The sequence below is a fragment of the Paenibacillus sp. LBL genome, assembly GCF_029893715.1.
GTDB lineage: Bacteria > Bacillota > Bacilli > Paenibacillales > Paenibacillaceae > Paenibacillus_AQ > Paenibacillus_AQ glucanolyticus.
Map to the genome: position 1 here is coordinate 57672 of NZ_JARXYU010000012.1, position 57671 is coordinate 115342.

A 57671-nucleotide genomic window follows, 5' to 3' on the forward strand; every position below is an offset into this window, starting at 1 on the left:
GCACCGTCGACCTTGGCTGCCTCAAACTGCTCCTGGTCAATCCCTGAAATCGCTGCCAAGTAAATGATCGCGCTCCAGCCCATTTCCTTCCATATATCTGAACCCGTTACGATATACCAGAACAGATTCCCTTGAGCCATAAACTGTATCGGCTGATCGATGAAGCCCAGCCACATCAGCAGCTGATTGACAGCGCCTCCATCTGTGGACAGCATCTTGGTTACGATACCGGCTACCACAACCCAGGACACAAAATGCGGGAGATAAGATATCGTCTGTACCGTCCTCTTGAATACGCTTCCACGAAGCTCATTCAACAAGACTGCGAATAGAATCGGAATCGTAAATCCGACAATCAATCCCATGAAACTCATGGCGAGTGTATTTCGCAGCACCAGATAAAACTTATCGTCAGAGAACAGGGCGATGAAATGGTCCAGACCCACCCACTTCTGGTCAAATATGCCCCTGCCGGGCTTATAATTCTGGAATGCCATCAACCAGCCCCATACCGGCATGTAACTGAAGATGAACACAATGACGATAAATGGGAGCGACATTCCATACAGTACTTTCTGCTCTTTGAAAGTGGCCCAGAAGCCTTTCTTTCTCTTTGCGGCAGGTTGGATGCTGCCTTCTGTCTTTGTTACCGCTTTCAAACCAACCCCTCCTCTCTTGTATATTCTGATGATAAACCAGGCTGCGGCAGGGAAGTACCCAAAGGATTGGCTTAAAAATCATATAAAAATTAGACATTAACGGTGGGAGTGAAAATGCGAAAGACCTCTACACCGCTCCGTGTCCGGATCGTATCTCCGATCGCTGTTAAACCCGGGAAACTTCGATTGACACGGGGCGGTGGTTTCCCGGCTTTAAAAGGTGACCGCTGCCGCTTCTCCGATACGATTCCGGCCCCTCCGCTCTATGCTTCGCAGCATTCGGCTCCCACGGTAATGCCTTGGGGGAGGCACAGGAAAAACAAAAAGACGCGTGCCTTAGTCGCGTCTTAAAGGGCAGCGATATATGAAAGTATTTATGGCGCGGAGCTGCTTGAAGCCTATTTGCCGTGTGCCGGCTCACTGCGGTTACTCATGCGATACTCTGTCACAATGGGCTGTATAACCTCGGCGCCACATCCGGGCTCGGTCACATTGTGCGAATCAGCGTTACGGCACGGCTAAATTACAGATCCAGCTCCTTGCGGTAGTTGGACGGGGATGTGCCGACGTATTTTTTAAACTTGCTGTGGAAATAGTCCACGTTGGTATAACCTACCTTCTCCGCGACCTGATACACCTTCATGCCCTGCTTCAAAAAATCCTTGGCTTTGCTGATCCGGACCTTGTCGAGATAGGTATTAAAATATTCTCCGGTTGTATTCTTGAACATTTTCCCTAAATAAGCGCTGTTGTAATTAAATACCGACGCCAGGGTTTCCAGCTTGATATTCTCGCTGTAATTGCGCTGGATCAAATCCATGATCCGCTTCATCTCCTGGTCCCGCCCCCCCTTGCCTGCCTGCCAGATCAGCTCCTCCAGAAATTGAGATGAATGCTGGCATAAATCATGCGCCGTCCGCTGACGGAATATCGCGGCGATCCGATCCGAATATTCCTTCGTCCGCGACTGGAGCTCGGTATGATGCTGCATCAGCTTGTTGTACACGCCGGTGAGGAGCGCAACGAACGAACGCTTCATTCCCTCCTCGCTGTATCCCTCATGGACCATGGCATAAGCGGCGGAGCGCAGCAGATTTCGCTGCACCTCGACATTGCCCACATCCACGGCATAATAGAGCTGTTCCATCCACTGCAACGGATCATAGGGTTGCTGCTCGTCGCGTGAAATGTCACCCGCAAATCGCTCAGATCCAGAGAATAATAGCTCCCCCGGCGCATAGAAGAAGCGTTCGCGAATTCGTTCCTTGGCACAGCGGTAAGAGCTTGGGACCTCCTCCAGACGGTGAGCCTGGCGTCCTAGAGAAGATGTAATTGCAGTGCCTGCAAGACTTGCAGCTCCTTCCGCCATCTGAAGCAGCTCCTTCCTTCCTCCTGCCGTCAGAACCGGAATCGGCATTAGAATGCCGATATAGTCATGCATTGAAAATACCACGCCATGCCCCTGTTCCTCAAAAGCCTCAATCAGCCTGTTTTTCAACAGATGGCTGCCCTCCTGCCCGGATTCAACATGCCGATGATCATGGATAAGCAGCACCTGATAATGATTCCATAACAGCCCCATCTTCTCGGCGATTTGCCGCCAAGCCGGGTCCGGCTTACTCTCCTGGCTGAACCAGGTTTGAATGAACTGCTCACGACTCATATCGGAAGCTGCTCTGTTCAATGTCCTCCATTCCTGCTCTTGTTCTATCGCTTCCTTAATCTGAAGCAAATATTGGCGAAGCTCCTCTTCATCTACCGGTTTCAGAAGGTACCCGTCAACGCGGTGGGAGATGGCCCGCTTGGCATAATCAAAATCAGCGTATCCGCTCAGGATCAACAGATGAATCGCAGCATCCACGGTCCGTATGGCTTCAATTAGCCGTAATCCGTCCATACCTGGCATTCGAATATCAACCAGCATCACATCAGGGGCTAGGTGTCTGTGCTTCTCCAATGCCTCGCTCCCGTTCGCTGCTGTGCCCACAATCTGATACCCCAGTTCGCCCCAAGGCACAATGCTTTTCAACCCCTCACGCAGCTTGGGTTCGTCATCCACGATTAACACTCTCAACATCCTTCTCTCCTCCTGTCGGAATCCTGAATTCAATACGTGTTCCAGTTCCCGGTTCACTATATATGATCAGCCCCGCTTCAGGGCCGTAGGTGAGCTGCAGACGAACATGAACGTTACGGAGCCCGATCCGTCCGCCGTCCTTCTCGTCGGTATCGTTCAAATAGCCATAGATCATCTTTAACCGGTCCAAAGATATGCCCGCTCCATTGTCCTCGGTGATGACGTGCAGCATCCCTTCGGCGGCCGTGACCCTAACCCTTATGAAGGTACCCTCTTCCTTGTGATCCATCCCGTGTATGACCGCATTCTCGACAAGCGGCTGGATGATCAAGGGCGGGATTCTGACGTGATTCGCATCGGGATCCACCTGAAGCTCATATTTCAGACGATCCTCGTAGCGGAATTTTTGAATGTCGAGATAACACTGCACCATCTCGATCTCGTCCTTAATCGTTGTTTTTCCACTGCCCACCTCGAGGTTGCTCCGCATCATTTTGCCAAGCAGCCGCACAATTCTGGCGATTTCACTCTCACCCTTGAGATGCGCCTCCATGCGAATGGACTCCAGCGCGTTAAACAGAAAATGCGGATTGATCTGGCTGGCCATCATTTTGAATTTGATTTCGTTCTGCTTCTGCTCCATTAACCGCTTCTGTTCGTTGGACTCCTGCACTTCGTTCATCAGGTCGTTAACATTGCCCACCATGGAGTTGAACTGACGCGACAGTTGGCCGATTTCATCCTTGCCGTCAATGGCCATGGCAACGCCAAGGTTACCCGTACCCACCTTCGTAATATGTTTGCTGAGACGCAGCAACCGGTTAGAGATCAGTGCAGAGAAGCTGTAAATGAGGATAACGGCCAACAGCAGGCTCACAATAATAACCGTCATTGCCAGCTTGCTGATTCGGTTGGCATCCGACACAATGCTGTCGATCGAAAAAATGGAGATAATACGCAGGCCGTTTACGCCCGATTCCGTATTCAACGGCTCAATCAGAACTTTGGAGGCTTCATCGTCAATGACGGATTCATAGCTTCCACTGGCGTTGTACACAGCGCCGTTGTTATCGTGAATTTCCGCCAAAGTCTTTCCGTACAGCTCCGGGCGGTTGGCCGCAACGATATTGTTCTTGCTGTCTACTATAATCGTGTCGAACGTTTCCTGGCTCAGAATCGTATTCAGCAAGCCGGTGTTCACGTTAATCACCAATACACCCAGATTGTCCTTGCTTCCCAGGTCGACCCCTTTAATCAGGCTGAGGTATACCTTCTGATCCCGTTCATCTCGAACATAATCCCAGTAGATGACGCCGATATTGTCTTCGGCTCGCCGATACCACTCGGTTCTCCTGATTTCACCCTCCGGGTATATGAATTCCCAATTGTTCAGCATGGTGGGGTTGTCGCTATAAAAGCGAATATTCGATATTTCCTTATACATCCGAATGGCCTGCTGCAAGTCAGGGTACTCCCTGTATGCTACAAATACGTCGTATACGCTTTCATATTGCCGGTTGGCAACATTCTTCAGACGCTCATCATACGATAGGCGATAGGATAAATCGTCCGCCACGTTGATAACTTCGGTTGACCGTTTCTTAATGCGGTCCACATTCTGATAAGCCTGCTCCAAAGCATTGTTCAAAGCGAATTTCCGGAGCTCTCCCGTAAGGAATATCCCCACGATGGCCACCGGTACAAAAACCACAACAACAAAGGACAATATTAGTTTGTTGCGGATCTTCATGTCGTTCATAATTTGAATGAAATTGGATAACATCGGACCGTCTCGCTCCTGTCCTCTAGTCTTCGGCATTTTTTTAGGAAAGCGATTACAAAACAGTGCACTTATGCTTGCCGCAGGCCTATTATATCAGCATTGCCATTCATCCAAGGCCAACTAAAATATGGAAGAAGCCCGACTCCAACACAAGGCTGGTCCGGGCTTATCTTCGCTATGTTTTTTCCTTAATAAGCAAACCTTCTACTTCATGCCAGAAACCTCTACAGACAAGTGTTGTACTCTTATCCTGCCAGCACTGCTGAGAAGCTCACCGCTGGTTGTCCTGCTTCTACTTGAATCTGACCCTCTTGCAGACTCGCCCCTGAGCCCTCGACGGATGACACGGCTCCTGTCCCGTGCAGCCTCACGGAGAATGGCTTGCCGCTGCCTTCCACCACCGTAAAGTCAATGCGGTTTCCTGCGCGTACGGCCCGCACGACCAGCTCGCTCTCTCCGCTCATGCTGCGAACCGTGACGGATGCCTCGCTGCCGTCTTCCAGCGTATATAGACCAAGCTCTACACCGTCTGCATAGTCATATTCCGGACGGGCATCATTCGAACCGAGGGCAACAAACGAGTTGCCGCGTACAAACAATGGCAGTCCAAGGAAATCGTACGTTTCCTTGCGCCAGGATCCGCCCTCCACGGTGTCTCCTGTTAACAGATGCGTCCAGCGGCCCTGCGGCAGGTAGTACTTCACATCCCCCTTCTCGCTGAATACCGGTGCCACAAGCAGAGAATCCCCTAACATATACTGACGATCCAGCATCTCGACAGCCGGGTCGTCCGGGAATTCCAGGAACATGGCGCGCATGCTTGGTACGCCTTGCTCCGATGCTTGCACAGCCGTATGGAACAAATAAGGCATCAAACGGCTCTTCAGCTTCGTGAAGAAACGCGTAACGTCAACAGCCTCTTCGTCATAAGACCATGGCACCCGGTAGGAGCTGCTGCCATGCAGACGGCTGTGACTGGACAGCAGGCCGAATGCCAGCCAGCGTTTGAACACATGCGCTGGAGCTGTATTTTCGAAACCGCCGATATCATGGCTCCAGAAGCCATAGCCGCCGAGACCAAGGGACAAGCCCCCGCGCAAGCTCTCCGCCATCGATTCATAATCCGCATAACAATCGCCGCCCCAGTGCACAGGGAACTGCTGCCCGCCAACCGTTGCGGAGCGAGCGAACACCGCCGCTTCGTTCTTGCCGAATTTCTCGACTAACACGTTGAATACCACTTGGTTGTATAACTGGGTGTAATAATTGTGCATTTTATGCGGATCGGAGCCGTCAAAATAAACCACATCCGTCGGAATGCGCTCACCGAAATCTGTTTTGAAACTGTCAACGCCCATATCCGTCAGCTCGCGCAGGTATCCTGCGTACCATTCGCACGCATCCGGGTTCGTGAAGTCCACAAGCGCCATGCCCGGCTGCCACAGATTCCACTGCCAAACGTCGCCGTTCTCTTTTTTCACCAGATAGCCCTTCTCACGGCCCTCCTCAAAAAGACGCGAGCGCTGGGCGATGTACGGGTTGATCCATACGCAAATTTTCAGTCCCTTTTCTTTCAGCCGCTTCAGCATGCCTTCAGGATCAGGGAACACCTCTTCATCCCACTGGAAATCCGTCCAATTGAGCCCCTTCATCCAGAAGCAGTCAAAGTGGAAGACCTGCAGAGGAATATTGCGCTCCAGCATACCGTCAACAAAAGAGTTTACAGTGTCTTCGTCATATTGCGTGGTAAAAGACGTCGACAGCCACAATCCGAAGGTCCAAGCCGGCGGCAGTGCCGGTTTCCCCGTCAGATTCGTATATTTGTCCAGGACGCCTTTCGGGTCCGGTCCGTCGATGATGAAATATTCCAGGGACTCTCCTGGCACACTGAACTGCACCTTCTTCACTTTTTCCGATGCTACTTCAAAGGATACGAGATCCGGCTGGTTCACAAACACACCATATCCTTTGTTCGTGATGTAGAATGGAATGTTTTTATAGGCCTGCTCGGAGCTGGTGCCGCCGTCCTGGTTCCATATGTCCACAGCCTGACCGTTCTTCACAAACGAAGTGAAGCGCTCGCCAAGTCCGTATACCCATTCGCCGACGCCAAGGTCCAGCTCTTCGCGCATGTAGGCCTGTCCGCCGTCTTCCACGATATGCGCCATGGATTTGGCCCTGCTGCCGGTGATGCGCTCGCCTCCCCTATAGAAGTGAACCGACCATTCCGGCCCCTTCCTGATCACAACGCTCAGATTGCCGCTGCGAAGAACAGCCTCCTGCTCGTTCTCTTCTATGACCGTGTGGTCACCTTCATTCCCATACAATTGAAATGCAGGACCGCGATCTCGTACCCCCGCATAGTGAACCAGCTTAACGCCGATGACGCCGGGTGCCGGTGAATGAAATTGCACGGTGATCAGTTGGGCATTAATTGTGGCTCCTCTTCCCGGAATGGGTGCCGTAGATGCATAAGCCGTCAGCGTGTTTCCTTTTACCGCGAAATCATAAGCCTGAACCGCTCCCGAAACGGAGTAACCCTCCCGGATAAGCCAGTTGCCGTCCGTAAATTTCATGCTATATACCGCCCTTCTATATTTGGTAAATTGAACTTTATGATGTAAGCGTTATAATGTCATTATACTGATCTATTTTTACCCATACTATCAGTATTCGATCTATATATAGCACAATATTGACGCAAACTATCGGTTTACCAATTTCAATTTCAATATTAATTCCACTTCACGCATTCCAAGTCCAAGGGGGATTCCATATGGATCAATCTTTTCGTCAATCGTTAAAAGAAAGCACCATCCACGGGAATGAACGGTTTCCGTTCGGCGCCTACTGGTATCAATTTGCCCCCGGTGCCCATGTGGTAGACTCCCATTGGCATAAGGAAGCGGAAATTTTTTACGTCATGGAAGGGGAGGTTCTGTTTCAGATTGATTCGGAATATATTCCTGTTCGGGCGGGTGAAGCGATATTTATCGACGGAGGCGACCTCCATACCGGACATGCCCAGGGCGACCAAGGGTGTAGCTTCTGCGCCATGGTGTTCGATTTCGGCATGCTTGCAAGCCCCCACTATGATCTTGTTCAGGAGGGCATGATTATCCCGTTTCAGGAGCGGAGGGCAACCTTTCCAAGACGGATGACCTCCGAAACCGATGACAGGCTGCTTGGACATATAAAGGAAATGATTGGGTTATCGGAGCAAAAGCCTGCCGGTTATGAAGCCGCTATAAAGGGACATCTGTTTCTCATGTTGTTTGAAGCTGCATCCACTGGAAGGCTGGCAAACCGAAGCCGGAGCGAGACCGCTGATATCACGAGGACCGAGCGCTTAAAAAAGGTGATTCTCTACATTCAGAATCATTACCACCGCCCCATCCGGCTGAGTGAGCTGGCAGAGCTCATTCCGATGAGCGAAGGCCAATTCTGCCGGTTCTTTAAATCCATGACCGGGCAAACCCCCGTGGATTATATGAACTCCTATCGCGTTCGCCAAGCGGCAGAGCTGCTTCGGCAGCCGGACAATAAAATATCCGACATCGCACTCGATGTCGGATTTGGACACATCAGTTATTTTGTTCGGGTATTCCGAAAGATCATGAACTGCACACCATCGGAGTATCGGAAGAAATTATAATTTCGGTAAGCTTGGTATGGTCTGATTGCAATCCCCAGGTAGCGGCAAATTACGGCATACGTACTGTCCGGCGCTGTTCTCGTTCGCTGCTCCCGAAGGTGCAGGCTGGTGTACCCGCTGTTTCCAGAGCTGCCACAGCATGAAGCCATCATTGGCCTTTCCCTTATTCTTGATGTAATTAACCATCGTTTCTACATTATAATACTGTGTTGCGATGTTATTCTGTCCGTTCATCATCTCGGCATCATACACCGTCCCCGGTGCTGCATTTAGCTGCAGGACAGCGCCGCCGGAGCCCTCCGGTGCAATCTGCATGCCCATGTTGATCGGCCCGTTATATATCGCCTTATAAGATTCGTATCCTTCACGAGGATCGTAGTAGATGCCTCCATCGTAGGACATCAGATTAATGAAATTGATCTTGCTGCCATGATCCTTGACGACACGGTACATCGTGCCGCCAAAAGGGGAACCCCATTGAACTTTGCCTTCCTCAAACGGCGTTCCCTTCACATAATAAGCGCCCGTAGACCATCCTGCGATGGAGATCTGAAGATTGGCATTCCTTGCATTGATCTCGTTATAGAGGCTCGTAATAATGTCGGCGATCTCGCCATCCTTGGAGCAGCTGAACTGAGCGGCTGTTCCTTTGTTGCAGCTGCTGCCGCTGGACTCCCAATCGATGTCGACACCGGCCACACCCAAATCCTGTGCCAGATCCACAATGTTCTTGGCATTGAATCCGGACCACTGTGAGCCTTGGCTGTACGACCAGCCTCCTACTGACAGGAACGCTTTCGTTCCGCGGGCTCTCAGCGCCGCGATGTTGTTTCGAAGGTCCAGGGACTGCTGGGAAGTAAATTTACGCTGGCCGTTTGGCGTTGTTGCTCCTTCCACAAATTCCAAACCCGCAACGGCTTGGTCAAATGCATAAGAACCTTTGGCATACGTGGTATCTGGTCTTACAAATGCCAGATTGACATGGGTAATGTAATTGGGAACATTAGCCGTAGTCAGGTCGTATATGCTTGTATTCCAAGAGCTCGCGTAAGCAACATACATCCGGCTCCCAGGCAGCGGAGGATCAACAGGTGGGTCCACAGGAGGATCGACCGGGGGATCCACTGGCGGATCGACTGGTGGTGTTCCTGGATTGCAGGCCCCCAAGTCCTCCCATACGCCCCATTGTCCGGTCGTTCCAGGAACCTCGCCCTGCGTCCACCACTTCGCTTTCCACGCATGACCATTGTGGGTTACTATGTTGCCTCCACCATACACAGCCGAACTGCTCCACGCAGGCTCTGTGCAAGCCTCGGCTGCTTGGGCCTTGAACACTGGAAATACACTGAATACCAGTACAGCAACGATTCCGAGAATAAAACCTCTCATGGTTCTGGACATGCTGTTCATCATCATACAACTCCTTCCATTATTCTTATTAAAGCGTTTTCAAATCTGATAAAAGCTTCGTTCCATACACCTCCTCAGGTCTATACCAATGAAATTATAAAACGCACTTTAAGTGTAACTTGGTGGATCTTTGTACAAAAAGGATAAGATTTACTTATATAGGGGCAAAATCCTACACCCTAATGAATCCATATTTCCAATAAAAAGCCGTCACTCTGCAAATTTTCGCAAAATAACGGCCTTGAATGGATAAGCTTGGTTAACCCTTACTACAATTTAGGGTATGATGATAGCAGTGTGTTATTTCTTGTTATCTGTTGATCTCCTTGTGGAGCCTTGCAAACGGACATTTTGACAGCGATTCTGTGTTATCCCGCAGAAAATATTGCTTCCATTCATAATTATCCTCCGCCCCATAGAACTTTAAATCCGGATGAGGCGGTACGGGATCATATTCAACTAACCGCTGGCGAATCATGGCCTTTGTTCGTTCTGCTTGCCCTTCCCGGGCATTGAACTGCTGCAGAACCCAGCGGGGCGTGAAGGCAAGCATCATATAAGGGAAATATCTGCTCTGACGAAGCTCATGCGCGGGTGTGCCGCAATACACAAAATAAGGCTCGCCTGCATAACAAAATTCCCACAGATGTTCCGAAGGCTCCTCGGGGAGACCCTCCGGCCAAGGTTCTGCGTCGTATTCGGTTGTTCGGCTTAGCAGCTGCCAGAATAAACGCTCATAGTACTCGACGCCTGCCAAGTCATTCCTGCTATGTTCCGTGTTGATCAACACGACAAGTGAAGTATACGGCCCAAAATCTCTGGAGCCGAGTCCGAACTCATGCAGCAGTGAGGCCAGTTGTCCCGCTGCCTCCTGCGATTCGCCCTGATTAATAAAGCCATATCTAAAATGCTTCAGCACATGTCCCTGCACTGCCGGAATACAGGGGAATTTGGCGGAACGGTCCGTCATTTTCTCGGTTAGCTTTATTATCGCTTCACGCTGCCAGTCCTCCGGTAATCCATGAATAGCATCCATATCTTCCAACCTCATTAAACCGCTCATCACCAGTCCTCCTCTTTCTACAGCATATAAGAGTGGATAAAAATGGGTGACTGTCCCGGCCGAAATCCAAATGAATTTCGAAAAGCGTTTCACGAAGCTTGAACTTTCTGATATCTTAAGTAGAGAAGAAATATAAAATGACCAGGCTTCTGCCTTAATTACCATAGAGAGGATTCTTTCACATTATGTCTAAACCCCTGCTAACAGATCAGATTCAAACTGCCAAGCCTGCCAAAAAACCGAGGCCATCCGCTCCGCCTGTGCGCATCTTTGCGCTGGGGGGGCTTGGAGAGATCGGAAAAAACATGTACGGTGTGGAATTCAAGAATGAGATTATCCTCATCGATGCCGGACTGAAATTCCCGGATGCCGAAATGAGCGGAGTCGATTACATCATTCCGGATATCCGTTATTTAATCGATAACAAACACAAAGTGAAGGGTCTGTTTCTGACCCATGGCCATGAAGACCATATCGGGGCTATTCCTTATGTCCTTCGTCAAATCCAGATGCCGATTTATGGCGGGGCGCTGACCATCGGATTGGTTCGTGCGAAGCTGGAAGAGCATCGTCTGCTGGACCAAAGCGATCTGCGTGTGTTTCATGAAGACGAAACCATCTCATTCCGTCATCTTTCCGTTCATTTCTTCAGAACCACCCACAGCATTCCGGATGCCTTCGGGGTCGTGGTAGAAACCCCATACGGTCCGATCGTACATACCGGGGACTTTAAATTTGATTTTACGCCAGAGGATAGACCCGCTGATCTGCATAAAATCCTGCATATTGGCAAACGCGGCGTGCTCGCCCTTATGGCCGACAGCACCAACAGCGAGCGCGACGGATTTACGCCTTCAGAGCGTACCGTGGGCAACTCCATTCTGCGTCTGTTCCAGGAATGTCCCGGACGGATTTTGTTCGCAACCTTTGCTTCTAACGTCCATCGGTTACAGCAGGTCGTTGAGGCTGCCATCCGAACAGGACGCAAAATCGCGATTGTCGGCCGTAGTATGGAGAAGGTATTTGTCATCGGACAAGAACTCGGTTATATTCGCGTCCCTGACGGCATGTTTATCGATGCCAAAGCCGCTAACCGTTATCGGGACGACCAGGTGCTAATTATTTGTACAGGCAGTCAGGGCGAGCCCAATGCGGCACTGACCCGTATCGCCTCAGGTGCCCATCGTTCCATTCAAATTCATCCGGAGGACACCGTCATTTTCTCCTCCTCGCCGATTCCCGGAAACACCCAGAATGTAAACCGCAGCATCGATCTCTTGATGCGGGCCGGAGCAGAGGTCAAATACGGATCCATTCTCGATATTCACACCTCGGGTCACGGCTGCCGCGAAGATCTCAAGCTGATGATCAGCAGTTTGCGTCCTAAATATTTCGTACCGATTCACGGGGAGTACCGGATGATGCTCAATCACCGTCATCTGGCCGTGCAGGTTGGTGTTCCTGACAGCAACGTTTACTTGATGAACATCGGAAATACGCTGTCCCTGTTCCGCAACTACGCGCGGAAAGGCCGGAACATCCCTTCCGGAGACGTCTACATTAATAACGGTGAGCTTCGCACTCATGAAAAGGAATTGCTTGAAGAGCGGGTACAGCTCGCTCACGATGGCGTTGTCATCGTTGCCATTACCATCAATCGCGAAACGCGCAAGCTGATGTCCGGGCCGGAGCTGATCACCCGCGGTTTTGTCTATATGCAGGATTCCAAACCTCTTCTCCGCCGCGCAGAAGCCATGCTGCGCAAACAGTTGAACAAGGCCGGAGAGCAGCGTGAATACAACCGCGCGGCTTGGGAGCAGATGACCAACAACACGCTTAACCGTTACTTCAAGCGGGAGCTGGGCCGAAGCCCGTACATTATGCCTTCCATTATGGAAATATAAACGCTTCACGCCCTGCCGCATGAACAGAATCACCATACAAAAAGGGTGGACCCAAGGTATTTCATACCTTTGTGGGTCCACCCTTTTCTTACATTCAGTTCCTTGCTGTGAATAACAGAACAGCTATCGCTGCTTGCGATGCTGATTACTTAATCCGCAAGCTCCAGCCCTTTTGTTTCTTTTCCAAGAATCAATACCCCCGCAGCCCCGATTAGAATGGTCACAAAGAACATCACGAAGATGAACTCAATGCTGGTCCCGTTCTGCTTCAGCACACCGACGAGAAGCGGCGCAATCACGCCGCCAATCCGTCCGAAGGACGTCGCCAGCCCAACCCCTGTTGAACGTACTTTCGTCGGGTAGAGCTCCGGACTGTAGGCATAGAGTCCGCCCCATGCCCCCAGATTGAAGAATGACAGGGAAATCCCCGCAGCAAGAAGTGATGCTTCCGTATTGGCATAGCCAAACCAGATTGCACTTAGAGCCGTAAGCACCAAGTATGTAACCAGAACAAACTTCCGTCCAAACTTCTCAATAAAGTAGGCGGCTGTAAAATATCCTGGCAATTGGGCAAGTGTCATGATCAGCACGTACTGAAAGCTCCTGACCAGACTGAAGCCTTTGTCCACCATAACCGTCGGAAGCCACAGAAACATACCGTAGTAGGAAAATACGACTGTAAACCACAGCACCCACAGCATAATGCTTGTACGCCGATGTTCGACCGACCAGACCGAGGCTACCCGCTGTCTTAAGGTCACCTTCGTGGCCATCTTTGCCTTCTGCTGTATATACCTTGGCGAATCCTCAATCGCACGCCGCAGATAGAGTGCATAGAAAGCAGGCAGAGCTCCAATCACAAAGGCTGCCCGCCAGCCGTAATCCGGTATGACAAAATAGGCGATAAGTGCGGATAAAATCCAGCCCGCTGCCCAGAAGCTCTCCAGCAGTACAACCGCTCTTCCCCGTTCATTTGCCGGCATGCTTTCCGACACCAGGGTAGATGCAACCGGAAGCTCTCCGCCAAGTCCAAAGCCGGCGATAAAGCGCATAAAACACAACATAACAAAACCGGTAGCCAGCGCGGAAAGGCCGCTCGCTATCGAGAATATGAGCAGCGTCCAGAGCAGAATGTTCTTCCGTCCGTATTTGTCCGCCAAAAACCCAGCCATCGCCGCGCCAAATACCATTCCGATCGACGTTGTACTCGTCAGGATTCCAACCTGCTGCGAGCTTAGCGACCATTCGGTTGCCAGCGCTGCGACAACAAACGAAATCATTCCGACATCCATCGCATCAAACATCCAGCTGAGTCCCGCGCTGAACAGTAGCTTGCGCCGCTTCGGCTCTTTTAATAATTGCATGTTGCCCATATTGACCGCCCCCTCTCCTATATCTTTCTATAATGTAGAGCGAACAATACGTCTGGTCAAGCTGGATTATGCCATCGGCAAGATCACAGTGATGGTTGTACCTACCTGAAGCTTGCTGGAAACATGAACCTCCCCCTTGTGATCCTCAATCATTTTTTTGCTGATCATGAATCCCAAGCCGTTCCCTTTCTCCTTGGTCGTAAAAAAGGGCTCACCCAGACGGGAGAGAATAGACTCGGGAATCCCGCAGCCATTGTCAATGAAATGGATGGCGATGGTATGGCCTTCGCCTCTTCCCAGCCGAATGGTCAGCTCCCCGCCATCTGGCATGGACTCCACCGCATTTTTGATAAAATTAATAAACACCTGCTTCAGATGGTTCACATCGCAATCCACGCTGGCCTCGTGCGCTCCGAAATCCGTGATGATCTCAACGTTATGTATAATAGCCTGTGTATTCAAGAGTGTTATCACCTGCTCCAGGAGCTGCCGGATATCCGTACGTTCGAATTTCACACTCTGCGGCTTTGCCAGGAACAGAAGCTCGCTGACAATCAGCTCAATCCGTTCGATCTCTGAAGAGATAATATCGAAATATTGATCCTTCCGACCTGCACCGGATCGAATTAATTGGACAAATCCTTTGATGGAGGTCATCGGATTTCGGATTTCGTGGGCGATACCTGCCGCAAGCTGCCCGGCCATCGACAACTTATCGGACTGAATCAGCCTCTCCTCTTCCTGATGGGCGGCTCGCTTTAAATCGGTGATATCCGTAAAGTGAGCTATGTAGCCGAGCGTTCTTCCATCTCTGCTATGGGCCATGCTTAACCTGCAGGATACCCACTTGATGTCGCCTTTTTTATGTAACAACCTCTTCTCCATTTGCAGGGAAAGGGCCTTACCCGACACTAATTTCTCCAGTCGTTCCCTGTCCTTATTCACGTCTTCCGGATAAATCCAATGATAGTACGGATGGTACAGACATTCCTCCGCCTCATACCCTAATATGACACAAGCAGCGGGATTGATCTTGATAATGCTCCCCTCAGAATCGATGAATACCGTTCCGATCGGCGCAACTTCAACCGCCTGAACCATAAAATCATAGTTGAGACATTCACTATTCATCATCGTGGAGATCCTCCTGTCCTTCGTTGTTCAAATCGTTTTACATATTTCGAGATATAGGTTTGCTTCTCCTCTCCTCTTCTCTATATTAGAAAATATAAATAAAGCAAACCAAAGGATAATTTGGACATAAGGCGAATATATTGTTATGGAGTTTCTAATATATGGTGTCAATACCAGAGCTATTCTAGTGAAATTGAGAGAAAATGGTATTTTTTGACTTGAACGCCATCGCTTTTTCGTTTATTGTGAAAGAAAGCAAGTCATTTACAATTGCTAGTCGTTAGGACCGTTAACAAAGGAGTTTGCGAGTATGTACACGGAACAAGATATTTGGATTGTGCTTACAGGCACGGGCACCTGGTTCAGCAGAATGATCCAATATTTCACGAAGGCCCCACTAAACCATGCATCCATTGCGTTTGATTCCGAATTACGCGAAGTGTACAGCTTTGGCCGAAAGAAGGCAAACAATCCGTTTGATGGCGGTTTGGTTCGCGAGAATTTGCGCGCTCCATTCTTCTACACCTCGGAATGCGCCGTTTACCGCTGCCGCGTCAGTAATGAGGACTATCAACGCATGCACAATCTTGTCAAAGAGATGATGCGTGATCAGAACCGCTACAAATATAATCTGCTAGGGCTGCTGGGTATATTGTTTCGGATTCATATTGATCGTGATGATGCTTTCTTCTGCTCTCACTTTGTCGCTACCGTTCTCGAGCAAGCAGGCCTGCGGCCTGTGAACAAACCTTGTCACTTGGTAACGCCAGAAGATTTCGCCCATTCACCGCAGTTGAATGAAATCTATCACGGTCCTCTTCATGGTTATCTTGCTCAAGAAATGACCTCCCCGCTGTCCCCGACGCCGACCTTTGCTCCTGCAACAACCAAAGGCAGAGGCAAGTTCTTCCGAATCGGGAAAACGGGTTAATACCGAAATGTTTAGCTATGATATAAATAGGAACCTATAACATCTTGGAAAAAAAAGCAGCCGGGCGATCGCCCGGCTGCTTCTTTATATGTTCTTCACGGGATTTCCCCGACGTCGTGCTCAGGTTTAGGCTGATGGAGTCTGATCCGAGGTTTGATCCAGAACAACTGGTGTCTTCTCCACGACAGTTAAATTCGCTTCAGCCAGCTTCTGCTGCTCCATTTTCTTGCGCTTGCGTTTACGGTTGAAATACACGCCGACTAACAGAAGCGGAACGGCAATAAGCGCAATATACAAGGATACGTCCTTAACCATACCTTCGGCCGCGTTGCCATACAGGTAAAACAAAGTACCTACCACATAAAACTTGGTGGCTCTGCCAATCGCAGCATACGCCAGGAGCCTCCATAACGGGAAGTTCAAACAACCCGAAAGGATGGTGAACACCTTAAAGGGAACCGGCGTAAAGGAACCAATCAATATGGCCGCCTCGCCGTTTTTCTGAAACATGTTCGTTGCAGCGTCAATCCACTCTTTTTTCAAAATCTTGTATAATACCGACTTCCCAAGCAGCTTTCCGATTAAATAACCAAATGGCGTTCCCAGCAAGCACCCGATAAAACCATAAGTTGCAAGCCAAAGTGCATCCTGCGGATGAACAATACTTAGCGAAACTTGCAGAAAAAAGGCGGGTATCGGAAAAATTACAGCATCAGCAAATGAATGAATAAACAATCCCCATGGACCAAAACTCTTCAAAAAATCCAAAATGACCTGAAACATGTCTCAACCCCTAAATATTTTCTTCCTGTTTCTATCAGACCCTTTATAAATTATAGCACATAATTATACTGGAAAGGACCTAAGCCACTCCAGCCCTGCGGAAATACGTGAATAAATGAGCATGCCTTTGCTCCTATATAGTATATGCATCGAATTCAACTAACAACAAAAAAACCTTTCTTGCAGTAAGAAAGGTTTCTCGTCACATTGTGCAAGCCGGAATCAAAAATGAATAAGCTTGCAAAAAAATGTATTTTGTTTAATTTGCAGAAATACTGCGATGTGCCGAATGTCTTGTCGGACCCACAAAATCATTCAGCGGGAAGCCGTTTGAAATCGCCTGCGTGATGAAGGCCTTCGCTTGCTGTACCGACTCGCGCACGGTCAATCCCTTGGCAAGATTCGCTGTAATGGATGCCGATGACGTACAGCCTGCACCGTGAGTATACTTCGTCACGATGGTATCGGCCTCAAACCATTCAAAGTTCTTTCCATCATAGAGCAGGTCCATCGCTTTTCCTTCGCGAATTTTGCCTCTATCCTTAATCAGCACATTCTTCGCGCCGCGCTCGTGAATGATGGCGGCAGCTTCCTGCATCTGATCCAGGGACGTGATCGGACCGGATTTCGCCAATTGGGACGCTTCGAACAGATTTGGCGTTACCAGATCGGCACGCGGAAGAAGGAATTCCAGCATCGCTTCCGTATTTTCCGGCTGCAGCACCTCATCTGTTCCCTTGCATACCATGACCGGATCGATGACAATCCGTTTCAAGTCATAGCGATCGATATATTGGGAGACAAGTTCAATAATCTCAACAGAGCCGAGCATTCCGGTCTTCATTGCATCAATGCCGATGCCTTCAAGCACTGTTTTCAGCTGTGTTTCCACGATATCGAGCGCCACCGGGAAAACCTGATGATCCCATGTTTTCGGTTCCATGCAGACAATGGTGGTGAGAGCGGTCATACCGTATACGTCAAATTCCTGAAACGTCTTCAGATCGGCCTGGATGCCAGCACCGCCGCTCGTATCCGAGCCCGCTACTGTTAGTGCTTTACGTATCGTCATGTTCCATGTTCCCTTCGCTTGTAAAATGATGATTCTATTATATGAAAAGATCTTATTGGCGTCTATTCGCAGATGCTGACGAATTCTGAAAGATGCTGCATCACTCCGCATGCGGATTGTTCTTCCGATCGCTGTTGCCCCCAGATTTCATTCTGAATCACGAATAAATCGTTAAAATCCGGATGAGCCTATGCTTCCGATGCCAGCTTTCCTCTGGAAAGCTTTCAGGCGAACGCTTCGCTTCTCCAAAACAATTCCGCCTGCTCCGTTGGAGCATCGTGAGAGTTCTCGCAGCTTGTACATCTCCCCCACTCCCACTAGGCATTAGCCCTATGGAGTGGAGTAGAAACTTATTGTTCCGTCAGAATCACCGGGCCATCCTTCGTGATGGCCAGAGTATGCTCATATTGAGCTGACCATTTGCCGTCCACCGTTCTTGCCGTCCATCCGTCTGAGTCAATTTTGCATTGGTACGTCCCCAGATTAAGCATCGGCTCGATGGTAATGACCATGCCCTCTTTAAGCCGTGTCCCCCGATTGGGTGGGCCGTAATGCGGAACCTGCGGCTCCTCGTGCATGTTCTCGCCGATTGCGTGCCCTACGAAGTGGCGAACCACCGATAAATTTTGCGACTCTGCATAGGACTGAATGGCGTGAGAGATATCACCGATCCGATTGCCGACCACTGCCTGCTCAATCCCGAGATACAAGGATTTCTTGGTCACATCGAGCAGGTGCTGTGCTTCCTCAGATACACTGCCTACCGGGTAAGACCAAGCGGAATCGGCAAGCCAGCCATCATACTTCACTACCATGTCAATGGTAACGATATCTCCGTCCTTTAACGGTTCATGGCTCGGGAAGCCATGGCAAATCACATCGTTGACCGACGCGCAGGTGGCAAAGGGATATCCGTGATATCCCTTCTGCTCCGGGGTCGCACCTCGCTCTGCCAGGAAACGCTCCACGAACTGGTCAATCTCCAGTGTTGTCACGCCCGGCTTAATCATCTGCGCAATCTGCCGATGACATTCGGCAAGAATGTCTCCAGCCTTATTCATCTTGGCGATTTGTTCTTGTGTTTTGAGGATTATCAATCCTGCTCACTCCTTTTTTCAAATGCTGTTATCTCCTATCCAAATCAAAAAGCCTTAGCTGGCTGGAGAGCCAAGGACAGGCACCTGCCCTCCATACTCCCCTGCCAATAAGGCTGATTCACAAGCACAAGATGTATCTGCTTTCTTCTTAAATCGTATATCCCAAAAAGAAAAGCTGAAGCGCCCTACATCATCTTATTCTACTCTTAAGCTAAGGTAACCTCAAACATTTCCGTTATGAATATCTGCCCTCCGATTTAAACGTAACAGGTACAAGAGCCGCTGCGTATACATTTTGTATTCTCGGGGGCAGCTTCAACTCTGCCGTAATCCAGGAGGTCATATGACTCTCTATAGCCATGAGCAGAATAAAAGCAGGCATCCATTTTCCCCATTTAAAACTTCATTTAACCAAGACAATCGTTTCTCCTCATAAAATAAAATATACATTAAGGATGCGCAGAAACGATAATTTTACACGTGAGATCACAAATCCTTTCTTTTTTCCTATGCTTTATTATATCAAATGGATCCAGGTACTTAGCTTTCCACTTGTTTCCGTTCCTCATCGGTCATATCGCTCTTCTCCTTGGACAGGAACCAGCCGAGAACCGCAATCAGGATCAGCACTCCCCAGAATACAAGCTTCCAGCCCGTGCTCTTCGGAAATGTCTTCTCCAGTACAGCGATATCAGGATGCGCGAGCGTATATACGGCCAGCTTAATCCCTACCCATCCTACGATCAGGAAAGCTGCCGTTTCCAAGCCGGGTCTTCTGACCAGCAGCCTTCCGAAATACGACGCCGCAAATCGCATGATGATGAGGCCGATGATTCCGCCTGTGAGAATAACCAGGAATTGTCCGCCGTCCATCCCCCCGATATTCGGCAGGTTGGTCTCTGGAAGCGTCAAGGCAAGCGCAACGGCTGCCAAAATCGCATCGACTGCAAAGGCAATATCCGCAAGCTCTACCTTCAATACGGTAACCCAGAATTTTTCGGTCTTCGTCTCAGCTTCCTTCAGATGTTTCTTCTTCTTCACAAAGAACTGTTTAACGATATGATTGATACTGATATACAACAGGTAGAAGGCTCCGATAGCCTGTACGTACCAGACATCTGCCAGGAACGAAATAATGAATAGCGAGGCAAAACGGAATACAAAAGCTCCTGCCAATCCGTAAAACAACGCCTTCTTCCGCTTATCCTCCGGCAAATGTTTGACCATGATGGACATGACAAGTGCATTATCGGCTGCGAGGATACCCTCGAGTCCAATCAGCACAATCAGTACCCATCCATATTCAAGCAACAGTCCCATTTCCAAACGCAATCTCTCCTTCTTGTTATGAAATGTTCCGATTCCGTTTTAAAAAGGTTGAAGGAAACAAAAAAACCTTTATCCCGAAAATCGGCGATAAAGGTATCATACCCAGAAATAGCTCACAGGAATAACAACCTTTACCGAATCGGCAAAGGTCTCGCAAACAACTTTCGTTGCCAACAAAGCCGGAGACACGTTACGTGTCACGAATTGACGACTTTGCTGAGGCTGCTACTCCCCTTTACTTGAATAAATGGATTATAGCATGGCTGTATAATGGCGCCAATAGATTTCCGAAAATTTTACATTCCGTTTACACTTCTCTTTTCTTCCTCCAGGCATAGACCAACAGTACAACTGCGAGAACGACTGCAGCTCCCCACAAGAAAGGCTGCAGTAACGGCGACTGACCTGCCCCCTGATCTTCGCTTGCAGGGACTTCCTCGGGAAGGGCGTTCTTCCCTGTATCCCCTGATTTAGGTATTTCTTGTGGAGAATACCCCTTGCCAAGCTCGGTTAGTTCCTTACCTGCCGCAGAGAGGAGCTTCGTTCCGTCGCACAGCCCTGTTTGCAGCTGACCGGAGCGTAGTACATAACCGAACACCAAAAATTCACTTCCCACCGCAAACTGATCATAACCACAGCTGGCTGAAGACATCGCCGTTGTAAGCTCCGTCTTAAGTGGCAACTCCCCTTTCCATACCTCAGTTACCTCAAACGTCACAACGACCGGATCTGTAGAGGACATCACCAGCTTTGGCTTCGGGCCAACCATCTTAGTCACTTTGCCAGCAAATACAGCAGCGCTCCGTTCCAAGCCTTCCGGAACCGTAGGCGGTCCAGCGCAAGAACAGGCGAATACATCCGTTGGTTTTACAGCATATACACTCACAAGCAGCAGCAAACAGCTAAGCAGGATCATGACCGTGAAATTTCTCATAAAGGATCACCTCAATCCCTAGACGTCTCTCTCCTCTAAAATGTTCCCGTTGGTCTATAAAAGGAAGGACGATCCGGCAAGAGATTTATAGGTCGCATCATACAGGCTGTTTACTGGCTACCATCAAATAGTGTCGTTCTGTTGGGTACTCGATGTTCTCCACCTTCAGCCCCGCTTGCTCCAACAGGTTCTTCATGACATACGGGTCGATCCGGTTCGGACGAGGAACCCGCTGCTCCGATGGATCCTCCTGCCATTCCAGGCATAAGCAGCGTCCGCCCGGGCGCAAGACTCGTGCAATCTGTTGAATGGACTCCTCCAGTTCATCCGTGATGTGAAGAATGAGGGAAGCGATGACACGATCCATCGTTCCCTCTTGGAACGGTAGCTTTTCCACGATCCCTTCCATGACGTTGACATTCGTTAACCCCTGCTCCCGTACACGATCCCGCATCATTTGCAGCATGGCTGGCTCGGTATCCAGAGCATATACGGTGCCTGTCGTTAGCGCAGCGGCCGGTATGGAAAAATATCCGGTGCCTGCTCCAATATCCAGCACATCCACCTCTCCACTCACCTGCAGCCTCTCAAGCAGCGAAGATGCGGGCAGCTCCCTCTTTCTTTCCGGACTTTCCAATCGGTCTATGAGTGTCTTATCAAAGCTTTCCTTCATCTTGTTGTTTCCCTCCTTGTATCATTGCATTTCATACGTAAGCACATAAATACAAATTCTGTAGGGGACATAGAGTCCACCCTTCCTGTGGCTACCATACGTCTTCCTGAGGTTACCATACCGTTGTTCGTTGATGATGTAAACCGGTTATGCCCAAAACGAAAAGGGCATCCCCATGATCATCATTGACCACGGGGACACCCATTCGTGCAATTAATCGAGTTGATCCTCCATTCGTACCTGCTTTGCCAGGAAATCTGCGAGATGAACGGCCTCTACGCCATTTTGCAAACCGGCACGCTCGATACCCCACTTCATTTGCAGCAGGCAGCCCGGATTAGAAGTCACAATGACCTTGGCCCCGGTAGCTTCCACATGCTCCATCTTATGGTCCAGCAGCGTTGTCGACATTTCCGTCTGGGTCAGGTTATATATGCCAGCGGAACCGCAGCATACCTCTGCCCCCTGAAGCTCGCACAATTGCACGCCCGGAAGCTGCGACATCAGCTGGCGCGGCTCTTCCTGCACCCTCATCACGTTGCGCAGGTGACAGGAATCCTGATAGGTGACGGCAACCGCCGCATCGTCCTTCCCGGCTTCCGCATGGATCGGCTCAAGCGGCCTGCCCAGGTTGTGCAGCAGCTCGGAGATATCCTTCACCTGATCTGCAAAACGGACCGCCGCTTGCGAAAGACGCTCATCCGGTTCCGCATGCATCAGATGATCGTATTCCTTCAGCAAGGCACCGCATCCCCCCGCATTGCTTGCGATATAATCGACGTTCGCTTCCCCGAAAGCCCAAATATTTCGACCGGCCAGCTGCTTGGCATCACCCATCTCACCCGCATGGGCATGCAGTGCTCCGCAGCATACCTGCTCCTCCGGTATGACGATTTCGAACCCGGCCTGACGGAGCAGTCGCACGGTATTTACGTTCGTAGGTGCAAACATAACATCCATAATGCAGCCCCGGAACATGCCCACCCGGCCAACCGTATCTCCTGCCGCTGGAATAACCATGAGCCCTGAACCACTGTCAGTCGTTTCACGCCGGTAAGGAAAGCCCGCCTTGCTCCACAGCTCTTCCAGGCCATCGCCCGATACATCAGGCAGTGCCTGCTCAAGCTGCTGAAGATGGTCGGGAAACAGCTTCATGGCCCCTGAGTTTCGGGCAAACTTCTGCAGCCCTGATTTCTGATAGAAGGAAAGCGTCTTGCCAATCAGCTTCAGCCTTCTGCGATGCGGGAACACCCCTTGCAGGAAGGTCTTGCGGACGATTCGCACAGGCATCGAATACGGCTTCTCCGCAGCAATGGCAGCCCGGGTCTGCTCGATCAATTGGCCGTACTTCACGTCCGAAGGACAAGCTGGCTCACAGGCTCTGCAGCCCAGACACAGATCCATCTGGCTACGGAAGCTTTCATCCGGCTCCATCAAGCCATCAACAACGGCTTTCATAAGTGCAATCCGCCCACGGGGGGAGGCCGCCTCAAGTCCCGTCTCGATGAATGTTGGGCAAGCGGTCTGGCAAAATCCGCAGCGCATACAGTTTGTCAGCTGATCCTCATCCAGCGTCAGCTTCAGCGACTGGGCCAGCTTCTCATGGGTTGAATTCATGCGCTCTCGCTCCCCTCACGGTGTTTGAATCTCCTCATCCTGCGTTGTCGTCCGTCCTACAGCTTCCGTTCGATCCTGATAAATGATCCGCTTTCTCGTTTCCGCGAACAGCTTGCCCGGGTTCATGATCTGATGCGGGTCGATCGCATCCTTGATGGATTTCATCATCTTGATGCCGGCTTCGCCCACCTTCCATTCCAAGTAAGGTGCCTTCACGATCCCAACGCCATGCTCCCCGGTAATCGTGCCGCCCATCGCAATGGCCACTTCAAAGATTTCGGCGAAGGCCTGTTCCACGCGGTGAATCTCTTCCGGATCCCGTGCATCCGTCATCGCGGTCGGATGCAGATTGCCATCCCCGGCATGACCGAATGTGCAGATCTGCACATCATATTTCTGAGCGATTCGCTGAACCTCAAGCACCATATCCGCAATCTTCGAACGGGGAACCGTAGCATCCTCCAATATCGTTGTGGGCCGCAGACGGGATAGCGCTGCGAGCGCACTCCGTCTGGCTTCCATCACCTTCGCCCCTTCCTCCGGAGTCTTGGCGATATTCAGCTGCACCGCACCCGATGCAAGACATATTTCCTCCAGCTGCTTCAAATCCCGCTCCACATCATCGGCGTTGCCATCCTGTTCGATAGCCAGCATCGCTTTAGCGTGAACCGGCAGTCCGATTTTGGCAAAATCCTCGACCACCTGAAGTGTGGGCTGATCCATAAATTCCAGCGTACACGGAAAAATATGATGGGCTATAATGTTCGAAACCGTTCGGGCAGCCGCATGGAGGTCATCATAAACGGCGACCATCGCTTTCCTGTAAGAAGGCTTCGGAATTAATTTAACCGTTGCTTCTGTGAGTATGGCTAACGTTCCGCCCGATCCTACCAATAGTCGGGTCAGATCGTACCCTGCCGCATCCTTCACCAGCTTGCCGCCTGTACGCAGGATGCTGCCGTCCGGCAATACAGCCTCCAACCCCAGGACATAATCCTTGGTTGTGCCGTACTTCAAACCGCGCAGTCCGCCAGCCCCCAGGGCAATATTGCCGCCCATCGTACAGATGATCATACTGCTTGGATCCGGCGGGTAGAACAACCCGGTCCGTTCAACCGCCAGATGAAACTGCTTTGTATTCAGACCGGTCTGGAAGGTCGCGGTCAGATTATCCGAATCGATCTCCAGCAGCTTGTTCATTCGAGTCATGACCACCACCAGCCCGCCCTGAAGCGGAATGGTGCCGCCGCACAGATTGCTGCCTGCACCTCGTGTAATGACGGGTATCCGATGCTTTGAACAAATTTTGACGATGTCGGATACCTGCTGCGTGCTTTCGGGAAAAATCACCCCGTCCGGCATCGCTTGATATAGCGGGGTAGCATCATAACTGTAAGAAACCAGGCTTTCCGGATCGTCCTTGAACCACTCCCCGCCAACCACTTTGATCAACAACTCGCGAATAACCGATTCCAGCACATTTCATTCCCCCTCCCATTACGGGCTTTACTACGATAAATTCCCCTTGCTTCTCACGAAGTTAAATACGCTTTCCGTCCTGATGCTTGAATATCAATTATAGGAACGGCATCGAGCCCATCGTCCCTCTTCCTAAGCTAGAGAAATTCAGGCTTGCTTCTCCCACTAGGGCAGCGCCAGCTTTCCCATCACGGTTGGGCGAAACGCTCCAGTAGCTGCAGGCAGATTGTTGGGAACGCCGAACATGAAATCATTGCCAAGCAGTGCAAAGATCACGGCTTCCTTGGCATCGTCATCAAACCCCAGCGTTCTGGAGGTCATCACCTTCTGCCCCGGCAATAACTCGCCTAACATGGAGAGCAATGTCTTGTTGCGGGCTCCTCCACCGGTCACTATCACTTCATCGATCCCGTGACGGAGGAAAACATAGTTCTCATAGCTGTCAGCAATGGAATGAGCTGTAAAAGCCGTTGCCGTTGCCATTGCGTCCTCGTCCGACAGCTTGCGCAGCTTGGCTTGTTCCAGGAACGAAACCGCATAACTGTGGCCGAACAACTCCCTCCCCGTTGATTTGGGCGGCGGGGTGCCGAAGTAAGAATGGCCCAGCATTTCGTCCAATAAAACGCGGTCCGGCTTGCCTTGGGCAGCCCAATTACCTCCGTCGTCATACAACAACCGCCCTCCGGACAGGATGTAGGCCACAGCGTCTATAACCATATTGCCGGGTCCGGTATCAAAGGCCAGCACATCCGAAGGATCCGCCCCTGCGGGCAGCGCCGTGCAATTGCCGATCCCGCCGATGTTTTGCAGCAGCCTTCCACGTTCCGGGTGACGGAATAATATCCAATCCCCATACGGAGCAAACGGTGCGCCTTGGCCCCCGACCGCCATGTCCGCGGGACGAAAGTCCCCGACCACGAGCTTGCCGGTATGCTTGGCAATAGCAGAGATATCGCCGATCTGCAAAGTCGACGCGACAGCATACGGGTCGCCTTGTTCCGGTACCGGCTGATGCCAGATGGTCTGTCCGTGAGAGCTGACCAGATCCACTTCATCGACATGCATGCCCGCATCGGCAACCGCTTCCAGAACAACCGCTCCAAACTGATAACCGAGGAACGCATTCATATTGCATATTAGAGCACTGTTCGAATTCGCTTCCACGCACAAATCACGCAGCCGCTGACGAAGCTCCGGCTCATATGCCTTACTGTAGTAATGCAAGAGCTCGACCGAGGCTGCAAGGCCGCTTCCCTCTATGCGGACAATCGCAGCATCGATGCCATCCAGCGAAGTGCCGGACATCAAGCCGACCACAACGGTCGGCCTTCCATCCTTCCATGGTGAGAACATCATCGTCTACGCCTCCCCATACAGCAGGTAAGGAGCCCTCATCGTTCTCCACTGTTCCGATTCCCGGGCCCACTGCGCAGCAATACGCTGAAGTCCGGCTTCTTCATGGATGTGCCTCCGGACATCCTCGCTTCCTGTGAGCAAATCAATAAAATATCGATTGCGTCCTGCCGGCGGAGTAAGCCACTGGAACTCCTCCGGGTACATCCGGCTGACCAGATGCAGAAGCGTAAGCCCAGTACGTACAGCCTCCACTTCAGATGGCTTCGTCATGAACAGCATCACGCCTCCACATCCTTCACCCTGATGCTTCGAGAAGGTTGGTGTCATGAACATGGGATGGGCATGGATGCCTGGAAGTCGATAGGCGTTAAACGCCTTGGCCAGCTCCTCGCCGTCGATCCACGGAGCACCGATCCATTCAAATGGCCGGGTCGTGCCTCTGCCTTCCGAAAGATTGGTCCCTTCGAAGAAGCAGGTTCCGCTGTAGAGGCGAACCGTATCCATCGTGGGAATGTTCGGGGAAGGCAGCACCCACGGAAGCCCCGTCTCGGTGTAGTCCATCCTGCGGGTCCAACCTTCCAGCCCAATGACATCCAGATCACAGCCGGTTCCCCGCATCTCGTTAGCCATACGCGCAAATTCACCGATGGTCATCCCGGTGCAAATCGGTATCTGCCATCCGCCCACCATCGATTCGTATCCCGGCTGCAGCAAGCCGCCTTCACAGCGTTCCCCGCCGAGCGGATTCGGCCGGTCCAGAACGAGCAGGCTCTTGCCATGTTCGGCGCATGCCTCCATGACATACAGCAGGGTGGTCATATAGGTGTAGAAACGCACACCGAGGTCTTGAATATCGAAGATGACGGTATCGACATTCTTCAGCATATCGGCATCCGGCTTACGCCGGGAGCCGTACAGGCTGTACACAGGAACACCGTATACCGGATCTACTTCATCCTCCACGTGTTTGCCTGCCTGAAGCTGACCGCGCAGCCCATGCTCACAAGCAAACAAAGCCGTCAATTCCGAATTCGGCAAGCCTGCAATCACCTCAATAGATGAACGAAAATCCGACGTGAGCCCCGTCGGATTCGTGATGACGCCAAGGCGACAGCCTGTGATTTTCTCATGCGATAATCCCGGCAGGACATCAATTCCGCTCCGCATGTTACCCCTCATCATACGCTTACACCTCTCGCTTCCGAGGCTGCAATACCGTCTTCTGCCGGCTTGGCCTCTTCCGGATTCAGTACATTATACGTAACCTTATGCTGGTATATCGCCCACATGCCGTTAAAGAGGAATCCAAAACCAACCACGGTAAGGACCAGTGGAATCGCAACGCAGAAGGCTTGAAAGCTTGCTCCAAGCGTATAGGCCGGAAACTTCAGGAACAACTTGACGCTGTAGGCCATCGCTTTAAAGATGCCCATCCCTTCCTGAATGACAAGCTGAAAGGTGTAGAATTGGGAGATGAGCGCCATGATGACAAAATAGGTCTGGAATACACCGATCGCGAGATAGCCGATTCCCTCTTTGCCTCCGTAATACCACCAGGTGGACCACAGAATCAGTGCCATCACTACGAAGAAGAAGCCCATAACCACAGCAGGCCCGAGGCCTTTAAGCGCACCTTGGAACACGTCCTTGAGCCTGGACTTGCCCCGTTCCGTCTTGCGATGGTAAGCATAACAAACCCCGTAGAACAACGGCATATACAGCACCGGCAGCAGCAGTAGCGCCGCCATCAGCGGCACAAACATCACGACAACCACGAGGATCAGCGAGGTTATCATGCTGTATAAGGCCACCGCCGTAATTTCGCGGTAAACCTCAACCCCTGTCTTTTTTAACACATCATTCAGCTTGTGCATAGATTTCCTCTCCTCTTCGTCGTTGTTTACCAATCAATACGCTGTTCCGTCTCAGGATCGAAGAAATGCACTTTATCAAAATTGAAAATGAATGTTTTCTCCATGCCCGGATAACCTGTCGTTTCGGGATGAACCTTCGCGGTAACGGTCCGGTTGCCAACTCGGAAATACACCAGATTCTCCGAGCCCAGATGTTCAACGACCTGTACCTTGGTTGAATACGTATAGTCCAGATTCGAGATGACCGGTATATCCTCACCCGTAATATGCTCGGGACGCATGCCCAGAATGAGATGCTCATTCTCGTATTTGCTCAGCGCAGCCGCCATGGAATCGGGAATGACAAATTCGCCGCCCTCCATCCGAAGCACGTTTCCTTCCTTATGCACATCGATAAAGTTCATCGGCGGAGATCCGATAAAACCGGCAACAAACATGTTTTGCGGATTCGCATACAGCTCCGTCGGTGATGCAATCTGCTGAATAATCCCGTTGTTCATCACGACAATCCGCTCGCCGAGTGTCATCGCTTCAACCTGATCATGCGTTACGTATACAATGGTTGCCTCAAGACGTTTATGCAGCTCGGACAGCTCCACGCGCATCTGCACGCGAAGCTTCGCATCCAGGTTCGAGAGCGGCTCATCAAACAGGAACACCTGCGGATCGCGTACAATCGCCCGGCCCACCGCAACGCGCTGACGCTGTCCACCGGACAGCTCGCGCGGCTTCCGATCAATCATCGACTCCAGGCCGAGAATGGAGGCGGCCTGTGATACCTTTTGCTCAATATATTCTTTAGGTTTCTTCAGATTCTTCAAACCGAAGGAGAGATTCTCGCGAATTGTCATATGGGGATACAGGGCGTAATCCTGGAACACCATGGCGATATCCCGGTCTTTCGGATGGAGATTGTTTACCACCCGGTCGCCGATGAGGATGTCACCGGATGTTTGACGCTCAAGCCCGGCAATCATGCGCAGCGAAGTGGTTTTGCCGCAGCCGGAAGGACCGACAAATACCACAAACTCTTTATCATGAATTACAAAGTCCGACCCCGCTACAGCGGTAAAGGTCCCTTTGTTGTCGTCTACAAATTCTTTTCGTATATTACGGAATTCTACGCGTGCCATAACTTTGCCTCCTTCTAGCCTTTAACGGCTCCAATGGTGATGCCTTGCAGGAAATAGCGCTGAAGCGAGAAGAACAGGATCATCATCGGCAGTGCCGCGACGGTGGCTCCAGCCATAAGTGCGCCGAAATCGGTTGTGTCCGCATAGACGAAGGAAGCAAGACCTACCTGAATGGTCCTCATTTCCGCCGAATTGGTCACGAGGAAGGGCCAGAAGAAATCGTTCCATGATGCAACGAACGTGAAGATAGCGAGTACGGCGAGACCCGGTTTAGCCATAGGAAGAATGACTTTCCAAAAGATACCGAACTCTCCGCAAGCATCGATCCGCGCTGCATGAATCAAGGAGGTGGGCAGCGACGACATGTACTGCTTCATCAAGAAAATGTTGCCCACACTTACGATTCCGGGGAGCAGAATGGCCGTATATGTATTCCCGAGATCAAATACGTCAATCATCAAAATATAGAGCGGAATCAGCGTAACTTGTGCCGGAATCATCATGGTGCTGAGCAAAACCCAGAATACCGCTTTGTTCCCCGGGAACTTCAGCTTCGCAAAGGCATACCCTGCGAGCGATGCGAGAAACACGTTGGTCACCGTCAGGATGGTGGAGATTAATAAGGAGTTAAAGAGCCACCTCATTACGTTGGTTTTGCCGAAAAAACGCTCATATGGGGCTACGGACAGCACGTCCGGGATCATTTTGGGAATAAACGAAGCGGCCGACTTGGTGTCCTGTACAGAGCCAATCAACATCCAGTACATCGGAATGATCGTCAGAACGCTCCATACCACCAGGATGACCGAAGCCACAATCAGCATGATCACTTTTGATCTTGATTTCATGGGTGCACCCCCTTTTAGCTTCAGTGATATACGTTAGTACTCTACGTCGGAAGAGAAATATTTGAACTGAATGATGGAAATGACGATAATCAATGCAGCCAGCACAAAAGATTGCGCCGCCGCAAGCCCGAATTCGTAGAAATTAAACGCCGTGCTGTAAATCAGATAGGCGATGGTGGTCGTCGCAAAGTTCGGTCCGCCCTGTGTCATCAGATACACCGAGATAAACACCTGGAAGGACGTAATGACGCCCGTCACAAGCAGATACAGCGTGGTTGGTTTCATCAGTGGCCACGTAATGCGCCAGAATTTGGACCATCCGCTGGCATGGTCAATATCCGCGGCTTCATAGAGCGATTTGGGAATCCCGCCCATGGCGGCCAGATAGAGAATAATGCCTGCACCATGCGAACCGAGCCAGTTCATCAATATGAGCGAAAAGAGGGCGGTATCCGATTTGCCAAGCCATATGACAGGATCGAATCCGAACAATCCAATGAACCGATTCAAAAGCCCGGCATTCGTCGGATCGTAAATGGCAAGCCATACGACGGAGATCGTTACGCCGGAGGCTACGGCCGGCAAATACATCGTAGCCTTGAAGAACGTTTGCCATTTGTTCTTCATCTGGAAAATAAAAAAGGACAGACCATACGTGATAACAATGTTGACCGGAACCGTGCCGATCGTGAATAAGACCGTATTCCTCATGGATTTCCAGAACACTTCATCCTGTACCATCCGTGTGTAGTTATCCGTTCCAATCCATTCGGAGCCCATAACGCTGTATTCCTGGAAGCTCATCAGAAAGGCGGAAGCAACCGGGTATAGCGTAAATACCAAGAACAACAGTACTGGAGCCAGAATGAATAAATACGCCCATCCATATTCGCGCCAGTACCCCTTCATGGGGGGACGTGAAGGCCGGGCTTGCGCCGGGGCAGTCTGCATTTGATTTCCTCCTTTGCGCACAGGTGAAGTATGTTCATGAAGCCTTAATTCTTACAAAGCCTAGAGCGATTCGTTTAAAAAGGGAGTGACCCGATTTGTTCCTGCTAAGGACAACGGGACACCCCCTTATAACTTCAATTACTGTCCTAAAATTTGTTTGCCTTTGTCTATGAAGTCTTGTGCGATCTGCTCCGGCGTCTTCTCACCCGAGAACAACGCCTGGATGTTCGGCTTCACCACTTGCTCCTTGAATTTCTTCTGGTTGCCGGAATCTTTGGCATCGAGGCTCAAGGTCACAGGAATGTCTTTGAAGTTCGCAAAAATTTCTGCTGCTTTGATGGTCGATTCTGTTCCAAGTCCTTTGCCTGCATAGAATTCCGCCTGTGATTTGCGAACGAATGGCAGCACCAGTTCATTGGCGGAATTACCGGCTTTCGCGCCGCTCAGGCCTTCCATGATCAGGAAGGTATTCTTCGCATGCTCTTCACCCTTATCCTTCTTCTGCTTGAAGGCTACGTAGCCTTCGCCGAACATGGAGGTTTTGCGCTCTGCCCCGTCGTTGTGCGGAACCGGCAGCAGAACAAAGTCGATTTTCTCGCCTTGCACCGTACCGCTGTCAATGTCCTTCGCACGGTTTTGCAGCATCACATCGTAATAAGGGATTGCCTTGGATACGATGGCGGCTTCCTCTGCGTAGAACCAGTCCATCCGTTTAGCGGGTTGAATCGCCGCTGTCTCAGCCGGCATATGCCCGGCTTTCATCAGATCGGAAACAAACGTCATCGTGTCCAGAATGCGCTCATCATTCCATTGAAACTCGCCTTTATCGTTCAGGACGTCCGGCATCCCGTTGCTGCGTGTCAGCATTTCGATGAAGTCAAGGGAAGTTCCGTCCGTTACCAGCGCATAGCGCGTTTTGCCGTTCGGGAGCTTGGTGGTCAGCTTATCGGCAGCTGCCTTGAATTCGGTCCAGGTCCAGCCGTTCTCCTGAATGGACTTCCAGTCGATGCCTGCTTCTTCAAGGATCTTCTTATTGCCGCCCCATGCCCACAGGGATTGGTACAGCGGAAGACCGTATTGCTTGCCTTGGATTTGACCAAGCTCGAGTGTGCCCGGGAGATAGTCGTTCTTTATCTCGTCTGTGATATAAGGGGTTAATTCCAGTGCCAGACCGGTATCCACATAAGCACCGTCCACCGCATGGAAATAAAGATCAGGCGGATTACCGGCATTCAGGGCTACATCGAACTTCTTCGGACCTTCAGCCCATGAAAGCACTTCGGTTTCTACTGTAATGTGCGGGTATTTTTCTTTCAAATCCGCTACATGCTCTTTCAATTCATCTTCATATTTACCATGTACCGGATAAGTCCAGACAACAACCGTGTCCTGCTTCGGTGCAGCCTCGCCATTTCCTTCCGAAGCTGTTCCGCTTCCGCCTTCAGGAGCCTTCGCCCCGCCGGAACCGCCGCAAGCCGCGGTGAACACGAGCATTAAAGAAGCCAACAATGTAAGCCAACCTTTTTTCTTCATGTACTACTCCCCTTATCATTTATATATTTGTGGTTTCGCTATGAACTACAACCGCTTGATCGCTTGCCGGCTCTCATCCAGGTATTTCACTGAATTCTCGTAATTCCGGCTGGCGACGCCAAGATATAAAATATCGATAAGATTCAACTGCGTAATACGAGACGACATCGCGCCACTGCGAATTTCGTTCTCCGTCGAGGAGGTGTACAAGGGAATATCCACCGATCGGCTTAAGGTAGAGTCACCGTATTTCGTAATGCCAATCGTCTTGCATCCTTTCTCTTTGGCTATGGCTGCTGCGCGAATCACTTCATCCGTTTCACCGGAATAGGAGATGCATACGGCCGCATCATCTGGAGTCAGCAGCACCGCCGAGGTGAGCTGAACATGAGGGTCCGGAAAAGATATACATACCTTATTAATCCGCAAAAATTTCTGCTGGGCATCCATCCCGATCAGATTCGAAGCCCCTACCCCGAACATGAAAATACGCTTAGACTGATCGAGGGCCAGTACGGCCTCCTTCACCTTCCCTTCCTCCATAATCTTCATCGTATCCCGAATCGATTGAATGTTATTGTTCGAGACGTTCTGTATAATTGCAGAAATGCTGTCATTGGGCCGAATATCCTGATATCCGGTGGCTAATGGCTCCTGCAAGTCTCCGGCTACCTTCAGCTTCAGATCCTGATAGCCCTTGAATCCCATCGTTTTGCACAGGCGCACGATAGCAGCCTGACTGGAACCGCTTCGGACAGCAAGATCCGCGACCGACATCTGTATCATCTCTGCCGGTTCCTGCAAAATGAAGGCTGCAACCTTGCGCTCGGACGGATTTAATGAATCATACACCTCACGCAATCGAACCAATCCGCCGTTCATTCCTTGCCCCCCTTTACTCATAATCCTCTGATGATCATTCATATGTAACATTACTTTACACCTATTGAATGAAAGCATGACTGGTATCGCTTTCAATATCAGTGGATTGAGTTCATTATAAATTGTATGAAATTATATTTCAATACATAATTGGTGATTTAAAATTTTATTTTACAACACTTCTTTTTTCTCCTATACTGGATATAGAAAGCGAAGTGGTTCAATATGGAAATTTATATCGGTGTTGATGGTGGCGGCACAAAGACTGATGCAACCGCTATCCACAGCAGCGGAGAGGTATTGTCCCGTTTTACCGGAGGTTCCACAAATCCTTATATTGTAACGTTCGATAAAGCGATGGCGGAACTCCAAAACGTGTTGGATGGGCTCCTGACACCTCTGAATGATAAGTCATTTTCATTAACATCAATATGTCTTGGAATGTCAGGTATAAGTTCTGTGGATGAACGTCGGCGTGTTCAATTACACCTTCTTTCCTATTTTCAGCAGCGGCTGCCCTCCATACGCATATACATGCGTTCGGAAGCCGAGATTTCATTAATGGCTGTGCTGGAGCGTCAGCATGGAATGCTCGCCATCTCGGGAACCGGCTCCAATACTTACGGTATCACCCAATCGGGAGATATCCACCGCGTCGGCGGCTGGGGGCATCTTCTCGGGGATGAAGGCAGCGGTTACCAGATTGGGCTTCAGACCCTGAAATCGGTAATCAAGAGTCATGAAGGCATTACACCGCCCACTATCATGACCAGCCTGATTGTTGAATCCTACCCTCTCCAGCATATTACCGATCTCAAATCTTACATTTACCTGCCCGCTATAACGAAACAGCATATCGCTTCCTTCGCCCGCTGCTGCATTGAAGCAGCGGAAGCCGGGGATGAAGCGGCACTCCGTATCATCCGGCAGCAGGCTGAAGAGCTGGCCGATACAACTAGCGCTCTCATCAGGCAGCAAGCTGAATTCGAAGAGAGTGATCTGGTATGGATCGGCTCGATATTCAAGCATTCGCCAGAGTTCCGGAAGGCGTACTGCGACTCCCTGCTAATGCGTTATCCTCAGCTGCGATTTCCCGAAGGGAACCGTGAACGAACACCCGCGCATGGTGCGGCCCTGTTAGCCTGCAAGCTATTTACAGACGGCGTCTCTGACTTGCTGTAGCATTCACATCATCAGTGCCCGTCCATATTCCAAGGCAAAAAAGGAGACCTGTCTCATGACGAATACTCTAAGTCAATTGACAACCGAACAGCCTCATGAACATACGCAGAACATTGATCAGTTGAGCTCAGAACAAATTATGATCCTTATTAATAACGAGGATAGTCTGATCACCGAAACGATTCGTGAACAGATCCCTCTTATAGCCCGAGCAGCGGATCTCGTGGTAGAAGCTTTCGAGAATGGCGGCAGATTGTTCTACATAGGCGCAGGAACCAGCGGTCGAATCGGTATCCTTGACGCATCCGAATGCCCACCTACCTACGGGACGGATCCGTCCATGGTGCAAGGGTTGATCGCAGGCGGCTTCAGAGCCGTGAAGGAGGCGATTGAAGGTGCGGAGGATAGCGAGGAATTGGGTGCCCAGGACATCAATGAAAACGGTATCAGCAAGAAGGACGTTGTCATTGGTATCGCCGCCAGCGGACGCACGCCTTATGTTCTTGGAGCTATGCGACGTGCCAAGGAACTCGGAGCGGTTGTTGTCGGGCTCTGCAATAACTACGAATCGCCCATGCATCAGTATGCGGATTTTGTGATTGAAGCCGTCGTTGGCCCTGAGGTCATTATGGGCTCCACGCGCATGAAGGCCGGTACATCGCAAAAGCTGATCCTCAATATGCTGACAACAACGGCCATGATTCGAATTGGCAAGGTGTACAAAAACTTGATGGTCGACCTCAACCCTTCGAATAACAAGCTTGTGCATCGTGCCAAACGCATCATTACGCTTGCAACAGGTGCATCGGAGGAGGAAGTGGAGAAGGCTTACCATGAAGCCGGTGCCCATGTCAAAACAGCAATTGTTATGCTCTTGGCGAATGTCAGTGCTGCGGAGGCATCCACGCTGCTTGATGGTACCCGCGGATTCGTTCGCGGTGCGATTGATCTAAAGGCGTCCAAGTAAAGCAATGGGCTTGTTATGCTGCGTAAGCCTTCCATGAATAGAAACGGGATATCTCCAGGTCCATGTTGGCCTGTACGATATCCCGTTTATTTTTTGCTGTTTTATCGGATACTCACCGCCTATGATCTCATCTGTCCATGCCCTGTTTCATTCCAACCTGTTGTTCGCTCCATTCCCACAAGCGAGCGGCAAGTTTTGGATCCCTTGCCTTCTCAGTGGTTTTGTCCGGCTTGCACTTGACGTAATATTCCCCTGTCACATGCTCTACTTCAGGACTAGAGGCCAGATAAATCGCTGTCCGGGCACCTTCGAGCGCCGTTAAGAAGAACGGGCGAAGCAGCTTATAGACCGCTTTACCGAAGCCTGTATCCCGGTTTACACCAAGACTGGTGCTTACGGCGCCGGGATGGAGTGCATTGACCGTCACCCGCGTCGGCTGCAGTCGGCGGGCCAGCTCTTTGGTGAATAAAATATTGGCTAACTTCGACTGCGCATAACCCTTGGCCACATTGAATCCCTTCGCCAGATTAGGATCTCCCCAGTGGATGCTTCCAACCTTATGCGCCCCCGAGGATACGTTCACGATCCGACCCTGCCGTGCACGCTGGAGGGGTTCAAGCAGCTCGTTTGTCAACAGGAAATGACCTAAATGATTAACGCCGATCATGGCTTCGTACCCGTCCTTCGTCAACTCCCGCTTAATGGTAACCACACCGGCATTGTTCACCAGAACATCGAGTTTGTTGTGCTTGGCCTTAAAATCGGCAGCAAATGCCCGAATGCTGTCAAAAGAGCCCAGATCCAGCGTCATCAGTTCAAGTTCTGTGCTTCCGCTCTCTTCCAGCGCCTGGTGAAGCGCCGCTTCCCCTCTGGATTGGCTCCGGCATGCCATCACAACATGCGCCCCCAATTTGGCAAGCTCAATCGTTGTAACCAGGCCCATACCAGAGTTAGCCCCTGTTACAATGATGATACTCCCTGCCATGTCATTCATCCGCAGACCTCCTCTTACTTCCTACCCTATCATGCTAACAAAAAATCCCGCCACCAACATCAATTTGGAGACGGGACTTAGATAACGTACAGATGTAATTCAGACAAAGGATCAGCGCCTTAGGCTCCGCTCCCATTCATCGCCAGTATGATCGCAGCCAGACCGAAACACAGATTCAGCAAGCACAGAAATACCAGTGTCTGCTTCTGATTCAGCCCCGTTGCCAGCAAACGATAATGCGCCTGGGAAGCGTCGGCCTGATAAATCGGTTTGGATTGAAGCATTCTGCGGATAACCACAATGATATTATCGAAGATCGGCACACCCAGAGCAAAGATGGGAACGAACAAGGAAGCCAAGGTGGCCCCTTTAAACGCGCCATCCAGAGCAATGATCCCGAGTATAAACCCAAGGAAGGTTGCACCGGCATCCCCCATGAATACTCTGGCCGGCGGCTTATTGTACCGCAAATAGCCAAGCGCAGCACCCACGAGAACGACCGCAAGCAGCGCGGATTCGCCTCTGCCCATCGTAATGGCCACTACAAACAACGTGCCTCCGGATATGGCGGAGAGTCCTCCGGCCAGTCCGTCAATGCCGTCCGAGAAATTAATGACGGTCGTTACACCAAAAATCCACAATATCGTCAAGATGAGCTGCAGCCATTCCGGCAAATTGATATATTGCCCCGTGAACGGATTGTTGAATCCTTCAAACGCAATGCCGTAGCTGTATACAACGATAGCCGCGCTCATCTGAACAATGAACTTCGGCAGTGAAGCCAGTTCCTTGCCCTGGGACTTATACCAATCGTCCACAAGACCAATCCCAAGAATCAGGGCACTACCGATAAAGATACCTACCGCTTCCCTGGAAATGGTGCCGGTAAGTGCAAAATATGTGATAAAAAATCCGATGAATATGGCGATGCCCGCTGTCAGCGGTATCGGTTCGCGGTGTATTTTCCGCTCGCTGTCCGACCTTGGCTTGTCCACAAAATCAATCTTGATCGCAAGTTTGCGAAATGGCGGAATCAATACCAGGACCAGCACCATGGATATGACAAACGCTGCTAAATAGAGCATGGTTTCCTCCCAATAAATGATGAATAATGGAGAACATTGCAATCTAAGTATATGACTTATAAGGAACTCTATCAACCTATCAAAAGAAAAAGACTGCCACATCAGTAGAATTATCTACTTAGCAGCAGCCCTCCGGACTCACAGGTTAAGACTCCTTCTTGTTCACCACAAGTCCGATGATCATAACGATAAGTGCCAGCAAAGCAATCAACTGATCGATGGTCATGGCGGAAAGCCTCCTTATGACAGGATGGCTCTTGCCCGGACTATACATCTCACTCTCCCGTTAAATGCCTTACTTACTTTCCCCACTACCATCCTATGAGGGCTCGCTCCCGATTTATGACGAGATCCCAGAAAAAAAACCTGCCCCCGTTCAGCGAACGGTTGAAAGGGCAGGTGGTACATCGTGCTGACACACCGGGCAGAGCTCCCTCTCCCCCTATCTTGAAGAGTCTTCGCTTCGCCTGACGGTGATCAGCGTTATGGCTTGATCGGATTAGGATTTAACCTACTCCGTTACGATATCATAGATCAATACAGGTGCATCCGCATGATCAGCAATTCGAATGCTTTCATACAGCTTCTGCTTCACGTCGTCCACGTTCTCGCGGTTGGCATGAATCGTGACGAGGGAGTCACCCTTCTTCACGGTGTCGCCAACTTTCTTGTTCAGCATCAGGCCTACAGCCAGGTCTATCTCGGATTCCTTCGTTGCACGTCCGGCCCCAAGCAGCATCGCCGCGGTACCAATCTCATCCGCCACCAGTTCGGCGACAACGCCGTCCTGCTGTGCAGGAAGCTCAATCAGATATTGCGCCTTCGGCAGCCGGTCGGGATAATCCACCACAGAGGGATCGCCGCCCTGGTTCTGGATGAACTCCTTGAACTTCTCCAGTGCCTTGCCGTTTCGGATAACCTCACGCAGCTTCTCCTCGGCATCTTCAAGCGAGTCTGCCTTCTGCGCCAGATAAACCATCTGTCTGCCCAGAGCCAGGCACAGCTCCTCCAGATCCTTCGGACCTTCGCCGCGCAGCGCATCAATCGCTTCCTGAACCTCCAGCGAGTTGCCGATCGCAGCCCCAAGGGGCTGGCTCATATCGGAGATGACGGCCATCGTTTTGCGGCCGACGTTGTTGCCGATGCTAACCATGGCATGCGCCAATTCCTTGGCGTCCTCCACGGTTTTCATGAACGCGCCCGCACCGGTTTTAACATCCAATACGATCGCATCGGAACCTGCAGCAATTTTCTTGCTCATGATAGAGCTGGCAATCAGCGGAATGGAATTGACGGTTGCCGTCACATCCCGCAGTGCATACAGCTTTTTATCAGCCGGGGTGAGGTTCCCGGTTTGGCCGATTACAGCAATTTTATGTTGATTCACAAGGTTCACAAATTCGTCTTTGCTGATCTCCACGTGGAAGCCTTCAATGGACTCCAGCTTGTCAATCGTTCCTCCGGTATGACCGAGACCGCGTCCGGACATCTTCGCTACGGGAATGTCCAGAGCCGCTACGAGCGGTGCCAATACAAGCGTTGTCGTATCGCCAACACCCCCGGTGGAGTGCTTATCAACCTTGATTCCCTCAATTGCGGACAGATCAATCGTTTCTCCGGAGTTTACCATCGCCATCGTCAAGTCCGCCCGCTCCCGGTCGGACATGTCCTGGAAATAGATCGCCATATTCATGGCACTTACCTGATAATCAGGAATATCTCCCTTGGTATATCCATCGATAAAGAAATTGATCTCTTCTGTTGTCAGTTCCTTGCCGTCGCGTTTCTTCGCAATTAAATCAACCATTCTCATCGTACATTCTCCTCACTGTTTGCGATGATTGTGTTCTTTCTATGGGCAACACTACAAACGCGAATGGTTCGGCCGATCGCTGCTGCCCCCGGATTCCTTCGTCATTCCTTTACAACGAAATCGCCGTATCCAGCGCTACTTCCATCATCTCGTTAAACGTGGTTTGGCGCTCCTCGGAGGAAGTCTCTTCCCCTGTCAGCAAATGGTCACTTACCGTCAGGATTGTCAGGGCATTCACACCGAACCGTGCCGCAATCGTGTAGAGAGCCGTTGTCTCCATCTCTACGCCCAGCACGCCATGCTGCATCAGCTTCTCAACCACCGACTTGTCCTCACGGTAAAATACATCGGATGTGAACACATTGCCGACATGCATCTTCAAGCCCTTATCCTTGCCGCGCTCATATGCACCAAGCAGCAGCGGGAAGCTGGCAATCGGAGAGAAATCATAGCCGCTAAAGTGATGGCGGTTCATACCGGAATCCGAGCATGCTGCCTGAGCCAGAATGACGTCGCGCACACGAACATGCTCCTGCATCGCGCCGCAGGTTCCGACACGGAACAAATTTTTGACGCCATAATCACGAATGAGTTCGTTGACATAGATACCGATGGAAGGCACGCCCATGCCCGAGCCCTGCACGGAGATGCGCTTTCCCTTATAAGTTCCCGTAAATCCGAGCATCCCCCGCACTTCGTTGTAGCAGGTTACATCCTCCAGATACGTCTCGGCAATAAATTTAGCCCGCAGCGGATCGCCTGGCAGCAGAATCGATTCTGCGATATCTCCCGGCTTCGCTCCAATATGTGTACTCATGTGCAAATTCCTCCACTTTTCGATTTATTTCAAATCATTCAAAAAGCTTATGCCATGCTCCGGCAGCTTCACCCCGAAATTGTCTGCAACCGTGGCCCCAATGTCGGCAAAGGTCTTGCGCAGCGGCAACTCCTTGCCTTCCGCAAAACGCGGGGAGTAGACAAGCAGCGGTACGTATTCCCGCGTATGATCCGTCCCTTTGTAAGTAGGATCATTCCCGTGGTCTGCCGTGATGATCAGAAGATCATCGTTTGTCATTTTCTCGAACACCTCTGGCAGGCGCTGGTCATAATCCTCCAATGCCTGGCCATATCCTTTCGGATCGCGGCGGTGCCCGTACACCGCATCGAAATCCACGAGGTTTATGAAGCTCAGACCCTTGAAGGAATCATCCATGGTCTGCACCATTTTGTCCATGCCGTCCATATTCGATACGGTTCTGACAGCCTTCGTAATGCCTTCACCATCATAAATATCGGAGATTTTGCCGAGGGCAATCACTTCGAGTCCTGCATCCTTCATCTCGTTCATGGTTGTGCGTCCAAAAGGCTTCAAGGCATAATCATGCCGGTTCGCGGTACGCTTGAAGCTGCCAACCTCGCCAGTGAACGGACGCGCAATAATCCGGCCGAGCATATAAGGATCTTCCAGCGTAATTTCGCGGCAGAATTCGCAAATTTCATACAGTTCCTTCAGGGGAACCACATCCTCATGCGCCGCGATTTGCAGCACAGAGTCCGCCGAGGTATAAATAATCAGCGCGCCTGTCTTTACATGCTCCTCGCCAAGCTCTTCAATGATCTCCGTTCCGCTTGCCGGCTTGTTGCCGATAACCTTGCGTCCGGTCTTCGCTTCAATCCGCTGAATCAGCTCATCCGGAAAACCGTCCGGGAACACTCGGAAAGGCGTATCAATATACAGGCCCATGATCTCCCAATGACCTGTCATCGTATCCTTGCCGTTCGAAGCTTCCTGCATCTTCGTATAATAGGCCCGAGGCTTATCGGCAGCAGGCACTCCTTCGATCTCCCGGATGTTCGACAGCCCAAGCGCTGCCATATTCGGCATGTTGAGCCCCCCGCATTCGCGGGCGATATGCCCCAGCGTGTCAGATCCGATATCATCAAAATCAGCCGCATCCGGTGCCTCACCGATGCCTACAGAATCCAGTACAATCAAGTGAATTCGGTCAAAACGTTCCATATCCATGCTCCCCCTCATATATGATCTCAAAAAATCAAACTATCCATAAGGCTCGCTTGTTGTTTACTTCCATCCCTTGGTTACAGGAACAGTCCGGCAATCGTTGCAGACAGCACGCTTACCAGCGTTGCACCGTACAGCAGCTTCAAGCCGAAACGTGCAACCACATTCCCCTGCTTCTCGTTTAGCCCCTTCACCGCACCGGCAATAATGCCGATGGAGGAGAAGTTTGCGAACGACACCAGGAATACGGACACGATACCAATGGTGCGCTCGGACAGATTCGTGAAGTTGGACAGCTCAAGCATGGCTACGAACTCATTCGATACAAGCTTCGTTGCCATAATACTGCCGGCGTCCACTGCCTCTTTCCAAGGCACACCCATGACAAAAGCAAAGGGAGCAAAGATAAATCCTAGCAGCTCTTGGAAAGATATCCCGAAAATCATATCAAAGATGCCGTTGATCATCGCGATCAATGCAACAAATCCGAGAAGCATCGCGGCAACGGTAATCGCTACCTTGAAACCGTCCATGATGTATTCGCCCAGCATCTCGAAGAAGGATTGCTTCTCCTCTTCCTGCACTTCCAGGATATCCTCATCCTTCTCCACCTTATATGGGTTCACGATGGAAGCAATAATAAATCCGCCAAACAGGTTGAGTACCAGCGCGGTCACCACGTACCGCGGCTCGATCATGGTCATATACGCACCTACGATCGACATCGATACCGTGGACATCGCGGAAGCACAGAGCGTATACATACGGTGCTTCGGAATTAAGGCGATCTGTTTTTTAACCGATATAAACACCTCGGATTGCCCCAGGATCGCGGAAGCTACCGCATTGTAAGACTCCAGCTTTCCCATGCCGTTGACTTTACTTAAGACGAGACCGATATATCTTACGATAAACGGCAGTACCTTAATATATTGAAGTATACCAATCAACGCGGAAATAAACACGATGGGCAGCAGAACGTTCAAGAAGAACGGACCTGCACCTTCATTGGCAATGCCACCAAATACAAACTCGATTCCGGCTCCCGCGTAGTCAAGCAGCGCTTTAAACGTATTCGCTATCCCTTTAACAAGATACTCGCCGACATTGGTGTTCAGCAGGATAAATCCCAGGATCAGCTGCAGCACAATCATTACAGCCAGCGGACGATAACGAATTTTGCGCTTATCATTACTGATAAGGAACGCAAGACCGAATACGACCAGCAAACCTAGTATGGCGATTAAAAATTTCATCGTCGTTGTTCCCCCATAGGTGAATTTTTATGATATAACACGGTTACCCGATGATCATACAGAACTGCTGGTTACATTAATAGGATGAGCTGGACTGGCCGCCCTCCATGATTTTCACGCCGGAGCTTGCACCGATTCGGGTTGCGCCCGCTTTGATCATAGCTTCCATATCTTCTTTGCTGCGTACGCCGCCGGACGCCTTAACGCCGGTGTTCTGACCAACGGTCTTGCGCATCAAGGCAACATCTTCCGGAGTAGCTCCGCCTGTAGAGAAGCCTGTAGAGGTCTTAACAAAATCCGCTCCCGCTTTCACGGACAACTCGGATGCACGCACCTTTTCTTCCTCGGTCAGAAGGCTTGTCTCAATGATGACCTTAACCAGCGCTTTGCCCTTAGCTGCATCCACTACAGCTTGGATATCCATAAGCACGAGCTCATCATTACGATCTTTAAGCGCCCCGATGTTAATGACCATATCCACTTCTCCAGCCCCATTGGCAATAGCGTCCTTCGCTTCAAATGCTTTGGCTGCTGTTGTAGAAGCTCCCAGCGGGAAGCCGATAACGGTACATACTTTAACCTTAGTGCCCGCAAGCTGCTCAGCACAGTAGGATACCCAAGTCGGGTTCACACAAACCGAAGCAAATTCGTATTTTTTGGCCTCATCCGTAAGTTTCGTAATCTCGGCTTGGGTTGCATCCGCCTTCAACAGTGTGTGGTCAATCATTCCTGCTATATTCATCTGGTTAAACACTCCCTAATATAATTTTTGTAATTTTGTAAAAGCGCTCTCATTACGCTTAAACCTGTAGACGGGACCATCATATCACAGCTATGAACATATGTAAAACACATGATGAAAATATGTTCATTCCGATTTATGGCAATGATATTTATCATTGTTCGCTTAACAACTTGCCATCATTCAGGAATAATCTAACAACTCTTTGTTTACTATGCTCTATACCCTGTCGGGGTAAACATAAACAGAAGATACGGTCCCTTCACTAGTCCGTCACATATTCCACAGCACAAACACACCTCATGAAGGTGAGCACGAAGCCGATCCGCTTCGATGATCACCGCAATGAGGTGTGTTTGATCCTTCTTGTGCATCGACATGCACGATTTCATGAAAGCAAGGCTTGCGCCGTAAACTGATCCGTCACAAGTATGTTGGCATATTTACCGATTAGCGCAGCTCTTATGGCATCTACCTTTCGCTGTCCGCCTGCAACGAGAATGGATTTCTCCTTGTGCCGCAAATCCTCCAAATCGATGCCGACCGTACGGCTGTTGATATCCTCACTGCACACCCGGCCCTCGGCGTCAAAAAACCGGGAGCAGATATCACCTGCGCCGACCTGCTGCAGCAGCTTCTGTTCTTTCTCGCTCAGGTAGCCGAGTCGAAAGAGGAGCGCATCTTCATGCACCGTGCCCACCGTAAACATGGCAATGTTGGCTTGTTTGCCTAATTGAATGATTCGCTGGATATGCCTGTCCCTCTCAACCATTTCCTTCAGTTCCATCGTGTCAAATATGACGGGCAGCGGCAAATATCTCGCCATCGTATGGTACGCCTCCGCGAAGAGATTGACAATCTCCGCTGCATACGTGTTCACATGCGAATGACTGACCCCGCCCTTCAGCTGCACGACCTCTACGCCACGGACCGATTTCTGCTGCAGCTGCAGCGCCACGGCATGCATGGTCGTTCCCCAGGTCACGCCGATAATGTCGGCATCCTGAACCGTTTCATGCAAATAATCGGCTGCCCTTTTGCTGATATGCTTCTGAATTTCACGATACTCATTGATGGGAGAATAGCTAATAAGCACTTCCTCCAGCTTGTATACCTTCTTGACCCTCTCGCCCAAAGCATCGAGATTCTCAAGCGGGTCCACAATGCTGATCTGCACATACCCCTGCTCTTTAGCGTGCTGAAGAAGCCTTGAAACCGTAGGGCGTGAAACGCCGAGCCTGGTGGCGATATCCTGCTGGCTGTAATCCGACATATAGTACAATCTTGCGGCCTCGATACTGAGACGCTGTTTATCCTGTTCCATCATCCAACCCACTTTGTTGTGTCGTATACAATTTGGGTACATTATACAGCGTTCTTATGCGGATTTCGATAGCCATGCAAAAGAAGCACATAAATTTGCGATATGTTCGCAATTTGATGTGCAGCATCATAGGAATTCCTGTGTCAACCAACTGCCTCCTTGCAAAAACAGACAAGCACCCGCTCAGCACATGCTATCGCTGAAAACTCAGTCGCTTCACACGTTAACAACGGGCACTTGCCACTTGCCATCTACCAGCCTATACCGGCTGATTGTATTCGAGCGGAGATACTCGGCCATAGGAAGCCTTGGCACCTTGGATCGGTGCCGCCCAGCCTACGGCGTTCACGATTACCTGCTGAATGTCCGGCAGATGATAGGTAGGGAACGCTTCGTGACCCGGTCTGAAATAGAACAGCTTGCCGCGCCCCCGCTTATAACAGCAGCCGCTGCGGAACACCTCGCCGCCTTCAAACCAGGAGACAAACACCAGTTCATCCGGTGCCGGAATCTCAAAGCGTTCTCCGTACATTTCCTCCTGCGGAACTTCAATATACTCTCCGAGCCCGCTAACGATAGGATGGCTTGGATCAATAACCCATAAGCGTTCCTTCTCGCCATCATCACGCCATTTCAGGGCGCCAGTATTCGTGCCGAGAAGGCGCTGAAAAATCTTCGATCCATGCCCGGAATGGAGCACAATGATCCCCATGCCGTCCAGTACGCGCTGGCGTACTTTTTCCACGATATCATCTCTCACTTCACCGTGTGCCACATGCCCCCACCAGAGCAGAACATCTGTTGAAGCTAGCACTTCATCTGTCAGACCATGTTCCGGATCATCCAAAACGGCTGTACGTACATATAACTCGGCATCCTTCTCCAGAAAGTCCGCAATCGTCCGGTGTATGCCTTCGGGGTAAATTTTTGCAATCTGTTCATTATGTCTCTCGTGCCGATATTCATTCCATACCGTTACATTAATCCTAGCCATGGTTAGTGACCTCCCAAAGTATGATCATTCTGCGTTCTTCCGACCAAAATCAGCAAATAACATCCATCGTTCGTTGGCAAACCATTTAAATTCACCCCAAGTATAGGCTGTGTTACAATGAACGGGAATGTGAGAAAGTTACTCTTTTTGTACAAAAACGACTTTGCGTTTTTTTGGGGAGAGAGGGTGTATTCGTGCTATCGATGAACGCGGACTATGTACCAAGAATCAAACTCATGGGATTTGTCTCCTACAAGAACCCCTGGATTCATTTCAAGCGGAATACGCACGAGTTTATTCTGTATTTTGTGAAGAGCGGCGAGCTTCATCTTCAGGAGAATGGTGTTGCCCATGTGCTCAAGAAAGGCGACTTGCTCGTGCTTGAACCGCATCTGGACCATGAGGGGACCCGCAAGCATACCTGCGACTACTACTATATTCATTTTGAACATCCGGATATTCATCCCGCACCGGACCGTCCCTTATCCCTGCTTGCCAAACAATGGATAATGGGTGAGAGCGACCCCGCAGGCAAGGATAGCAACAGGCAGCTATACTTCCCTAAGACCTGCACCTTGACTCAGAAAAAAAACCTCCATCATATGCACCATGCCCTGGGTGAAATGCTGCAACTGTACCGACGCAAGCACTTCAACCGCAGTTTGACCGCGCTCAAATTCATGGAAATGCTGATCGAGCTGTCCCGCGAGAGCCTCTTCGACGAGCTGGAGAACGACAGCCCGCATACCAAGTCCTACATGAAGGTGCATGCATTGCTGGATTACATCCATGAACACTACGCCCAGAAGATCATCAGCTCGGAAATCGAGCTGCGCTTCGAATGCAATTATGACTACATCAACCGGGTGTTCGCCAAGCTCACTGGCCTTACGATCATGCGCTACGTGAACCAAGTCCGGATTCATCATGCCAAGGAGCTGATTGAGGCCACCCATCTCAGCTTCGGGGAGATCGGGTATCTGACTGGCCTGGATGATCCATTCTATTTCAGCAAGGTGTTCAAAAAATACGTTGGCATGTCCCCCAATCAATACTATAAACAGGTGCATGAGAAGGAATAAAGCGGCGGTCAGCCGCTTTTTTTGTTGGAAAATATCAGGCATAAATGGAACATTAAATGAACGGAATGCGTTAGTTTAAGTAGCGAATGCCAAGGAGGGGATTATCATAAGATTCAAGTCGTTGTATGTTGTGCTCAGTGTTGTAGTCGTTTTTCTCATATCAGCTTGCGCCAATGGCGTTACTGACTCAGATTCGCGGAACGGTTTAGCGGAGCCTTATCGCTTGGCGCTGGATGAATTAATATCAACCGATACAGCCCTCAATGACGGCATGGAGTTCATTTCACTGGATTTCGATGAACAGCTTCCATTAGAGGATTCAGATAAGCAGAGCATCGAGGAATACCTGCAAAGCCGATATAACGTGAAGATTTATCATCTCACCTATGAACAATTGGTTGCGCAAGGGTTATATGACGCTAGTGATACCAAACGTAAAGGGATTTTACTGAGCATCGAAAAGCAGGAGCAATCGGATCAGAACAACATGACTATCGAGGTAAGCAAGTATCGTTCGAATGAGGGCGGGCTCACCGCAAAAGTAACTCTAGCTTACCAACAGGATCAATGGAAAGTGGTTAATTCTACGCCTACAAAAGAAAGTTAAGGGAGTATTTCCGGTTTTGCCGAAAACGCTGAATGTAGTATCGTTTGGATACGGGATGGCAAAACATTTGGGAAGTTATTCTTGCCCCCATGCTGTTCGGGCTAACCCCTATCTTCTCTGCTGTACATATTCTCGTCTTGCAATCGAACGAGCACCTTACCAAAGCTGCCTCCTTGCCGAAGCGGAACCTCGTCAGTCGGATAATGATTGTCCAGATGCCTCGAGACGATGCCACGAACCCGCTCATCCACAGTCAAGCCGTGCATATTCAACCATTTGATCGTATCATGGAATGCCGCCTCTTTGGTAAGCGTTGTTGTTTTCACCTCTCGGGTTACCAGCGATTGATAAGAGTAGCCCTTCAGCAGCAGTAATTGGGTCAGGTAAATCATCTCCAAATGCTCGGTCTTTCGGGGGCGATCAGTGACAAGCGGCCATACCTCGTCAACCAGGCTGTGCTCCCTGAAACCTACCGCCAAGCTCATGTAGCAGAACGCCCTCGCGCAGCTCAGTACCCTCTCCACACTGGCCCAATCAACCAAAACCGGGCACATGGAGACAAAGACAAGATCAAAGGCTCGCTCCCATCCTTTTGCCTCAAGATCAATATTTTCGAAAGGTTCGTGTACCACCTTGACCGTTCCATTGACCAAGGCTGAACTATTCTGCTGCAGGAGCTCGACCAACGGAAGGGAGGTTTCCACCGCGGTTACATCCGCTCCCCGCTCCGCGAAAGGTACGGAAAAGCCACCCGACGCCGCACCTATATCCAGAACAGAAGATCCTGAAAATTCAACGCCCTGGTCCTCCAGCCAGTTCATAATCCGTCTAGCCCTTTGTCTGCCTTCCTCGCTGAACACTTCTTTATTGAATGACTTAGCCGATGAATCAAATGAATGAGCCGGGTCGATGCCGGCCCTCTTCATCTTGTTTACACCCGTATACGGATCTTCCTTCCATGCTTTTTCCCATACCGCCGAATCAAACAGTTCATGGCTCATTGTATATATCACCTATTTTCTCACGATTTTTATGACTCAATTGAAAAACCAACACGGAGGTCTATTCATAATCATTCTTCACATGGGGTCGGGAATGGCTAAACGTTCCTGTCCTTCTGACCGATATGTGAACACGCTTCATGAAAAGAGAAAGGACGAAACCTGCAATCGCAACAACAATCGGGCGTTCTGGCCCAGGATTGTCATGCTCGCCTTCACCAGCTCGGACAGTAACGTATCTCCATGAAATCACTAAAATTTAGCGAGGTTCATTTTCGGCGGGATATATCCGAGTTGCCTGCCTATTTTCACAATTTGTCCTCTATGATGAAATTCGTGCGTGATGGCATGGGTAAATAGCCATAATTCGGTTAACTCTACGCTGTCACTCTGCCAGGATGCTTGAACGGTAGGATCCCATTGGTTTTTAAATTCATTCAGAAATTCATAAACCAGGGCATCCGTTTTCTTAAAAACTTCACGCATTCCCTGCACATTGTCAACGGATTCCGGTTTTAATCTGGGAAGTGATTTGCCAAGGCCACGACTCCCCAACCATACCCGATAACAATCAGCTACATGAATATGCAGACTCCGAATAGAAACTCCGCCCAGGGCTTCAACTTCTTTAACATAATCTCTGGGGGACATAGTTTCGCAGTAACGAAATAATGATTCCCTTGTACGCTTAATCAAATCATACTGGCTTTTGAATACATCCATCTTCTTCCCCTCCTTTTGATAATAAGCTACGTATGATTAAATTGCGGATTTCCCCACCTAGTTAATCGCCATACAAAGCGCTAAAAAATACCGCCGTTAATAGCGATGCACATAAAATTAGGATGTCGCATCACTACTCTTCGCCCCCCGAACAGCCCACATTCCGCTATTCCGAATCAGCTTACGCACGGATTCCACCTGGAAAGATGGAAGATGATGCCCCGGCATCAGATATACCACGCGGCCAGAGCCATATGTATGTGCCCACGCAGCAGGCCACCGCTGGCCATCATGCACATATTCGGCAAGTATAACCGCTGATTCATGCGGACTCAGCTCGAACCGGAACGGTTCTTCATCTATTGTAAAATCGCTTAAGTTCTCCACAATAGGGTGACTCCCCCGATTATATCGAATTGGCAGTGACGTATAGTCCGGATGTCCCGTAACCCTGCCGCCGATTAACTTTTCTAGCTCTTGGCTTTGCTGCAGTGAGATACCGTTATGGATGACTAGCAGGCCGCCACCGTTTCTCACATAGGATATGAGCGCTTGCACCTGATCTGGGGTGATCTCCAGATCCGAGAAATCCGCGTACGATATGAACAGATCATAGCCCTCCAGCTTATCCTCCTGAAGCACGGCGTAATCATCCGTACATTCAACGTCCATAGGTTCAAATATGGTTTGTAATTCGTGATCAATATGCGCAAAAGGATGATATTTCGCTCCCTCGTATTGTCCAAGCGCAATTGCTTTCATATTGATATTCATATTCATAGTCTCCTCTCCTTCCCATTGATCAGGGTCGCTCTTGTCCTTCATAATCCATCAAGATCAGCTGTTCGCCAAGGTGCGCATTGGGGGGTCCATCACAAGCTAAAAAATAATGCGATCGGCAGACACATCCGGCGGCACGGCCGCTAGATAACCATCACTTGTCACCCATGGGCTAACGGCTTCGTTTAAATCGATACCCGCCATTCACCCCCATTATCGATTCAATCATGCCCGTTAAAAATCATATTACAGACTTCAAAGACTCTTATTGTCTTTAATTGACTTAAAAAAAGGAAGGATCATATAACGATGTTATGTTCACGTACAAGATCCGACATTTTCTGATTTCTCAACAGTTCTTCCATCTTCTCTTCTGCCGACAACACCACCTTCTGAATCGGGCATCCTGGTCCATGATCGAAACTGCAATCGAACAAGGAAGCCGAACCTTCAATCGCATGGATAATATCCAGAAACGAAATATCTTCCCAATTTCGTTTGAGGCGATAGCCGCCATTCACCCCCGTTATCGATTCGATCATGCCCGCCTTCACCAACTTGGTCAGTATTTTGGACAGATAGGTGGGAGACACACTTTGTCGCTCCGCCAACTGCTGTACGCCTATTGGCTTCTGGGGAGTCGCCGCAGTAAGAAAGAGCATCGTATGGAGGGCATAGTCTGTAGCCTTGGAGTACTTCATTCAACATCACCTCAATTAGGGACTTCACAGGTCTATAATAGCTATTTTGTTTCATTACGTCAAGAAGAAAACATGCGCTTTACGCCATATTGAACCATATTCATGTTTCTGGCTTGCATACATCGAGTTTCTTCACATGATCAATTTTGAGCTCAAGCCCTTCTTAGTCTCACTTCGTACACTATCCTTTTTGATAGTACCTATCAATAATGTGCGTACTATTTTTTTATATACTTTCAATCTATACTAACCTTACTTCAAGTAAAGGAGAGAAAAAAATGACGAATATCAAAAGCTACAATCACAGTCTTTGGGATCACGGCATCACCCAGGGTTACTCCGTAAACGGAACTATCTACATTTCGGGGCAATTTTCCCACGACACGGAGGGCACGTTCGTTGGCAAAGGCGATATCGAGGCACAAACCCGGCAAACGCTGGAAAATCTAGATCGCGTACTGGCGGGATTTGATGTCACGAGGTCGAACCTCGCTTATGTGGAGATCTATTTAACAAACGCTGAAGAACATTTCGATCCGGTCATCAGACTGTTCAAGGAATACGTAGGACAACACCGGCCGGCTGGCTGTCTCCTCGGCGTGACCTATCTTGCGTCCGCTGAACAATGGATTGAAATAAGCGCCGTTGCACACACGGACTAACTCGTCACCGTGGTCGGCACAGCAGGTGCGGCCCGAGCTTTGGATCACCCTCCGGTTTAGACAAAATTATAGATCGTAAAAACACAAAAAGCCGCAACGATGCGGCTTTTACGTGTGTATCATTTTCTCGCAAGGCTGCTCCGGCCATTTCATTATCGTTCAATCGATATCCCCTTTAATAGCAGCTTGACCGCATTGACATGCAGAGCTGCATACTCGTCCCCGCTTAGATTTGGCATCGTTAGGCAGAGCTGCGTTGCTCCAGCCAATGTGGACATTACACCAAAACTCAACGTTTCGATATCTTCATTAATAAAGACGCCTTGGTCGATCCCCGTTTGCAGCACTTGCCTTATTGCACGATAGGCTGCTTCTGTGATCTCTCTCAATGTAGCCAATGACTCGGATTCGCCAGAAAGTGTTCTGGCATACTCTTCGAGTGCTTGGACTAATGGACTTTCACAATCTCTGCCGAATAAATCAGCCATTTCAATCAGCTGTTCGCTGGGAGACGTGGAATGCTCCATCAAATGAAGCCACTTTTGTGACATTTGTTCCGCATGCTGGGTAAGCAATTGGAGAAAGAGCACCTCTTTATTTTTGAAATGATGATACAAATTGCCTTTACTCATCTGTGTCGATGCACACAAGTCGTCCATTGTGGCTCGGTCATAACCTTTTTCAATAAATAATAACTTGGCATGGTTTAATATGATCGTTTTTGCTTCTTCTGCTGGCAGTCGCCTTCTGGTCATATGTTCCTCCCGGAACCTTATGGACGGTTCCTTTGATGCTTGAAAAATTGAAAAGCCCCATATGTGATAACAATAGCAAAAATCCCAAAGAATGCAAACGGCATATCCAGCGTGTGACGGTATACAATGCTCTGCAGTCCCATATTATCCAACGTCGATGATCCATATCCCCAAATGGATGTATTAAAAATATTCGTGGCAAAATGGATCCCGATGGGAGCAGCCAGACCATTGGTGTGGTAAGCAACGATTCCCAGAAAGAAGGCCCCCAGCAGGTAATACAACGGTCCAAAAATCCCATAGTTTAGCATTTCGGGATTAAAACCATGGATCAGGGCAAAGGTTAGGGAAGTGGCAAAGATGGACCAGAATACCCCGCCTCTTAATGATCTGAACATACGGTACATATAGCCTCTGAAGAAAATCTCTTCAGCAGCACTTTGCAGCAAAATCAAAGGAGCGGTAATGAGGAGTACACCTAACCATGGAAGCGGATCAAAATGAAGCGTAAAAGCTTGAGGATGTACGCCTATATCCACAAGCAAATACAGGATAAGGGCAAATAAATACCATAAAAAATAACGTACAAACTTCCGGAAATCAGGCCTATTACCTTCAAACAAAAATGTTCTAAAACGAATTTTGAAGAAATATCTGGTGACTAGGAAAACTCCGAGAATCAGGAAAACAAAGGACAAATACAGCGTGATCAGACCAGGCAGTCCTGAGCGAGTAGCGGGAATCAAGTTATGAAGCAGACTGAGCCACAATAAAGTGCCGCCCTGCCAAATCATAAAAATGATGATGAAGCCTGCTAAAGATTTGACGCTGAACGGTATCAGCGGTTGAAGGCCATATTTTTTTTCCAATGACATTCACCCATCTCTCATTTTATTTACCGACTATATAGTCGGTAAATAAAATATACATAGCTGATTTTGGTCTGTCAACATTGAACAAGAGTTTTGACGCTCACTTATCTTTGCACTTCTCCACATATGTTCACAAACACTGGATAACTTTCATGGAATATGCGACTTAAATTCAATTTACACGAATCTAGCGTGGATAATGTTCATAACTCTGTGTATAAAGAACTCCAAAACGATGTTATGCACAGTCCATTAAGAGTCTCACTGCTGTGAGAGCTTGAATTATCCACAATATAGAATTTGGATTTTTCTGCATATCGCTAAGGTATATTAAAAAAAGCGAAGACAAGGGAAGCTCCTCCCTGTCTTCGCTTATGAATTTAGGCCTGCCCGCGGCAGCGCCCGATTTCGGGTCATATGATGTAACCTGTCCTATATCAGGCCCGCATACTCCAATCCATGGCGAATGCCGCCATCGTTCACATGCCTGGTTACATAATCAGCAAGCGGCTTCACTTCCTCATGCGCATTATCCATGGCAATACCGAGCCCTACATAAGACAGCATTTCCTTGTCGTTAAGCCCGTCCCCGAAGGCCACGGCTTCCTCGGCGGTAATCCCGAGATGCTTCAGCACAGCCTCGATCCCCTTGGCTTTCGAACCGCCTCCCGGAATGACATCCATAGCGACCCGATGCCAGCGCACAAAGCTCACATCGCTGAACGGAGCCTCTGCAGAGGTATACAGCTCTTCCTCATGCGCCTCACAGTACAGCAGCGCTTGATATACCTTGGCCTCTTTCCAATAGCTGCTGCGGTATCCAGGAACTTCGACCCTCAGATCGTAGAAAGACTCGGCAACATACGGATGCTCCTCATGGTTTGCAAATCCCGCTTCCGCACCTTGCATCACAATCGGGTGATTGTGCGCAAGCGCCGTATTTTCCAACAGCTCCAGCGTCTTCTCGGAGATCGGGTGCTCGTATACCGCTTTCCCTTGATACACGACATAAGATCCGTTAAAACTTACGAAGGAATCGACACCTAGCTGCCTAGCATAATGCTCAAAATAGTACGGCGCCCGCCCTGTGGCAATAAAAACGTCGATCCCGTTCTTTTTCAACTGATGAATCGCATCGATCGTATCCTGTGGAATTTCCTTCTCTTCATTCACAAGCGTTCCATCTATATCAAAAAACACGGCTTTGTACGTCATCGTATGGTTTCCTCCTGTTAATTTTCTCTTTATTTGCGCCCGTAATCGGCCTTAATCTCTCCCCAGCTCTTCGTCTGCCATTTCAACACCTTGTTCTCATAGGTATTGGTTCTAAGCCAGTGCTCTGCCCGGTCCACCAGATCCCAGATTTCCTTGGTTGATGCATCCCGCGGGAGTGTAGACACCACCTTCTTCTGCTTCAGCCACTTGAGCGCATTCATGGAATCGCTGTACACCGTTTTGGTGCTTCCTATTTTCTTTAAATAAGCTAACGCATGAACGATCGCCAGAAACTCGCCGAGGTTATTCGTCCCCTTCTGGATGGGTCCGCATGAGAATAGAATATCCCCGGTTTGAGTATCTACACCCTTATATTCCACAGGTCCCGGATTTCCCCGCGTTCCCACGTCCACTGAGATGCTATCGTAATCGATCTCTCCCGGATCTATGTCAGGTGAAGCACTGCTTCGCTTGAAACCCTTGGATGCTGAACTTCCGGCACCGCTTCCGGACTGCTGTCCCCAGTAATTCTTATAGCCCGCAGCATAAGCCTTCTCCGCTTCGCTTCGGGATTCGAACGCCTTGAATTTAGCGCCAGTAAACTGGTTCACCTGCTGCTGGCATTCGGCCCAGCTTGTATAAATTCCGGGCACCTTACCTACCCAGACTACATAAAATTTCTGCTTCGCCATCATAAACCTCCATCCTGAGCTAACCTCTCTAGCGTACTATATCACATCCCCCAAAACCAACAAAAAAAGCGCCATCGTCTCCGATCCGCTTTCTGTGTTTGACCTTATGCAATTGTTCTTGTTTCGTAGGTTTGACTCTCACATGCTGTGACAGTGAACTATAATCTTCATTGGTCTTTCTCATCATCGCGGCTGACCATGTGCCGGCACGTTCCGCTTGGCGGAGCGCTTTTTGTGTTTTGGTACGGGCCATGAGGCTCACACTCCTTATATTATGGAATTCCCCTATATTGTACGGCAAACCCGAAGGGAATGGAACGAAAAGCTCGCGCAGACTCCCACTCCCTTTACACAGCTGTTCATTTCCATCCATCAAACGCAAGGGCCTTGTCCCGATAAACGATCTTCACTCCGTCATGCGTCTGGTATTCCAGCCCGTTCAGCTTCGCCTCAGCCTCGTCATCACGTTCGTCACTTCCGATCGTGACCTTATCCTGATCTACATTCGTGATGGTCCACGATCCGCTCGCGTTGTCCAGCGAATATCTTCGGTTCGTCTGCGACAGCAGTCTCTCCTTCAGCTCCCTGGATTCCGAGACGTAGACATAGACACCATCTGCCCCTTCGCTTCCATAAGGCTCCGAAACGCGGAGAACGGCCTTCTCCTCGTCCATCCCCATAGAATGAATCAGCCCGAGCATATGCTCCTTGTGCTTCTCGTACTCCTCCTTGGGCATCCCCATCAAATCCGCAGCACGATATTCCTTCTCGTTATATCCGAAAATAATGCGGTCGCTGATAACATCCCTGTACGAATCGCTGACAATCCCGTCCAGCTCCGCCTGATACTTCGGGTAGTCCATCTGAAAATGCAGCAATTTATATTCGGCCGTCTCCAGCTGCTCAACCTGCTTCACAATTTGTTCCTTCTCCGGATCCGACAGAGCTGACTCGCTGCACGCGGACAATGCCAGCACAGATAACGCTGCAAGCAGCGATAATAATAAAGATTTCATATTTTGTCTCATCTGTGTCTTCCTCCCCTTTCTTTCTATAAAGCTATGATATAATACGGAATCATTGGAGAATAGACCCAATAAGGATAGGAGGGTTCAACCCGATATGAAATTGGAGCGGCTCATATCCATGATTTATATGCTGCTGAACAACGAAATTCTCTCGGCGTCTGCCTTGGCTGAGAAATATAACGTATCCCAGAGAACCATTTATCGGGACATTGACGCAATCTGCGCAGCCGGCATTCCGGTTGTATCCTATCAAGGGGTGAACGGCGGATATGGCATCATGGAACAGTATAAGATGGACAGAAGCCTGCTTGGCTCTTACGACGTCAGCGCCTTAATCACGATCCTGCACAGCATGTCAACCGTGTTTGAGGATGAACGGGCAATGGATACCATACAGCGGCTGCAGACCATTGACCGTTCCGGCAGCTCTGCATCGCGAGGATTGTCCATGGATATCGGGAGCTGGCGGTCACACCATGAATCGCTTCGTCTTCTGCGCGGCGCCATTACGGATCAACACGTGATTTCCTTTCAATACATCAGCGCCAAAAATGAGCGGATTTACAGGAAGGTTGAGCCCCTTCGGCTTATGTATAAATATAGCGTCTGGTATGTGTACGGATTCTGCAGAACCCGGGCCGACTACCGGGAATTCCGCATATCAAGAATGTCGGAGCTCTCTGCATCCGCTGAGCCCTTTCAGCGCAAACATTCGGAGGAGCACACCCAAGGCCCCCATCTTCAAGAGCGGCAGCACCACAGGAACGAAACGCATGCATGGAAAGCTTCCTCAGATGGCATTGAAGTCGTGCTGCATGTATCAACTCAAGCTTTGGCGAAGGCAATGGACCATTTCTATGATGTCCAGCGGGAATTTTGTGAGGACGGATCACTCCGCCTTACATTTAAAATCGACCATCCGGACTCCGGGTGGCTCTGGTCCACCCTGCTGAGCTTTGGTGAGGATATCGAGATCATAGAGCCTGCCAGCTTAAGGACACGCATGCAATCCAAGCTAGAAAAAATGCTGCAGCTTTATGCAAAAGTATGACAGTCCGCTGTCATACTTTTTTATTTACACTGATCTCAACAAAACCAAATCACGAAGCTAAAGGGGACAATGCTCATGAATTATCCCGTCAAAATGTATGAATACCATGCTTGGGCGAATCAAGCCATATTCAACCGTCTGCTGGAGCTGCCGGGCGATGTATACAACCGGAAAATAACGAGCATTTTCCCGACCGTATCCGAGGCGTTGACTCACATCTACACAACGGATCTCGGTTGGATGAAGATATTGTCCGGGATGGACATGAACGCTGCTTTAGCGGATGCCTACCTGCTTCGCGAGAAGCTGGAAACAATTTTGCTGGAGGACCTGAATCTTCGGTTTATCGAGCTGTCAGAACAATTCACGGCCTTTCTGTCTCAGCATCCGGATCTTGAGCAGAGCATTCGGCTGGATAATCCCTATGCCGGCATCCGGGATACCCGCTTCTCCGAAATCGTGCTGCACATCGTGAATCATGGCACCTACCGTCGGGGAAATATTACCGCCATGCTGCGACAGCTCGGAAGCTCCTCCACGATGACCGATTACGCTTTTTTTGGTACCGGAGT

Annotated in this window: 55 protein-coding genes (2 of these 55 cut by a window edge); 11 read left to right on the forward strand and 44 right to left on the reverse strand. The window is 49.9% G+C overall.

Translation table 11 applies throughout. The annotated features are described in order from the left end of the window. Positions 1-659, reverse strand: the 5' portion of a protein-coding gene (locus M2277_RS21965) for an ABC transporter permease (protein ID WP_006212767.1). 304 nt of this gene lie to the left of the window's left edge; the window shows 659 of its 963 coding nt (coding positions 1-659); it begins with the start codon at positions 657-659; its stop codon lies beyond the left edge, outside the window. 114 nt (positions 660-773) lie between these two features. Between M2277_RS21965 and M2277_RS21970 the strand changes: the two genes are divergently transcribed. After that, complete coding sequence (locus M2277_RS21970) at positions 774-1010, forward strand: hypothetical protein (RefSeq protein WP_148246441.1); 237 nt, start codon at positions 774-776, stop codon at positions 1008-1010. 172 nt (positions 1011-1182) lie between these two features. Here M2277_RS21970 and M2277_RS21975 read toward each other — a convergent pair whose 3' ends face one another. From M2277_RS21975 to yicI, 3 genes are all read right to left on the reverse strand, one after another. After that, positions 1183-2736, reverse strand: coding sequence for a response regulator transcription factor (locus M2277_RS21975; protein ID WP_006212769.1), 1554 nt, complete (start codon positions 2734-2736; stop codon positions 1183-1185). After that, positions 2711-4519, reverse strand: coding sequence for a sensor histidine kinase (locus M2277_RS21980; RefSeq protein WP_036643535.1), 1809 nt, complete (start codon positions 4517-4519; stop codon positions 2711-2713). Before M2277_RS21980 ends, M2277_RS21975 begins: the two co-directional genes overlap by 26 nt. A gap of 245 nt (positions 4520-4764) precedes the next feature. Then, entirely contained in the window at positions 4765-7095 is a 2331-nt protein-coding gene (yicI, locus tag M2277_RS21985; RefSeq protein WP_280755522.1) for an alpha-xylosidase, read from the reverse strand. Positions 7096-7295: 200 nt separating this feature from the next. Here yicI and M2277_RS21990 point away from each other — a divergent pair, with 200 nt between their 5' ends. Next, entirely contained in the window at positions 7296-8174 is an 879-nt protein-coding gene (locus M2277_RS21990; protein ID WP_280755523.1) for a helix-turn-helix transcriptional regulator, read from the forward strand. On the opposite strand, the gene M2277_RS21995 is transcribed toward M2277_RS21990, so the two are convergent. Both M2277_RS21995 and M2277_RS22000 read right to left on the reverse strand, forming a co-directional pair. Then, positions 8169-9590 carry a glycosyl hydrolase family 18 protein gene (locus M2277_RS21995; RefSeq protein ID WP_280755524.1) on the reverse strand — a complete coding sequence of 474 codons (1422 nt, stop codon included), beginning with the start codon at positions 9588-9590 and terminating at the stop codon, positions 8169-8171. The genes M2277_RS21990 and M2277_RS21995 overlap by 6 nt on opposite strands. A gap of 304 nt (positions 9591-9894) precedes the next feature. Beyond that, positions 9895-10647, reverse strand: coding sequence for a YqcI/YcgG family protein (locus M2277_RS22000; protein WP_036643538.1), 753 nt, complete (start codon positions 10645-10647; stop codon positions 9895-9897). A gap of 185 nt (positions 10648-10832) precedes the next feature. Here M2277_RS22000 and rnjA point away from each other — a divergent pair, with 185 nt between their 5' ends. Beyond that, positions 10833-12551: a ribonuclease J1 gene (rnjA, locus tag M2277_RS22005; protein WP_006212775.1), complete on the forward strand. Its 1719-nt coding sequence runs from the start codon at positions 10833-10835 to the stop codon at positions 12549-12551. A gap of 149 nt (positions 12552-12700) precedes the next feature. Here the strand turns inward: rnjA and M2277_RS22010 are convergent, their stop codons facing one another. Further along, a complete protein-coding gene (locus M2277_RS22010; protein WP_280755525.1) occupies positions 12701-13924 on the reverse strand; it encodes an MFS transporter in 1224 nt (407 codons plus the stop codon). Between the two features lie 66 nt (positions 13925-13990). Further along, positions 13991-15058, reverse strand: a complete 1068-nt coding sequence (locus tag M2277_RS22015) for an ATP-binding protein (protein ID WP_280755526.1) — start codon at positions 15056-15058, stop codon at positions 13991-13993. Between the two features lie 310 nt (positions 15059-15368). Between M2277_RS22015 and M2277_RS22020 the strand changes: the two genes are divergently transcribed. Continuing rightward, positions 15369-15989 carry a hypothetical protein gene (locus tag M2277_RS22020; protein ID WP_006212779.1) on the forward strand — a complete coding sequence of 207 codons (621 nt, stop codon included), beginning with the start codon at positions 15369-15371 and terminating at the stop codon, positions 15987-15989. Between the two features lie 126 nt (positions 15990-16115). On the opposite strand, the gene M2277_RS22025 is transcribed toward M2277_RS22020, so the two are convergent. The 16 genes from M2277_RS22025 to M2277_RS22100 form a co-directional block, all read right to left on the reverse strand. Beyond that, positions 16116-16772 (reverse strand): YqaA family protein, encoded by a 657-nt coding sequence (locus M2277_RS22025; protein ID WP_006212780.1) that lies wholly within the window; start codon positions 16770-16772, stop codon positions 16116-16118. 259 nt (positions 16773-17031) lie between these two features. Continuing rightward, positions 17032-17844 carry a pyridoxine/pyridoxal/pyridoxamine kinase gene (pdxK, locus tag M2277_RS22030; protein WP_036643640.1) on the reverse strand — a complete coding sequence of 271 codons (813 nt, stop codon included), beginning with the start codon at positions 17842-17844 and terminating at the stop codon, positions 17032-17034. Between the two features lie 350 nt (positions 17845-18194). Next, complete coding sequence (gene map / locus M2277_RS22035; RefSeq protein ID WP_006212783.1) at positions 18195-18941, reverse strand: type I methionyl aminopeptidase; 747 nt, start codon at positions 18939-18941, stop codon at positions 18195-18197. A 540-nt stretch (positions 18942-19481) separates the two neighbouring features. Continuing rightward, positions 19482-20267, reverse strand: coding sequence for a TerC family protein (locus tag M2277_RS22040; RefSeq protein WP_006212784.1), 786 nt, complete (start codon positions 20265-20267; stop codon positions 19482-19484). Between the two features lie 310 nt (positions 20268-20577). Continuing rightward, complete coding sequence (locus M2277_RS22045; RefSeq protein WP_280755527.1) at positions 20578-21204, reverse strand: hypothetical protein; 627 nt, start codon at positions 21202-21204, stop codon at positions 20578-20580. A gap of 97 nt (positions 21205-21301) precedes the next feature. Next, on the reverse strand, positions 21302-21877 hold the full coding sequence (locus tag M2277_RS22050; protein WP_006212786.1) for a class I SAM-dependent methyltransferase: 576 nt from the start codon (positions 21875-21877) through the stop codon (positions 21302-21304). A 213-nt stretch (positions 21878-22090) separates the two neighbouring features. Then, a complete protein-coding gene (locus M2277_RS22055) occupies positions 22091-23494 on the reverse strand; it encodes a (Fe-S)-binding protein (protein ID WP_280755528.1) in 1404 nt (467 codons plus the stop codon). A 15-nt stretch (positions 23495-23509) separates the two neighbouring features. Beyond that, positions 23510-24973, reverse strand: coding sequence for an FAD-linked oxidase C-terminal domain-containing protein (locus M2277_RS22060; RefSeq protein ID WP_036643545.1), 1464 nt, complete (start codon positions 24971-24973; stop codon positions 23510-23512). 165 nt (positions 24974-25138) lie between these two features. Further along, entirely contained in the window at positions 25139-26329 is a 1191-nt protein-coding gene (locus M2277_RS22065; protein WP_280755529.1) for an anhydro-N-acetylmuramic acid kinase, read from the reverse strand. A 3-nt stretch (positions 26330-26332) separates the two neighbouring features. Next, positions 26333-27511, reverse strand: a complete 1179-nt coding sequence (locus tag M2277_RS22070) for a DUF1343 domain-containing protein (RefSeq protein ID WP_148246431.1) — start codon at positions 27509-27511, stop codon at positions 26333-26335. Next, the gene (locus M2277_RS22075; RefSeq protein WP_280755530.1) at positions 27508-28203 is read right to left on the reverse strand and encodes a hypothetical protein; all 696 of its coding nucleotides are present in this window, start codon (positions 28201-28203) and stop codon (positions 27508-27510) included. The genes M2277_RS22070 and M2277_RS22075 overlap by 4 nt, the downstream gene beginning before the upstream one ends. Before the next feature lie 26 nt (positions 28204-28229). After that, positions 28230-29336: an ABC transporter ATP-binding protein gene (locus M2277_RS22080; RefSeq protein WP_006212794.1), complete on the reverse strand. Its 1107-nt coding sequence runs from the start codon at positions 29334-29336 to the stop codon at positions 28230-28232. A gap of 14 nt (positions 29337-29350) precedes the next feature. Then, positions 29351-30184: a carbohydrate ABC transporter permease gene (locus tag M2277_RS22085; RefSeq protein ID WP_006212795.1), complete on the reverse strand. Its 834-nt coding sequence runs from the start codon at positions 30182-30184 to the stop codon at positions 29351-29353. A 33-nt stretch (positions 30185-30217) separates the two neighbouring features. Next, positions 30218-31135, reverse strand: a complete 918-nt coding sequence (locus M2277_RS22090) for a carbohydrate ABC transporter permease (RefSeq protein ID WP_006212796.1) — start codon at positions 31133-31135, stop codon at positions 30218-30220. 138 nt (positions 31136-31273) lie between these two features. Continuing rightward, positions 31274-32668 carry an ABC transporter substrate-binding protein gene (locus M2277_RS22095; protein WP_006212797.1) on the reverse strand — a complete coding sequence of 465 codons (1395 nt, stop codon included), beginning with the start codon at positions 32666-32668 and terminating at the stop codon, positions 31274-31276. Positions 32669-32713: 45 nt separating this feature from the next. Then, the gene (locus M2277_RS22100; protein WP_006212798.1) at positions 32714-33550 is read right to left on the reverse strand and encodes a MurR/RpiR family transcriptional regulator; all 837 of its coding nucleotides are present in this window, start codon (positions 33548-33550) and stop codon (positions 32714-32716) included. A gap of 225 nt (positions 33551-33775) precedes the next feature. Between M2277_RS22100 and M2277_RS22105 the strand changes: the two genes are divergently transcribed. Beyond that, positions 33776-34732 (forward strand): BadF/BadG/BcrA/BcrD ATPase family protein, encoded by a 957-nt coding sequence (locus tag M2277_RS22105; RefSeq protein WP_280755531.1) that lies wholly within the window; start codon positions 33776-33778, stop codon positions 34730-34732. A gap of 55 nt (positions 34733-34787) precedes the next feature. Next, entirely contained in the window at positions 34788-35699 is a 912-nt protein-coding gene (gene murQ / locus M2277_RS22110; protein WP_006212800.1) for an N-acetylmuramic acid 6-phosphate etherase, read from the forward strand. 127 nt (positions 35700-35826) lie between these two features. Here the strand turns inward: murQ and M2277_RS22115 are convergent, their stop codons facing one another. From M2277_RS22115 to M2277_RS22160, 10 genes are all read right to left on the reverse strand, one after another. Further along, positions 35827-36693 (reverse strand): SDR family oxidoreductase, encoded by an 867-nt coding sequence (locus tag M2277_RS22115; protein WP_006212801.1) that lies wholly within the window; start codon positions 36691-36693, stop codon positions 35827-35829. 119 nt (positions 36694-36812) lie between these two features. Next, positions 36813-37778 (reverse strand): MraY family glycosyltransferase, encoded by a 966-nt coding sequence (locus M2277_RS22120; protein ID WP_280755532.1) that lies wholly within the window; start codon positions 37776-37778, stop codon positions 36813-36815. Between the two features lie 145 nt (positions 37779-37923). Beyond that, positions 37924-38052, reverse strand: a complete 129-nt coding sequence (locus M2277_RS22125; RefSeq protein ID WP_255308638.1) for a hypothetical protein — start codon at positions 38050-38052, stop codon at positions 37924-37926. 237 nt (positions 38053-38289) lie between these two features. After that, positions 38290-39591, reverse strand: a complete 1302-nt coding sequence (locus tag M2277_RS22130) for a pyrimidine-nucleoside phosphorylase (RefSeq protein ID WP_280755533.1) — start codon at positions 39589-39591, stop codon at positions 38290-38292. A 109-nt stretch (positions 39592-39700) separates the two neighbouring features. Further along, a complete protein-coding gene (gene deoD, locus M2277_RS22135; RefSeq protein WP_006212804.1) occupies positions 39701-40408 on the reverse strand; it encodes a purine-nucleoside phosphorylase in 708 nt (235 codons plus the stop codon). Positions 40409-40432: 24 nt separating this feature from the next. Further along, positions 40433-41611, reverse strand: a complete 1179-nt coding sequence (deoB, locus tag M2277_RS22140; RefSeq protein ID WP_006212805.1) for a phosphopentomutase — start codon at positions 41609-41611, stop codon at positions 40433-40435. Positions 41612-41691: 80 nt separating this feature from the next. Then, positions 41692-42870, reverse strand: coding sequence for a NupC/NupG family nucleoside CNT transporter (locus tag M2277_RS22145; protein ID WP_006212806.1), 1179 nt, complete (start codon positions 42868-42870; stop codon positions 41692-41694). A 76-nt stretch (positions 42871-42946) separates the two neighbouring features. After that, positions 42947-43612: a deoxyribose-phosphate aldolase gene (deoC, locus tag M2277_RS22150; RefSeq protein WP_280755534.1), complete on the reverse strand. Its 666-nt coding sequence runs from the start codon at positions 43610-43612 to the stop codon at positions 42947-42949. Between the two features lie 388 nt (positions 43613-44000). Then, a complete protein-coding gene (locus M2277_RS22155; RefSeq protein ID WP_006212807.1) occupies positions 44001-44936 on the reverse strand; it encodes a sugar-binding transcriptional regulator in 936 nt (311 codons plus the stop codon). 259 nt (positions 44937-45195) lie between these two features. Continuing rightward, positions 45196-45930: a ThuA domain-containing protein gene (locus M2277_RS22160; RefSeq protein WP_280755535.1), complete on the reverse strand. Its 735-nt coding sequence runs from the start codon at positions 45928-45930 to the stop codon at positions 45196-45198. 203 nt (positions 45931-46133) lie between these two features. Between M2277_RS22160 and M2277_RS22165 the strand changes: the two genes are divergently transcribed. Together M2277_RS22165 and M2277_RS22170 are read left to right on the forward strand one after the other, a co-directional pair. Beyond that, a complete protein-coding gene (locus M2277_RS22165) occupies positions 46134-47012 on the forward strand; it encodes an AraC family transcriptional regulator (RefSeq protein ID WP_280755562.1) in 879 nt (292 codons plus the stop codon). Between the two features lie 223 nt (positions 47013-47235). After that, on the forward strand, positions 47236-47619 hold the full coding sequence (locus M2277_RS22170; RefSeq protein WP_280755536.1) for a hypothetical protein: 384 nt from the start codon (positions 47236-47238) through the stop codon (positions 47617-47619). 101 nt (positions 47620-47720) lie between these two features. Here M2277_RS22170 and M2277_RS22175 read toward each other — a convergent pair whose 3' ends face one another. The 4 genes from M2277_RS22175 to M2277_RS22190 form a co-directional block, all read right to left on the reverse strand. Further along, on the reverse strand, positions 47721-48620 hold the full coding sequence (locus M2277_RS22175) for a class I SAM-dependent methyltransferase (RefSeq protein WP_280755537.1): 900 nt from the start codon (positions 48618-48620) through the stop codon (positions 47721-47723). 252 nt (positions 48621-48872) lie between these two features. After that, positions 48873-49343, reverse strand: coding sequence for a DinB family protein (locus M2277_RS22180; protein ID WP_280755538.1), 471 nt, complete (start codon positions 49341-49343; stop codon positions 48873-48875). Between the two features lie 117 nt (positions 49344-49460). Continuing rightward, on the reverse strand, positions 49461-50117 hold the full coding sequence (locus M2277_RS22185) for a ThuA domain-containing protein (protein ID WP_234973113.1): 657 nt from the start codon (positions 50115-50117) through the stop codon (positions 49461-49463). A gap of 305 nt (positions 50118-50422) precedes the next feature. Next, positions 50423-50824 (reverse strand): Rrf2 family transcriptional regulator, encoded by a 402-nt coding sequence (locus tag M2277_RS22190; protein WP_006212815.1) that lies wholly within the window; start codon positions 50822-50824, stop codon positions 50423-50425. 278 nt (positions 50825-51102) lie between these two features. On the opposite strand from M2277_RS22190, the gene M2277_RS22195 reads away from it, so the two are divergent. Continuing rightward, complete coding sequence (locus M2277_RS22195; RefSeq protein WP_036643570.1) at positions 51103-51486, forward strand: RidA family protein; 384 nt, start codon at positions 51103-51105, stop codon at positions 51484-51486. 152 nt (positions 51487-51638) lie between these two features. Here M2277_RS22195 and M2277_RS22200 read toward each other — a convergent pair whose 3' ends face one another. The 6 genes from M2277_RS22200 to M2277_RS22225 all read right to left on the reverse strand — a co-directional run bounded on the left by M2277_RS22200 (position 51639) and on the right by M2277_RS22225 (position 56048). Further along, the gene (locus tag M2277_RS22200; RefSeq protein WP_280755539.1) at positions 51639-52241 is read right to left on the reverse strand and encodes a TetR/AcrR family transcriptional regulator; all 603 of its coding nucleotides are present in this window, start codon (positions 52239-52241) and stop codon (positions 51639-51641) included. A 17-nt stretch (positions 52242-52258) separates the two neighbouring features. Then, the gene (locus tag M2277_RS22205; RefSeq protein ID WP_280755540.1) at positions 52259-53116 is read right to left on the reverse strand and encodes a CPBP family intramembrane glutamic endopeptidase; all 858 of its coding nucleotides are present in this window, start codon (positions 53114-53116) and stop codon (positions 52259-52261) included. A 429-nt stretch (positions 53117-53545) separates the two neighbouring features. After that, positions 53546-54328 carry a Cof-type HAD-IIB family hydrolase gene (locus M2277_RS22210; protein ID WP_036643575.1) on the reverse strand — a complete coding sequence of 261 codons (783 nt, stop codon included), beginning with the start codon at positions 54326-54328 and terminating at the stop codon, positions 53546-53548. A 29-nt stretch (positions 54329-54357) separates the two neighbouring features. Beyond that, positions 54358-55020 (reverse strand): ribonuclease H, encoded by a 663-nt coding sequence (gene rnhA, locus M2277_RS22215; protein ID WP_006212819.1) that lies wholly within the window; start codon positions 55018-55020, stop codon positions 54358-54360. Between the two features lie 28 nt (positions 55021-55048). Then, positions 55049-55273, reverse strand: coding sequence for a hypothetical protein (locus M2277_RS22220; RefSeq protein WP_006212820.1), 225 nt, complete (start codon positions 55271-55273; stop codon positions 55049-55051). 106 nt (positions 55274-55379) lie between these two features. Beyond that, a complete protein-coding gene (locus tag M2277_RS22225) occupies positions 55380-56048 on the reverse strand; it encodes a hypothetical protein (protein ID WP_006212821.1) in 669 nt (222 codons plus the stop codon). Positions 56049-56142: 94 nt separating this feature from the next. Here M2277_RS22225 and M2277_RS22230 point away from each other — a divergent pair, with 94 nt between their 5' ends. Both M2277_RS22230 and M2277_RS22235 read left to right on the forward strand, forming a co-directional pair. After that, entirely contained in the window at positions 56143-57099 is a 957-nt protein-coding gene (locus M2277_RS22230) for a helix-turn-helix transcriptional regulator (RefSeq protein ID WP_006212822.1), read from the forward strand. 75 nt (positions 57100-57174) lie between these two features. After that, positions 57175-57671, forward strand: the 5' portion of a protein-coding gene (locus M2277_RS22235) for a DinB family protein (protein ID WP_280755541.1). It continues 55 nt past the right edge of the window; 497 of the gene's 552 nt are visible here — the first part of the coding sequence; the start codon lies at positions 57175-57177; the stop codon falls past the right edge of the window.

Bases quoted from the DNA above. Each gene is read 5' to 3' on its own strand.
- M2277_RS21970 (WP_148246441.1), top strand. From the start codon at position 774: ATGCGAAAGACCTCTACACCGCTCCGTGTCCGGATCGTATCTCCGATC.
- M2277_RS21975 (WP_006212769.1), bottom strand. From the start codon at position 2,736: ATGTTGAGAGTGTTAATCGTGGATGACGAACCCAAGCTGCGTGAGGGG.
- M2277_RS21980 (WP_036643535.1), bottom strand. From the start codon at position 4,519: ATGTTATCCAATTTCATTCAAATTATGAACGACATGAAGATCCGCAAC.
- yicI (WP_280755522.1), bottom strand. From the start codon at position 7,095: ATGAAATTTACGGACGGCAACTGGCTTATCCGGGAGGGTTACTCCGTT.
- M2277_RS21990 (WP_280755523.1), top strand. From the start codon at position 7,296: ATGGATCAATCTTTTCGTCAATCGTTAAAAGAAAGCACCATCCACGGG.
- M2277_RS21995 (WP_280755524.1), bottom strand. From the start codon at position 9,590: ATGATGATGAACAGCATGTCCAGAACCATGAGAGGTTTTATTCTCGGA.
- M2277_RS22000 (WP_036643538.1), bottom strand. From the start codon at position 10,647: ATGAGCGGTTTAATGAGGTTGGAAGATATGGATGCTATTCATGGATTA.
- rnjA (WP_006212775.1), top strand. From the start codon at position 10,833: ATGTCTAAACCCCTGCTAACAGATCAGATTCAAACTGCCAAGCCTGCC.
- M2277_RS22010 (WP_280755525.1), bottom strand. From the start codon at position 13,924: ATGGGCAACATGCAATTATTAAAAGAGCCGAAGCGGCGCAAGCTACTG.
- M2277_RS22015 (WP_280755526.1), bottom strand. From the start codon at position 15,058: ATGATGAATAGTGAATGTCTCAACTATGATTTTATGGTTCAGGCGGTT.
- M2277_RS22020 (WP_006212779.1), top strand. From the start codon at position 15,369: ATGTACACGGAACAAGATATTTGGATTGTGCTTACAGGCACGGGCACC.
- M2277_RS22025 (WP_006212780.1), bottom strand. From the start codon at position 16,772: ATGTTTCAGGTCATTTTGGATTTTTTGAAGAGTTTTGGTCCATGGGGA.
- pdxK (WP_036643640.1), bottom strand. From the start codon at position 17,844: ATGACGATACGTAAAGCACTAACAGTAGCGGGCTCGGATACGAGCGGC.
- M2277_RS22045 (WP_280755527.1), bottom strand. From the start codon at position 21,204: ATGAGAAATTTCACGGTCATGATCCTGCTTAGCTGTTTGCTGCTGCTT.
- M2277_RS22050 (WP_006212786.1), bottom strand. From the start codon at position 21,877: ATGAAGGAAAGCTTTGATAAGACACTCATAGACCGATTGGAAAGTCCG.
- M2277_RS22055 (WP_280755528.1), bottom strand. From the start codon at position 23,494: ATGAATTCAACCCATGAGAAGCTGGCCCAGTCGCTGAAGCTGACGCTG.
- M2277_RS22065 (WP_280755529.1), bottom strand. From the start codon at position 26,329: ATGATGTTCTCACCATGGAAGGATGGAAGGCCGACCGTTGTGGTCGGC.
- M2277_RS22070 (WP_148246431.1), bottom strand. From the start codon at position 27,511: ATGATGAGGGGTAACATGCGGAGCGGAATTGATGTCCTGCCGGGATTA.
- M2277_RS22075 (WP_280755530.1), bottom strand. From the start codon at position 28,203: ATGCACAAGCTGAATGATGTGTTAAAAAAGACAGGGGTTGAGGTTTAC.
- M2277_RS22080 (WP_006212794.1), bottom strand. From the start codon at position 29,336: ATGGCACGCGTAGAATTCCGTAATATACGAAAAGAATTTGTAGACGAC.
- M2277_RS22085 (WP_006212795.1), bottom strand. From the start codon at position 30,184: ATGAAATCAAGATCAAAAGTGATCATGCTGATTGTGGCTTCGGTCATC.
- M2277_RS22090 (WP_006212796.1), bottom strand. From the start codon at position 31,135: ATGCAGACTGCCCCGGCGCAAGCCCGGCCTTCACGTCCCCCCATGAAG.
- M2277_RS22095 (WP_006212797.1), bottom strand. From the start codon at position 32,668: ATGAAGAAAAAAGGTTGGCTTACATTGTTGGCTTCTTTAATGCTCGTG.
- M2277_RS22100 (WP_006212798.1), bottom strand. From the start codon at position 33,550: ATGAACGGCGGATTGGTTCGATTGCGTGAGGTGTATGATTCATTAAAT.
- M2277_RS22105 (WP_280755531.1), top strand. From the start codon at position 33,776: ATGGAAATTTATATCGGTGTTGATGGTGGCGGCACAAAGACTGATGCA.
- murQ (WP_006212800.1), top strand. From the start codon at position 34,788: ATGACGAATACTCTAAGTCAATTGACAACCGAACAGCCTCATGAACAT.
- M2277_RS22115 (WP_006212801.1), bottom strand. From the start codon at position 36,693: ATGAATGACATGGCAGGGAGTATCATCATTGTAACAGGGGCTAACTCT.
- M2277_RS22120 (WP_280755532.1), bottom strand. From the start codon at position 37,778: ATGCTCTATTTAGCAGCGTTTGTCATATCCATGGTGCTGGTCCTGGTA.
- M2277_RS22125 (WP_255308638.1), bottom strand. From the start codon at position 38,052: ATGTATAGTCCGGGCAAGAGCCATCCTGTCATAAGGAGGCTTTCCGCC.
- M2277_RS22130 (WP_280755533.1), bottom strand. From the start codon at position 39,591: ATGAGAATGGTTGATTTAATTGCGAAGAAACGCGACGGCAAGGAACTG.
- deoD (WP_006212804.1), bottom strand. From the start codon at position 40,408: ATGAGTACACATATTGGAGCGAAGCCGGGAGATATCGCAGAATCGATT.
- deoB (WP_006212805.1), bottom strand. From the start codon at position 41,611: ATGGAACGTTTTGACCGAATTCACTTGATTGTACTGGATTCTGTAGGC.
- M2277_RS22145 (WP_006212806.1), bottom strand. From the start codon at position 42,870: ATGAAATTTTTAATCGCCATACTAGGTTTGCTGGTCGTATTCGGTCTT.
- deoC (WP_280755534.1), bottom strand. From the start codon at position 43,612: ATGAATATAGCAGGAATGATTGACCACACACTGTTGAAGGCGGATGCA.
- M2277_RS22155 (WP_006212807.1), bottom strand. From the start codon at position 44,936: ATGGAACAGGATAAACAGCGTCTCAGTATCGAGGCCGCAAGATTGTAC.
- M2277_RS22160 (WP_280755535.1), bottom strand. From the start codon at position 45,930: ATGGCTAGGATTAATGTAACGGTATGGAATGAATATCGGCACGAGAGA.
- M2277_RS22165 (WP_280755562.1), top strand. From the start codon at position 46,134: ATGAACGCGGACTATGTACCAAGAATCAAACTCATGGGATTTGTCTCC.
- M2277_RS22175 (WP_280755537.1), bottom strand. From the start codon at position 48,620: ATGAGCCATGAACTGTTTGATTCGGCGGTATGGGAAAAAGCATGGAAG.
- M2277_RS22180 (WP_280755538.1), bottom strand. From the start codon at position 49,343: ATGGATGTATTCAAAAGCCAGTATGATTTGATTAAGCGTACAAGGGAA.
- M2277_RS22185 (WP_234973113.1), bottom strand. From the start codon at position 50,117: ATGAATATCAATATGAAAGCAATTGCGCTTGGACAATACGAGGGAGCG.
- M2277_RS22190 (WP_006212815.1), bottom strand. From the start codon at position 50,824: ATGAAGTACTCCAAGGCTACAGACTATGCCCTCCATACGATGCTCTTT.
- M2277_RS22195 (WP_036643570.1), top strand. From the start codon at position 51,103: ATGACGAATATCAAAAGCTACAATCACAGTCTTTGGGATCACGGCATC.
- M2277_RS22200 (WP_280755539.1), bottom strand. From the start codon at position 52,241: ATGACCAGAAGGCGACTGCCAGCAGAAGAAGCAAAAACGATCATATTA.
- M2277_RS22205 (WP_280755540.1), bottom strand. From the start codon at position 53,116: ATGTCATTGGAAAAAAAATATGGCCTTCAACCGCTGATACCGTTCAGC.
- M2277_RS22210 (WP_036643575.1), bottom strand. From the start codon at position 54,328: ATGACGTACAAAGCCGTGTTTTTTGATATAGATGGAACGCTTGTGAAT.
- rnhA (WP_006212819.1), bottom strand. From the start codon at position 55,020: ATGGCGAAGCAGAAATTTTATGTAGTCTGGGTAGGTAAGGTGCCCGGA.
- M2277_RS22220 (WP_006212820.1), bottom strand. From the start codon at position 55,273: ATGGCCCGTACCAAAACACAAAAAGCGCTCCGCCAAGCGGAACGTGCC.
- M2277_RS22225 (WP_006212821.1), bottom strand. From the start codon at position 56,048: ATGAGACAAAATATGAAATCTTTATTATTATCGCTGCTTGCAGCGTTA.
- M2277_RS22230 (WP_006212822.1), top strand. From the start codon at position 56,143: ATGAAATTGGAGCGGCTCATATCCATGATTTATATGCTGCTGAACAAC.